Here is a 56,169-nt window from a genome sequence, read left to right as displayed (position 1 = left end):
ATTGAATTGAGCGGTGTTTATCTATTTGACAAAGAACTTGAAGCTGATGAAATTATTGAAAAGATGATTGAAAAATTGCCAGAGAACACAAATAGTTCCCCCATAAAGCAGCGCTTTTTCTTGCGGCAATCTGTCTTCGGAAATATTCAAAAAATCGATTTTGGCTTTGAAAAGTCCTCCATTGAAGAACTTGACAAAACTTTTGTTGATAGTATTGGAAAAGCCATTCCTAAAAATTCATACCATTATACTGAAAGTCTGGGAGACTTTTACACGGCAGGGTCTAAAAATAAAATAGCTATTTTAAAAGCTGCAGAATTATATGACAAAAAAGATGTTGGGTCTTTTGAAGATTTTAGCAAAAAAATGAAAACCATTTTTGAAAAAAACATCAAACCAGATTCTTATTTAAAAATTAAGTCAGGCATTTTTAGTGAAAAGGTACAGGTTGATTCTATTATGTTAGACTTAGAAACTGAAGAGGCAGCGGAGTTGAAAAAGGAAATGGAAAATGACACTATTTCAAGTTTAGTTGATAACCAAAAATCGATTTTTGATGAGCTACTTCAAGAAGTTTACTATGAAAAAGATACCAAACTGAATGTGGTAGATAAATATAGAAAGTACTCGTTTGAGCTCGCCGGATACTCAGACATAGAAAACCAAGGTGTTTATGTCATTGATTTCTTTCCAAAAGGCGGAGCGGATTTTAAAGGACGTCTTTTTATCAATATTGAAGATTTTGCGGTGATGCGTATTGATTTTGAAAACTTGAAAAATCTTAGGAATTTCAGATTGCTGGGTATTTTTTACAGAGAGACTATTTACAAAGGTTCCATGCAGTTTACCAAGCTTACAAATGGTCGCTACGATTTAAAATTTATAGACTTTAATTTTGGGCGTTGGTTTAGAATCGACCGTCCTTTGGATATCATCGAAAAAAACAAAAATGTAAAGGGTCGAAGAAAACAAAATGAATTAAAATTAAATATTGATTTTAGAATGACCAATACCAATAAATGGGAACTGGTCGTTTTTGAAAATACGCTTATAGAACAATCTTCATTTGAAGCATTAAAAGAAGATAAAAGTAAAAAAGCAACTTATATGGCTAAGTATGACCCGAATTTTTGGAAAGGGTATAACATTATGGAACCCAATCAAGCTATAAAAGAATTTACTGTTGCAGAAGAAGAGTAATTCTAAGCCCTTGGCAAGAAAACCTCAGCCATCATACATCTTGCACTGCCACCTCCACAGGTTTCAATAGTCTCTAGAGAACTATGTATAATCGCGCAGTGTTTTTCTATAGCCTCTATTTGGTCTTTCCTTAAAGAATGGTACGCTGCAGAACTCATTACCATATAACGCCGATTGTCAGCGCCTATCACTTGCAGCATATTACCAGCAAAATGATGCATCTGCTCTTCAGTTATAGGAATAATTTCCTTATCTGCCATTTTTAAGTGGATCGTCACACTTTTTCGTTCTTTTTTATCATCAATAGTATCTAAACAAATCACTGCAAAGGTCTCCGCCATGGCCATCATGACATTGGTATGGTAAATGGGCAAACGTTTCCCGTCCACAGTTTGATTTGCCGTAAATATGACCGGAAAACAATCAAAATCTTCACAAAATTCTATAAACAACTCTTCATTCGCTCGTTCAGAAAGCGCGCAATACGCTTTTTGTTGCACCCTATCTTTTAAAATACTACCTGTTCCTTCTAAAAAAATACCATCTTCTTCAGCGGCTGTATAATCAACGATGTTATCTATTTTAAAACCTTCTTTTTCTAGAATATCAAAAATATCTTCGCGACGTTCTCTTCTTCGGTTTTCTGCGAACATTGGATACACCACAACGGTGCCACTCTCATGAAAAGAAACCCAATTATTAGGGAAAATAGAATCAGGTGTATCAGTCTCCAGCCTATCGTCAACAACAATAATATTTACGCCGTGCTCCCTTAAAACCTTAACAAAACCATCAAACTCTTTTTGAGCTTTTTTATTGATAATCGAATTTTCTACTTTTATTTCTTCCTGAAAGTAATTGTTTACAGCAGTTTGCTCATTCATACGAAAAGCTACTGGACGTATCATCAAAATGGTATTCGTTATTTGCATTCCTAAAAAAAATTTCCGCTAAAGTAGTGATTACCCACATGATTTTGTAACAAAAAAATCAGGGTATTATCTTTAAAGAAGAATAAATGACAATGTTCAAAAAATACCTTGGAAAATTCAATGATTGGGCATTATGCTTGGTATTGATTCCTTTAATAAATACCATCAACTACCATCTTACATATTCCAAAATTACTTGGGACTGGTATACTTATACTACTTATTTTATTGACACTGCGACAGGCTTTATTTGCTGGTGGCTCATTAGAAAAACCATTGATTATTTGGATAAAAAAATACCTTATGAAGAAGCTTTAGGAAAAAGGTTGATGATACAGTTAATATCTACCACCCTAATTGTTCAAGGTTTTATTATATTATCAACAGAAAGCATTAATTTTTTATTTGGTGAAGGCCCGATTCCAATTGAATTCTACACCTACAACCTTTTTATTTTCTTTATTTGGATACTTGTTCTAAATGGTATTTATATTGGAATTTATTTTTATGTAGAATGGAAAAACACCAAACTCCTTAGAGAAAAAGATAAAGAGTTAAGACAAAAAGGATTTGAAGTTCTATTTGGAAAAACTATCAAAAACATTGATTTTGAGAATATCTCATTATTTTACGTAGCTGATGGAATCACATATTTAAAGACCAATCAGAATCGTGATTATTCATTAGATATATCTTTAAACCAAATTAAGTTAAAATTACCTGAAGAATTATTCTTTCGAATAAACCGCAAATTCATTATAAATAGACATTTCATTTTAGGTTACAAGAAAGAAATTAATGGCAAACTCTTAGTAAATCTAGATAAGGGACAAATAGAAATGCAAGATCAAATCATAAGTAGAATTACTGCTCCAGAATTTAAAAGATGGTTTAGCACCCCAGCATTGCATAATTAAGATACTACGCTATACACTTCAATGCGAAAAACACTACACTTCACCATTTTGATTGCTGCATATGGATTAATATAAGCCTAAACAGATACATATTTGTCAAAAATCATTATTTATGAAAAAACGAATTATTTCATCAATATTGCTTGCATGTTTAGCAACTGTATCTGCCCAAAAAAAAGAATTCCCAAAAGACAAGCAAGTCAAAGTAAAGGCTGTACTTAAAAAGTATGTTGATATAGGCATTCCTGGTTTGGCACTTACGGTCTACAATGACGAAACTGGTTTTTGGTCACATGCTGAAGGAATGGCCAATGTAGAACATAAAATGCCTATTACCCCTGAACATCTGTTTTACCTGCAAAGCGTAAGTAAGACCTATATGGCTGTAGTTATTTTACAACTCTATGAAAAAGGAAAGCTACAGTTGGATGACCCAATTACCAAATATGTGAATAATGAATGGCTAGTTTCCATTAAAGGCGCAGATCAAATTACCATCAAGATGCTTTTGAATCATACCTCAGGACTACCAGAATACAGCACAGATCCAATTCTAGTTTCAAAAATTATTCAGGAACCAAAAAGAGTTTTTGATGTTTCTGAAATGCTATCACACATCAAGGACAAACCTTTAGAATTCAAACCCGGAAGTAACTATAACTATCGCAATACAAATTACGGAATGCTGTCTTTAATTGCAGACAAGGTTACTGGAGATCATGTGGGTTATATGAAAAGGTCAATTTTCAAAAAACTTGACTTAGACGCTACGGTATACCTCTCAAAATACAATCGTGAAAACAATCTGAATATTGTTGACGCGTATTGGGATATTCTTCTTGAAGGGTTTCCTGTGAACATTACAAAACTACAACGATCTAACGTATCATCAATGAAAGGTGATGATGGCATAGTAGCTTCTACCAAAGACGCTGTACTATTTTTGAAAGGTTTGGTTTCAGGAAAACTACTGAAACCCAAAACTCTAGAACTGATGCAAGAATTTGTACTTAATGACGAAGGAAAGAAACAATACGGCTTGGGCATTCAATACTATGATTTGGATGTAACCTACGCGCTAGGACATTCGGGAGGGGGCGTGGGCGCAGGCTGTGTACTTCTTTACTTACCGGAACTAGATTCGATTGTTTTTATGGCGACAAACTTCAATACCATGATGGAATCACCAATAAGAAAAAAAGCAGAAGACCTTCAAACAGATATTCTGATGGCCTTGTTTATGTAACCTGTTACTCTCTTATCAAAGGTAAAGTACTACAACGAAGAAGTCCCTCCTGCTTAGCAATTTCAGCATAGGGGATTTCTTCTACTATAAAGCCATGACCTCTCAGCCAATTGTTCAATCTGGTAAAACCTTTTTCCGACACAATTACTTCAGGCGAAATTGAAAATACATTGCTGAACATTTGGTACATTTCATCAGCGGTTATCTCGAATATATTTTCTCTTCCAAAAAAATCAACTAGCCACTGGTACTCTTTCTCTACTAGGAATCCGTTTTTGTGTAGAATAGCTTTCCCCTTTCCCAAAGGTTGAAAACAGCAATCTAAATGCAATGCATTCTCCTTAGCATTTTTCGACTTCCTAAGCTCAAAAGACTTTACAGTTTTATCCGGAAATTGATTTCTTAAAAAATCGACGGCTTCTTTATTGGTTCTTGCCGTAATCCAATTGGGATAATCTAGAGCAGTATACGTTCCCACAAAAATATGGTCGTTCCATGGCATAACATCACCACCTTCGACATGCACCTCCTCCGGAGCATGAATTATGTGCTGGGGGTCAATGTATTCCAATACATGTAAAATAGCCTCAAACTCCTTTTCCCTATCGGGGAGTATATTCGCTTTAATCAATTTATTTTCAATGACAAAAGCAATATCCCTAGAAAAAATCTGATTACAATCTTCCAAAGTTTCAGGGCGGAATACCTCAACGCCATGTTTTTCGAAAACAGCGGCAAATGCTTCCATTTCTAGTATCATATCTTCTTCCTTGGGATACGTTCCAGCCAGAATATGCTCCAATGATTTTGGATCATAGGCATCTTCTGCTTTAGGGGTTGGTCCGCAGCTTTGGGCTGTCCCCAACACAACAGCTCTTAATTTAGCTGTTTCGTCTTTAATATTCAGTTGAAGCATTTATATCCTATTTTCTCTAAAAATTAAACCTAAAAAAGCCCTTTTAGTAAACTAAAAGGGCTTGTTGTTTTTATTAAGGTAGCAATCTACCTTTTATCCACATTAACAAAGGAACGATGATTTTCACCAATATATATTTGTCTCGGGCGGCCTATTGGCTCGCCTTTCAAACGCATTTCTCTCCACTGGGCTATCCAACCAGGTAACCTTCCTAGAGCAAACATTACTGTGAACATTTCTGTTGGTATGCCTAAAGCCCTATAAATAATTCCTGAATAAAAGTCCACATTAGGGTATAATTTTCTTTTCACAAAATATTCATCCTCTAATGCTTCTTTTTCAAGCCCCTTTGCTATATCCAAAATTGGATCATCAATACCTAAGCTGCCAAGTACCTCATCGGCAGATTTTTTAATAATCTTTGCTCTTGGATCGAAGTTTTTATAAACTCTATGTCCAAAACCCATTAATCTAAAAGGGTCATTCTTATCTTTTGCCTTTGCCATATATTTTTTGGTATCACCACCGTCAGCTTCAATAGCCTCTAGCATTTCTAATACCGCTTGGTTGGCGCCACCATGTAACGGGCCCCATAGTGCTGAAATACCAGCTGATAGGGACGCAAATAAACCAGCATGGGAAGAGCCCACAATTCTAACCGTAGATGTAGAACAGTTTTGCTCGTGATCTGCGTGTAAAATTAACAGCTTATCCAATGCCTCAATAACAATGGGGTCTTTCTTATATTCTTGATTTGGCTTTTTAAACATCATTTTATGGATGTTCTCTACATAGCCCAAAGTATCATCTCCGTAATCTAATGGCAACCCTTTTTTCTTTCGTTGTGCCCAAGCTACCAGAACGGGAAATTTTGCTAAAATTCGGACAATAGAATGATACATTGCTTTCTCAGAAGATACATCAACCGAGGTGGGGTTGAATGCAACCAACGCACTCGTAAGGGAAGATAAAACACCCATCGGGTGGGCAGATTTTGGAAAACCATCCAAAATCTTTTTCATCTCTTCATCTACATGAGATTCTTCTTTAATATCATTGTGAAAATTCTGGAGCTCTTCCTTATTTGGCAACTCTCCAAAAATCAAGAGATAAGCAACTTCAAGAAAATCTGCTTTTTCGGCCAACTCTTCAATAGAATAACCTCTATAGCGAAGAATGCCTTTTTCGCCGTCTAAAAATGTAATGGCACTTTCACAAGAACCTGTATTTTTATATCCTGGGTCAATGGTGACAATTCCACTTCCAGCTCGTAGTGTTTTTATATCTATTGCCAATTCATCTTCTGTTCCCTTAATTACGGGAAATTCATACTTTTTACCTTCAAATTCTAATGTAGCTGTATCGGACATTTAACTTATTGTAGTTTTAATAAAATCAGAACGTAAATTTACGAAAAACGAAAGCTATTAACAATTTTCCGATATAAAATCGGATTGTTCTTACTGAGAATAAACTGTCTTACACTTTATACAAAACCTCGTAATACTTATCAACTGATTTTTCCCAAGTAAACCTAACTCTTTTCGCACTAGTTTGAATCTTTTTCCATGTTGACTTATCATTAGCGAATATATCAAGGGCAACGTCAAAAGTAGAAAGCATATTTTCAATCTTTTTGTCATAGGTATCACCATCAAAACCAAAACCTGTCTTCATATGCTTTACAGTATCAATCAAACCACCTGTGTGATGCACTAAACATGGGTTTCCATTTCGCATAGAAAGCATTTGGCTAATACCGCAAGGCTCAAAAAGGCTTGGCATAAAATACAAATCAGATTCTAAGTACATCGAATCGATGAGGCTCTCAGATTGCCCATTTGTAAATATGAAATTCTTATGATTGTAGCTCATCTCGCGAAATAAGTCTTCATATTCAGGGGCTCCTGTTCCCAAAAGCATAAAGATTCCATCAACTTTTTCCAGCTTCTTTAAAATCTCAACAAAGGCTTCAGGTGAGCGTTTAAAAAAATAAAACTTTTGCTCTGTAAGCCTGGCAACACTGGATACAATAAATTTAGGTCTATTGCCTACATATTTCATGATTTTCTCACCTGTATGTGCTAAAAAATCAGCTTTATACTTTTTTGATTCTTCTTGCAACCAACGAAAAAGTGCCTTTACAGTATTTCGATATATATGACCTTTTTCTTCAGCATTGATGTTTTTATAATTGCATCCATTAAGAATTCCAAATAAACGATTTTCCTCATTTGCCAACTGCAAGTCTTTCTCCAATCCTTCACCTCCTATAAATTCAGGAGGGGAACTTGGTTTCATCACATCTTCTTTATAGGAAGGAGAAACAGTATGAACAGCGTCAGCAAAGCGGATACCAACTGCCATAAGATTAATACAATCTGGATATCTATAATCTAACAACCTTTCTTCATCATATCGAACGTTTGGGAACCAATTTTTCACAGAAGAATAATTATCGTTAAAAGGTCTTATTCCTTGAATGGCCAAATTGTGAATGCTATAAACAAACCTAATTTTTTTTAAAATTTCGTAGTCTAAATGATATTCTCTTAAAAAAAGTAATAGGCTCGAATGCCAATCATGTAAATGGATAATATCTAATTTACCAAAAGCATTTTGCTTTACGGCTTCGGCCACAGCAGTACAAAAAATAAAATACTTAATAGCATCTGTAAAGAATGGTTCTTCGGGGTCGTCATGATATATATGTGCTATACCACCTGCTTCAATTTCAGGATGATGAATTACATAATGATAAATGTTTTTAAGTATCTTTTTCGGTTCTACTTCATATAACTCAGCGGTATATTCAAATCCTCTAAGTTCAAAGCTTAAAGTTGTTATGAACTTCCCCTTTTGATGCAATCTTCCGTAAGAAGGAACTATTACATTTACCTTATCTCCTTTTTCTGCAATTTGGCGAGGTACATCTCTAACAACATCTCCCATACCGCCTGCCTTGCAATTGGCGATAGCATCATTTTCAGCTGCAGCAAATAAAAAGTTATTCATTAAGTATAAAATTTAAGACTAATAATATACGTTTAAAACTGCGCAAAAAAAAGCCTTTCTAAGTAAAGAAAGGCTCTATTAAACGCTAAAAAATAGTTATCTGTTATTTAACTTTAAAGGCTTTTTCTTGTGGATAGTACGCCACCCCACCTAATTCTTCTTCAATTCTTAGTAATTGGTTGTATTTTGCCATACGGTCACTTCGAGATGCTGATCCAGTTTTAATTTGACCTGTATTCAATGCAACAGCTAAGTCTGCTATCGTATTATCTTCTGTTTCGCCTGACCTGTGAGACATCACCGAGGTATAACCCGCATTCTTGGCCATATTTACTGCAGCTATAGTTTCGGTTAATGTTCCAATCTGGTTTACCTTAATCAAAATAGAATTTGCAATACCGTTCTCAATTCCACGAGAAAGTCTTTCTACATTAGTAACAAACAAGTCGTCACCTACAAGTTGAACCTTGTTACCAACTTTCTCAGTCAATAATTTCCAGCCATCCCAATCGTTTTCATCCATACCATCTTCCACAGAAATAATTGGATATTTTTCACATAAATCCGCAAGGTATTGTGCTTGTTCTTCTGAAGTACGCACTTGACCTTTATCTCCTTCAAATTTTGTATAATCGTATTTGCCATCGACATAGAATTCTGCCGCTGCGCAATCCAAAGCAATCATAACGTCATCTCCTAGTTTGTAACCTGCTTTATCAACTGCTTTTGCTATAGTATCCAAGGCATCTTCCGTTCCACCTTCCAATGTAGGAGCAAAGCCACCTTCATCACCAACCGCAGTGCTCAAATTTCTATCATGTAATACTTTCTTCAGGTTGTGAAAAATTTCAGTTCCCATTTGCATTGCATGACTAAAGTCTTTCGCCTTAACAGGCATTACCATAAACTCTTGAAAAGCTATAGGTGCATCAGAGTGGGAACCTCCGTTAATAATATTCATCATAGGTACTGGCAATGTGTTTGCACTTACCCCCCCAACATATCTATATAAAGGCATGGCCAATTCTTCGGCCGCAGTCTTTGCAACCGCCAATGAAACACCTAAAATAGCATTTGCACCCAAAGTTGATTTATTAGGAGTACCATCTAAATCAATCATGGTTTGATCGATATAATTTTGTTCAAAAACAGAAACGCCGACCAACTCTTCGGCAATTAACGTGTTCACATTGTTTACCGCTTTGCCAACGCCTTTACCCATAAAAGAATTACCACCGTCCCTAAGTTCAACAGCTTCATGCTCTCCTGTTGAAGCACCAGAAGGAACAGCTGCACGTCCAAGTATACCATTTTCAGTAACCACATCAACCTCTACAGTTGGATTACCTCTTGAATCTAAAATTTGTCTGGCATGAATATTAATAATGATGCTCATAATTACTTATTTATGGTTGAAATTTAATTGGACGAAGATACGAAAGCGGTACTTTTTAACTTCATGATTTTAGTCATAAAACGTCAAAAAATAACCAAAAGATAAACTACAACGTTTTAGTTAGCGCTAGCCTTTATAGCCTCAAAAAATTCATCAAATAGATAATCCGCGTCATGTGGCCCAGGGCTGGCCTCTGGATGGTATTGTACAGAGAAAACATTTTTGTATTTCATTTTAATTCCAGCAACGGTTTGGTCGTTCAAATGTGTATGTGTAATCTCTAAATCTGGATGTGCTTCAGTTTCTTCTCGATTAACAGCAAAACCGTGGTTTTGAGAAGTAATCTCTCCTTTACCCGTCATTAAATTTAAAATTGGATGGTTGATTCCACGGTGACCATTGTGCATTTTATAAGTCGAAACGCCGTTGGCCAATGCCAATACTTGGTGCCCTAAACAAATTCCGAAAAGTGGTTTATTCTCCTTCAATATTTCTTTTGTGGTCTCAATGGAGGCAGTTAATGGCTCAGGGTCACCTGGGCCATTTGATATAAAATAAGCATCAGGATTCCAATCTGACATTTGTTCCTTCGATGCATCAAACGGGTACACTTTTATATAGGCGTCACGTTTGGCCAAATTTCTTAGTATGTTTTTTTTAATTCCAATGTCTAAAGCTGAAATTTTATATTTGGCATTCTCGTCTCCGTAAAAATAGGGCTCTTTTGTAGAGACTTTTGAGGCAAGTTCCAGACCCTTCATACTTGGTACTTGCTTTAGCTCTTCTTTTAATGCTTCAATAGCGTCAACTCTTGTTGATATGACCGCATTCATCGCACCATTATCTCGAATATAGCTTACTAGGGCACGAGTGTCTACATCTGAAATTGCTAGCAAATTATTATTCTCTAAAAATTCAAGTAGACTTAAATTCGCACTTGGCCTTGAATAATTATAGCTAAAGTTCTTAACTATTAAACCCGCTATTTTAATAGAATCCGACTCTACTTCATCAGCATTAGTTCCATAATTACCAATATGGGCGTTAGTAGCAACCATTAGTTGACCATAATACGAAGGATCGGTAAAAATCTCTTGATAGCCCGTCATCCCAGTATTAAAACATACTTCTCCAAAGGCTGTCCCTTCTCGTTCACCAACGGCCTTTCCATAAAAAATAGTTCCGTCCTCTAATAATAAAAGTGCTTTCTTTCTTGTTTGATACTTCATACGCTAAGTAAACTACCTTTGGCAAAGCTGCAAGGCATAGGTTATAAACTAATTCTAGACTGAGGATATACCCCAACCAAATCTCGATTATCGAGTAAAATTTCACAAAAAAACATAAAAAAAGGATACGTTTTAGCGTATCCTTTTAACTATTATAAACTAGTAATTAACATACTATTCCTCAGAGTCATCAACTTTAGCTTCAGCTACTGGAGCCGTTTCTACTTTTTTAGACCCTCCTCTTCTACTTCTACGAGTAGATTTCTTTGCAGACTTGCCTGTATTATATACCTCATTGAAATCAACAAGCTCAATCATTGCCATATCCGCGTTATCACCTAGTCGATTACCTAACTTGATAATACGTGTATAACCGCCTGGTCTATCACCGACCTTATTAGCAACTTCGCCAAACAATTCGGTAACCGCATATTTATCTCTCAAATTACTAAAAACTATTCTGCGATTATGAGTGCCTTTTTCAGTAGTTTGATTGTTTTCAGATTTTGACTTTGTAATTAACGGCTCAATAAACTGCTTTAAAGCTTTTGCTTTTGCAACAGTTGTATTGATTCTTTTATGCTCAATTAGGGAGCAGGCCATATTAGCCAACATTGCCTTTCTATGAGCAGCCGTTCTACCTAAATGGTTAAATTTCTTTCCGTGTCTCATGTTTCTATTTTATCATCTTGCTTCCATACTCGTACAATTAACGAGGAGCAAAATATGATTGATTAATCCTTATCTAATTTGTATTTGGCCAAATCCATTCCAAACTGCAGTCCTTTGTTGATTACCAACTCCTCCAATTCAGTCAATGATTTCTTACCAAAGTTTCTAAACTTCATCAAGTCATTCTTGTTGAAAGATACCAAATCACCTAAAGTATCTACTTCAGCAGCTTTCAAACAGTTCAATGCACGTACAGATAAGTCCATATCAACTAATTTGGTTTTCAATAGTTGACGCATGTGCAATGATTCTTCATCATAAGTCTCAGTTTGAGCAATTTCATCAGCTTCAAGAGTGATACGCTCATCAGAAAATAACATGAAGTGGTGAATCAAAACTTTGGCGGCCTCTGTCAATGCATCTTTAGGATGAATAGAGCCATCAGTTACAATTTCAAAAACCAATTTTTCGTAATCGGTCTTTTGCTCTACCCTAAAGTTTTCAATACTGTATTTTACATTCTTTACAGGTGTGTAAACTGAGTCGACAGCAATACTACCAATAGGTGCATTAGATTTTTTATTTTCTTCTGCAGGAACATAACCACGACCTTTTTCAATAATCACTTCAAGATTTACCGAAACTTTTGGGTCCATGTTACATATTACCAAATCAGGATTCAATACTTGGTATCCTGAAATGAACTTTTGAAAATCTCCAGCAGTCAATTGTTCTTTTCCGCTCACGGAAACAGATACAGTTTCGCTTTCAACATCATCTATTTGTCTTTTGAAACGAACTTGCTTTAAGTTCAAAATCATTTCGGTAACATCTTCGACAACGCCCGGGATAACAGAAAACTCATGTTCAACCCCGTCCATTCTAACCGATGTTATTGCAAAGCCTTCTAATGAAGAAAGTAGTACTCTTCGTAATGCATTGCCAACAGTCAATCCATAGCCAGGTTCCAAGGGACGAAATTCAAATTTTCCCTCGAAATCTGTCGAGTCTATCATTATAACTTTATCGGGCTTCTGAAAATTAAGTAATGCCATGTGGATTAGTGTTGTTTTTTATTTAGAATATAACTCGACGATTAACTGCTCTTTGATGTTCTCAGGAATCTGAAGTCTTTCAGGAACCGCAACAAATGTGCCTTCCTTCTTTTCATTATTCCATGTAATCCATTCATAAACGCTGCTATTATTAGCAATGGAATCATTAATCGCTTGAACCGATTTTGATTTTTCTCGAACACCAACAACATCGCCGGCTTTTAGTGAATAAGATGGAATATTTACCAACTGACCATTCACTGTAATATGTCTGTGAGATACTAATTGTCTTGCCCCGCTTCTAGTTGGTGAAAGACCCATTCGGTATACCACATTATCTAATCGAGACTCGCATAACTGCAAAAGAACTTCACCGGCAACGCCTTCTTTTCTCTTTGCTGCAGCAAACAAATTTCTAAATTGTTTTTCTAAAATACCGTACGTGTATTTTGCTTTTTGCTTTTCCATTAACTGGACAGCATATTCTGATTTTTTTCCACGACGACGGTTGTTACCGTGTTGTCCTGGAGGATAATTTTTCTTTTCGAAGGCTTTATCGTCTCCGAAAATTGCCTCGCCGAACTTACGAGCGATTTTTGACTTTGGTCCTGTATATCTTGCCATTTTCTAAGTTTATGAAAGTGTGATTATGAATTAAGGCTTATCCTTCGATAATCTTCTGTACACCTTCTTGTGAAAATCCGCCAAAGGCGAACCATATTATTAATTATACTCTTCTTCTCTTGGGGGGTCTACAACCATTGTGTGGCATTGGAGTAACATCAATGATTTCAGTTACTTCAATTCCTGAATTATGAATAGAACGAATTGCAGATTCTCGTCCATTACCTGGTCCCTTAACATATACCTTAACTTTTCTTAGACCAGCTTCATGAGCAACTTTGGCACAATCTTCTGCTGCGACTTGAGCAGCATAAGGAGTATTCTTTTTAGAACCTCTAAAGCCTAATTTACCAGCTGAAGACCATGAAATTACATCTCCCTTTTTGTTGGTCAAAGAAATAATGATATTGTTGAAAGAAGCAGTGATATGAGCTTCTCCATTGGAATCAACTATAACTTTACGTTTTTTTGTCGTTTTAGTACTTGCCTTTGCCATAATACCTAACTATTATTTAGTTGCTTTTTTCTTGTTAGCAACTGTTTTACGCTTTCCTTTTCTTGTCCTAGAGTTATTCTTGGTACGTTGTCCTCTTAACGGCAAACCAGATCTATGACGAATACCTCTATAACATCCAATATCCATTAGACGCTTGATGTTCAATTGGGTTTCTGAACGAAGCTCACCTTCTATGGTATAAGAAGATACTGCCTCACGAATTTTACCAATTTCATCATCATTCCAATCTGAAACCTTAGTATCCTCGCTTACACCAGCTGCTGTTAAAATTTCTTTGGCACGGCTCTTACCAATTCCGAAGATATAGGTAAGTGCAATTACACCTCGCTTTTGTTTTGGTATATCTACTCCTGCAATTCTTGCCATAACTACCCTTGTCTTTGTTTAAATCTAGGATTCTTTTTGTTGATTACGTATAATCTGCCTTTTCTGCGAACAATCTTGCAGTCGGCACTTCTTTTCTTTACTGATGCTCTAACTTTCATCTTAGTATCTATATGTAATTCTTGCTTTGGTCAAATCGTATGGGCTCATTTCAAGTTTTACCTTGTCACCAGGAAGGAGCTTAATGTAATGCATACGCATCTTTCCTGAAATATGAGCAGTTACTACGTGACCATTTTCTAATTCAACTCGAAACATTGCATTTGACAGCGCTTCGATAATTGATCCATCTTGTTCTATTGCTGGCTGCTTTGCCATAAACTATGCTACTTTTCTATTTTTTCCGGTTTTCATCAAACCATCATAATGTCTATTCAACAAATAAGAATTTACTTGTTGTACGGTATCAATAGCAACACCTACCATAATTAGTAGTGATGTACCTCCATAAAACAGTGCCCATCCTGCCTGCACATCCATCAGCTTAACCACCACAGCTGGCAATACTGCCAACAAAGCCAAAAATACAGAGCCAGGAAATGTAATCAATGACATGATTTTATCTAAATAATCTCCTGTTTCCTTACCCGGTCTAATTCCAGGGATAAAGCCTCCGCTTCTTTTTAAATCATCCGCCATTTTGTTCGTTGGAACAGTAATGGCCGTATAGAAATAGGTGAAGATTATAATCAAGACTGCAAAAAGGATATTATATGCCAAACCAAAAATATCAGCAAATTGAACTTCCATCCATTGTCCAACAGCAGTTTCATTAAAAGTCCTTCCAATCAAACTTGGCGCGAACATAATCGCCTGAGCAAATATGATTGGCATTACTCCAGAAGCATTCAACTTTAATGGAATATACTGTCTTGATCCCATTACATTCTTTTCATATCCACCAGAAGCAGTTCTTCTTGCATATTGAACTGGAATTTGACGTGTAGCCATGACCAATAGCACACTTGCCAAAATCACCAAGAACCAAATAATAACTTCAATCAAAATGAACATTAATCCACCTGTGTTATTCGTCGTTCTTGAAATAAATTCTTGGACAAAAGACTGTGGCATGGTAGCGATGATACCAATCATAATCAATAAAGAAATACCGTTTCCGATTCCTTTATCTGTAATCTTTTCACCCAACCACATTGCAAATACACAACCTGTTACCAAAATAATAACCGCCGGAACTATAAAATCCAAACCTTTGCCAAGAATGAATGCACTATCAGGAACACCTAATGCTCCTAATCCATATAAATAGGCCGGTGCTTGAACAATACAAATAGCAATCGTCAACCATCTTGTTATTTGGTTTTTAGTTTTTCTACCACTTTCACCTTCTTTATCAAGTTTCTGAAGATATGGTATTGCTATACTCATTAATTGAACCACAATTGAAGCAGAAATGTATGGCATGATACCCAAAGCAAAAACCGATGCATTTGCAAAGGCTCCGCCAGTAAAAGCGTTTAGAATACCCAAAATACCATCACCTGCGTTAGCAGATAGGTTTGCCAATTGAGTCGTATCAATACCTGGAAGAACCACCTGCGCACCAAAACGATACACCAACAAAAGACCAAGCGTGATTAAAATTCGCTGTCTTAGTTCTTCAATTTTCCAAATATTGGATATGGTCTCAATAAATTTCTTCATAATGCTATTATTATAAACTTATTGCTTCGCCGCCTGCGGCCTCAATTGCCGCCTTAGCAGTAGCAGTAAATTTATGTGCTGAAACTTTAAGTTTTGCTTTCAATTCGCCTCCACCTAAAATCTTAACCAATTCGTTTTGTCTAACCAACCTGTTTTCAACCAAAGTATCAAAAGTGATTTCACCTTTCACAACTTTGTTATCTACCAAACCTTGAAGTTTATCTAGGTTTACCCCTTGATACTCTTTGCGGTTGATATTTTTGAAACCAAACTTAGGCACACGTCTTTGTAAAGGCATTTGACCACCTTCAAATCCGATTTTCTTTGAATAACCAGACCTTGACTTGGCCCCTTTATGTCCTCTTGCTGCAGTACCACCTTTACCAGAACCCTGACCTCTTCCAAGGCGTTTTCCGTCACGATTTACTGCTCCTTCTGCTGGTTTTAAATTACTTAAATCCATTTGTATAATTTCTTTAAGCTTCCTCAGTGGAAACCAAGTGTTCAACTTTTTTTATCATTCCAAGAATATTTGGCGTAGTTTCATGTTCAACTACTTGACCAATTTTCTTAAGTCCCAATGCTTCAAGAGTTCTCTTCTGATTTTGAGGTCTCTTAATGGCACTCTTTAATTGCTTTACTTTAATCTTCGCCATTATTCTTATCCTTTAAAAACTTTTTCTACACTAATCCCTCTTTGCTTAGCTACAGTATGAGCGTCTCTTAGTTGTAATAAAGCATCAAAAGTTGCTTTTACAACATTATGAGGATTTGAAGAACCCTGAGATTTTGAAAGTACGTCATGCACTCCAACGGCCTCTAATACCGCACGGACTGCTCCACCAGCAATAACTCCAGTACCTTGAGATGCAGGTTTAATAAATACTCTAGCACCGCCAAACTTGCCCTTTTGCTCGTGTGGAAGTGTAGCTTTGTTCAAAGGAATTCTCACCAAATTTTTCTTTGCATCTTCAATTGCTTTTGCGATAGCAGTAGCAACTTCTTTAGATTTACCTAAACCATGACCTACAACACCATTCTCATCTCCAACAACAACAATTGCTGAAAAACCAAATGCCCTACCACCTTTAGTAACTTTAGTTACCCTTTGTACGCCTACTAGACGGTCTTTCAATTCTAAACCACCTGGTTTAACGATTTCAACATTTTTATAATTCTGGTACATAATATGATTTAGAATTTAAGTCCTGCTTCTCTGGCACCTTCAGCCAATGATTTTACTCTACCATGATATAAGTTTCCACCTCTGTCAAAAGCTACAGTCTCTATACCTGCTTTCTTAGCTTTTTCAGCAATCGCTTTACCTACAGCATTTGCCACTTCAGTTTTAGTGCCTTTAGCATCTATACTTTTATCTCTTGAAGATGCTGAAGCAAGTGTGTTGCCACTATTATCATCTATCAATTGGACATATATTTCTTTGTTGCTACGAAAAACTGACAATCTTGGTCTAGTTGCAGTGCCAAAAGAAACTTTTCTGATTCTTCTTCTGATTCGTAGTTTTCTGTCTGATTTTGACAATATCATAATCCTATACTTATTAAGCTGATTTACCTGCTTTTCTTCTTATTTGTTCACCGACAAACCTGATACCTTTTCCTTTGTAAGGTTCTGGCTTGCGGAAAGCTCTGATTTTAGCGGCTACTTGACCAACTAATTGCTTGTCATGTGATGTCAATTTCACAATTGGGTTCTTTCCTTTTTCAGATACTGTTTCAATCTTTACTTCCGGAGCGATATCCATAACAATATTATGGGAGAATCCTAGTGCCAAATCCAATTTTTGTCCTTGATTGCTGGCTCTGTAACCTACACCAACCAATTCCAATTCTTTAGTCCATCCTTTAGACACACCTTCAACCATATTCAAAAACAACGATCTATAAAGACCATGCTTTGCTTTATGCTCTTTAGAATCAGAAGGTCTTTTAACCATCAAACTTCCATCTTCCATGGCTACCTCAACACCAGAAAACTCCTGTGTTAATTCACCTAGCTTGCCTTTAACAGTAACCAAGTTTTCGTTAACTTCTATGGTCACTCCCTCAGGAACTGCGACTGGATTATTACCTATTCTAGACATTTATCTAAACTTTTCTTAATTGTACATTAATAAACGTAGCACAAAACCTCACCACCTACATTCTCTTGTTTGGCTTGTTTGCTTGTCATAACTCCATGAGAAGTTGAAACAATAGCAACACCTAAACCATTCAATACTCTTGGCAAAGTTTCAGAACCTGTATACTTTCTAAGACCAGGCTTACTAACACGCTGTAATTTTTTAATTACTGGTTCCTTAGTAAACTTGTCGTATTTCAAAGCAATTTTAATATTACCTTGAACAGAATCGTCTTCGAACTTATAGCTCAAAATATAACCTTGGTCAAAGAGAATTTTTGTCATCTCTCTTTTCAAGTTGGAAGCAGGGATATTAACCACCCTGTGTCCAGCTCTACTGGCGTTACGAATTCTTGTTAAATAATCTGATATTGGATCTGTAAGCATTTCTACTACTCTTTAATTCTGTTTACCAACTAGCTTTTTTAACCCCAGGAATCAATCCTTGATTGGCCATTTCTCTAAAAGTTACCCTTGAAATACCGAATGTTCTCATGTAACCTCTTGGTCTACCTGTAAGTTTACAACGGTTACGCATACGTACTGGAGATGCATTCTTTGGTAATTTTTGTAAAGCATCATAATCACCTGCCTCTTTCAAAGCTTTACGCTTTTCAGCATATTTGGCTACGGTTTTTGCCCTTTTTCTTTCGCGGGCTTTCATTGATTCCTTGGCCATATTAGTTCTTTTTAAAGGGTACTCCCAATTCGGTTAATAATGATTTTGCCTCTTTATCTGTATCGGCAGATGTCACAAACGTGATATCCATACCGTTAATTCTATTGATTTTGTCAATATTGATTTCAGGGAAGATAATCTGCTCAGTTACACCAAGACTGTAATTACCCCTTCCGTCAAAGCCAGTTGCTTTTATTCCTTGAAAATCTCTAACACGAGGCAATGCAGTAGTTATCAAACGATCTAAAAACTCATACATTCTTTCCCCACGTAAAGTGACTTTTGCACCAATTGGCATTCCTTTACGCAACTTAAAAGCGGCAACATCCTTTTTAGACATTGTCGATACAGCTTTTTGACCTGTAATCATAGTCAACTCGTCAACCGCATGGTCAATCAACTTTTTATCCGCCACAGCTGCACCAACCCCTCGGCTCACTACAATTTTCTGTAGCTTAGGCACTTGCATTACGTTTTTATATCCAAATTCTTCAGAAAGTGCTTTCACAACACGTTCTTTATATTCTTGCTTTAATCTTGGAATGTAACTCATAACTAGATTATTTCTCCAGATTTTTTAGAAACTCGAACTTTTTTACCCTCTCTTACTTCGTAGCCTACTCTTGCTGCTTCACCTTTTGAATCAACCAAAGCCAAATTTGAAATATGAATAGGAGCCTCTTTTTTCACAATACCACCTTGAGGGTTTTTAGCACTTGGTTTCTCGTGCTTAGAAACCATATTGGCTCCCTCAACAATAGCTTTATTCTTTTCAGCATCAACACGCATCACCTTACCCTCAGTACCTTTATGGTCACCAGCGGTAATTACAACGGTATCTCCTGTTTTTATTTTCAACTTTATCATCTTCTCAATCAATTACAGAACCTCTGGGGCCAATGATACAATTTTCATAAACTGTCTGTCACGCAATTCCCTTGCCACAGGACCAAATACCCTTGTTCCTCTCATTTCGCCTGTTGGGTTCAACAATACACAGGCATTGTCATCAAAACGGATATAAGAACCATCAGGTCTTCTGACTTCTTTCTTCGTTCTAACAACCACTGCAGTAGAGACAGATCCTTTTTTAACTCCGCCGTTAGGTGTAGCTTCTTTTACGGTAACCACAATCTTATCTCCGACAGAAGCATATCTTCTTTTTGTTCCTCCAAGTACGCGAATGGTAAGCACCTCTTTAGCACCTGTATTATCCGCAACCTTTAATCTAGATTCTTGCTGTAACATAATTATTTAGCTCTTTCAAGGATTTCAACCAATCTCCAACATTTCGTCTTACTCAATGGTCGGGTTTCCATAATTTTTACGGTATCGCCTTCATTGCAATCATTTTTTTCATCATGTGCAACGTACTTTTTGGTCTTCAAAACGAATTTACCGTACATAGGATGCTTTACACGCTTAACCTCAGACACCACAATGGACTTCTCCATTTTGCTGCTAGTAACAACGCCAATCCTCTCTTTTCTTAAATTTCTTACTGTTTCTTCCATAAGGCCGAACCCGTTATTGTAATTCCCTTTTAGTTAACTCTGTTGCCAATCTCGCCACCGTTCTTCTGGTCTTTCTTATCTGCATCGGATTTTCAAGTGGTGTTACTGAATGCGCCACTTTTAAATCTGCATATTCCTTCTTAGTCTCAGCTAATTTTTGCTGAAGCTCTTCAACCGATAGTTCCTTTATTTCTGCTTGTTTCATCTCTAATCAGTTTATTAAGCTGCGTCGTAATCTCTTGCGACGATAAATTTTGTTTTTACAGGCAATTTCTGTGCAGCTAGCCGTAATGCTTCTTTAGCAACATCATGAGGCACACCAGCTACCTCAAACATGATTCTACCTGGTTTTACGACTGCCACAAAATATTCAGGAGCACCTTTACCTTTACCCATACGTACTTCCAAAGGCTTTTTTGTAATAGGCTTGTCTGGAAAAATTTTAATCCATAACTGACCCTGCCTTTTCATATATCTTGTTGCAGCAATACGAGCAGCTTCAATCTGACGAGAGGTAATAAAATGAGAATCCAAAGACTTGATACCAAACATTCCATTAGAAAGCTGGTGACCACGCTGTGAAAGTCCCTTCATACGTCCCTTCTGGGCTTTGCGAAATTTTGTTCTTTTAGGCTGTAACATCTTACCTTTTCTTTACCTTATTATTTTCTACGACGTTGTGGTCTCTTTCCACCATCTTTCTTACCACCTTTGTTGCCCGTAGACAAACCTACTAGTGGAGACAACTCTCGCTTACCATATACCTCACCCTTCATAATCCATACTTTAATACCTAATCTTCCATAGGTAGTATGTGCTTCAACCAATGCATAATCGATATCTGCTCTGAATGTTGATAATGGAATTCTACCATCTTTATACGACTCAGAACGTGCCATTTCAGCTCCGTTCAAACGTCCAGAGATTTGAATCTTGATTCCCTCGGCATTCATGCGCATTGCTGCTGCAATAGCCATTTTGATAGCTCTTCTGTAAGAGATTCTGCTCTCAATCTGTCTTGCAACACTAGCTGCTACCAAATGGGCATCAACTTCTGGTCTCTTGATTTCATGAATGTTGATCTGAACCTCCTTATTGGTAATCTTTTTTAACTCTTCTTTCAACTTATCGACCTCTTGACCACCTTTACCAATAATTATACCCGGTCTTGCCGTAGTAATAGTGATGGTAATCAATTTTAGGGTTCTCTCAATAATAACTCTAGAAACACTTGCTTTTGCTAAACGAGCATAAACATACTTTCTAATCTTATCGTCTTCTGCCAATTTATCTCCGTAATCGTTTCCACCATACCAGTTGGATTCCCATCCCCTGATAATTCCTAAGCGATTTCCTATCGGATTGGTTTTCTGTCCCATATTATGCTTTAGCTTCTGTGTTATTGTTAGCGCCCAAAACCATTGTTACATGATTTGAACGTTTTCTAATTCTATGCGCGCGGCCTTGCGGAGCCGGTCTTAATCGTTTCAACATTGTTCCACTATCAACACGAATTTCCTTGACAAATAAGTCCGCATCTTCGATACTTCCTTCTTCATTCTTAGCTTCCCAATTCGCAATTGCAGAAAGTAAAAGCTTTTCTAATTTTCTAGATGCTTCTTTAGGATTGAACCTTAAAATTGCCAATGCCATTTCAATATTCTTTCCTCTTACCAAATCAGCAACCAAACGCATTTTACGCGGCGAAGTTGGGCAGTTGTTCAACTTAGCAAAAGTCAAATCCTTTTTCTCTGCCTTAATTCTTTCAGCCATTTGTTTTTTACGAACTCCCATAGCTTACTTTTTACCTTTATTTTTAGCACCTGCATGTCCTCTAAAAGAACGCGTAGGTGAAAATTCTCCTAATTTGTGACCCACCATGTTTTCAGTTACATAAACAGGAACAAATTGTCTTCCGTTATGCACAGCTATAGTCTGACCAACGAAGTCAGGTGAAATCATAGAAGCTCTTGACCAAGTCTTGATGACAGTTTTCTTTCCTGACTCAATATTCCCTTGAACTTTTTTTTCTAAACTATGATGGATGTAAGGTCCTTTTTTTAATGAACGTGCCATTTACTTTTTCTTTTATTTCTTTCTACGTTCGACGATGTATCTATTGCTATCCTTTGTCTTAGAACGAGTTCTAAATCCTTTCGCAGGAATACCATTTTTAGATCTTGGGTGCCCTCCAGAAGATTTACCTTCACCACCACCCATTGGGTGATCAACAGGGTTCATTACTACTGGTCTAGTTCTAGGTCTTCTGCCTAACCATCTACTTCTACCAGCTTTACCAGAAACCAATAATTGGTGATCTGAGTTAGAAACAGCTCCAATAGTAGCTAAACAATTAGATAAAATCAATCTTGTTTCACCGGATGGTAATTTGATAGTAACAAATTTTCCATCTTTAGCCATCAACTGTGCAAATGTGCCAGCACTTCTTGCTATAACGGCGCCCTGACCAGGACGAAGTTCGATACAAGAAATTATTGTTCCCAAAGGGATGTCGCTTAAAAACAGTGCATTCCCTATTTCAGGAGCAGCTTTAGCGCCAGCAGTCACTTTTTGACCCACTTGTAAACCATTTTGGGCAACAACATATCTCTTCTCCCCGTCCTTGTACTCTATTAGAGCAATAAAAGCGGTTCTGTTTGGATCGTACTGGATTGATTTTACTTCAGCAGAAACTCCCTGCTTATCTCTTTTAAAATCAATAACACGATACCTTCTCTTATGACCACCACCTCTATGGCTTACGGTCATCTTCCCTTGACTGTTTCTACCACCCGACTTTTTTAACGGAGCGAGCAAGCTCTTCTCCGGCTTATCAGTAGTAATCGCGTCAAATCCGTTTACTACTCTAAAACGCTGTCCAGGTGTGATTGGTTTTAATTTTCTAACTGACATTACTCGTCTTTATAGATTACTGTAAAAATCAATGATATCTCCTTCGGCTACATCAACGATTGCCTTTTTACGGGAATTCGTTTTTCCGTGTTGAATACCGGTCTTGGTGTATCGCGTGCGACGCTCAGGACCATAATTCATTGTTCTAACCTTTTCAACTGAGACGCCATAAGCAGTCTCTACAGCTTCTTTAATCTGCAATTTGTTGGCCTTTGGGTCAACATAGAAACCATAACGATTGAAAAGCTCGCTATCAGCGGTCATTTTTTCCGTAATGATTGGCTTTATCAACACACTCATTTGCTACTTATTTACTTAGATTAGATTCAATTCCTTCTACCGCGCTTTCCAAAAGCACTAAGCTTTTGGCATTCAAAATTTTGTAAGTGCTTAATTCTGAGTTTTTTACAACCTCAGAGCCTCTCAAATTTCGCGACGACAAATATAGGTTATTATTCGAGTCTCCCAATACGATTAAGGACTTTTTGTTTTCAATGCCCAATGACTTCAAAACATTTGCAAAATCTTTAGTTTTAGGTGCTTCAAAATTAAAGTCTTCAACAACCAATAAAGCTTTATCTTTTGACTTTAAACTTAGGGCCGACTTGCGAGCCAAACGCTTGACATTCTTATTCAATTTCTGAGTGTAATCCTTAGGTCTTGGCCCAAAAATTCTACCTCCACCTCTAAAAACCGGAGATTTAATACTACCAGCTCTCGCGGTACCTGTTCCTTTTTGCTTTTTAATCTTTCTGGTACTACCAGCGATTTCAGCTCTCTCTTTTGACTTGTGAGTACCCTGTCTTTGGTGCGCCAAATACTGCTTAACATCTAAATAAATGGCATGTTCATTTGGTTCTATCCCGAATACATCTTTAGAAAGTTCAACCTTTCTACCTGTATCTTTTCCTTTAATATCTAAAACTGCTACTTTCATTACCTTACTTTTCTACGGTTACGTAAGCATTTTTATGACCTGGTACAGCCCCCTTAACAACAATAATGTTCTTTTCAGCAACCACCTTTAATACCCTCAAATTTTGCACGGTAACTCGATCGCCACCCATTCTGCCGGCCATTTTCATTCCTTTAAATACTCTTGCAGGATATGAAGCAGCACCAATTGAACCCGGAGCTCTTAATCTGTTGTGCTGACCATGTGTAGCTTGACCGACACCGGCAAAACCATGTCTTTTAACAACACCTTGAAAGCCTTTACCTTTTGATGTTCCAATAACATCAACAAACTCTCCTTCTTTAAAAAGGTCAACGCCTACCGTGTCACCTAATTTAAACTCACCTTCAAAATCACGGAACTCAACGACTTTCTTCTTTGGAGAAGCACCTGCTTTCTTAACATGACCTAACTCGGCCCTGTTTGCACGTTTTTCTGCCTTGTCATCGAAACCGAGTTGAAGAGCACTATACCCGTCTACCTCTTCGGTTCTGACTTGGGTAACCACACATGGCCCAGCTTGAATGACGGTACATGGAATATTCTTTCCATTCTCGTCAAAGATGCTGGTCATGCCGATTTTCTTTCCTATTAACCCAGACATAATCTATTTGTATTAACTATTTAATTTTATCTATTTACCAACTTAATGGCATTAAAAAAGGGTCAAGAAAAATGGTTGACCCAAATTTTTTCTTTCACCGTTTTTCCCTCGCACGCAGCTCAGGACATGTCACCCTTTTCTAAGGGCGTGCAAACTTACACTTTTATTTCGACTTCCACACCACTTGGCAGCTCTAATTTCATTAAAGCATCAATTGTCTTGGAAGAAGAACTATAAATATCCAATAAGCGCTTGTAAGAACTTAATTGAAATTGCTCTCTAGATTTTTTGTTCACGTGTGGTGAACGCAAAACTGTAAAGATTTTCTTGTGTGTAGGTAATGGAATTGGACCAGTAACCACAGCACCTGTTGTTTTTACTGTCTTAACAATCTTTTCAGCAGATTTATCCACTAAATTGTGATCGTAGGACTTCAACTTTATTCTAATTTTTTGACTCATTCTTCTAAATTTATGATGGCGTACCTACCGCTGCTTTAATTACCTCTTCAGAAATATTACTTGGAGTTTCCGCATAATGAGAAAATTCCATAGTTGATGTTGCTCTACCTGATGACAATGTTCTTAAAGAAGTAACATAGCCGAACATTTCAGATAATGGAACTGTTGCTTTGATAACCTTGGCACCAGCACGATCAGACATATCGCTAACCTGACCTCTTCTTCTATTAAGGTCACCAACAATATCACCCATGTTTTCTTCGGGTGTAAGCACTTCCAACTTCATAATGGGCTCCATGATAACTGCCTTCGCAGCTTTCGCGGCAGCTTTATAACCTAGCTTTGCAGCAAGTTCAAAAGACAACTGATCAGAATCCACATCGTGATATGAACCATCAGTAAGTGTTACTTTCATGGCATCCATTTCATATCCAGCTAATGGACCATTCTGCATCGCCATTTTGAAACCTTTCTCAACCGACGGAACGAATTCTTTAGGAACGTTACCACCTTTAATTGAAGAGATAAACTCCAGACCTGTTTTACCTTCTTCAGCAGGCTCTAATGTAAATACGATGTCAGCAAATTTACCACGACCACCAGATTGCTTTTTATAAACCTCTCTATGGTTCGCAGTTTGTGTAATGGCCTCTTTGTACTCCACTTGAGGTTGACCTTGATTGACATCAACTTTAAATTCTCGACGCAATCTATCAACAATAATATCTAAGTGAAGCTCACCCATACCAGATATAATAGTCTGCCCGGACGCCTCATCAGTTTTTACCTGAAATGTTGGATCTTCTTCAGCCAATTTCGCCAAAGACATCCCCAATTTATCAACATCAGCCTTAGTTTTTGGCTCAACCGCAATACCAATTACAGGATCAGGGAAGTCCATACTTTCCAATACAATTGGATGTTTTTCATCAGACATGGTATCACCAGTCTTAATATCTTTGAATCCTACTGCAGCTCCAATATCTCCTGCTTCAATGAAGTCGATAGCATTTTGCTTATTGGAATGCATTTGATAAATACGAGAGATCCGCTCTTTTTTACCTGAACGATTGTTCAAGATATATGAACCCGCATCTAAACGACCAGAATATGTTCTAAAGAAAGCCAAACGACCTACGAACGGATCCGTCGCAATCTTAAAAGCTAATGCAGAAAAAGGCTCTTTTACATCAGGTTTTCTAGAAATCTCATTACCGGTATTTGGGTCAGTCCCAATAATATCATCCTTGTCTACAGGAGAAGGCAAATATCTACATACCGCATCCAATAAAAACTGAACTCCTTTGTTTTTGAATGAAGAACCACATATCATAGGAATGATAGCTCTATCCATAACCGCAGCTCTCAATGCAGCATGAACTTCTTCTTCAGTGATAGAATCTTCATCTTCGAAGAATTTTTCCATCAAGTCTTCATCATATTCCGCAACTGCTTCAATCAAGGCACCTCTATACTCCTTAACCTCCTCTTTCATTTCCTCAGGAATGTCAATCACATCAAAAGTGGAACCAAATCCCTCTTCATGCCATACAATTGCTCTGTTTTTAGCAAGATCAACAATACCTTTAAAGTCAGCTTCCTCGCCAATAGGCAATACAATCGGCACAGCATTTGAGCCCAACATGTCTTTAACCTGTTTGCAAACCATCAAAAAGTTAGACCCTTGTCTATCCATTTTGTTCACAAAGCCAATACGAGGTACTTTATAGTTATCGGCTAATCTCCAGTTTGTTTCTGATTGAGGCTCAACACCATCAACAGCACTAAATAAGAAAACTAAACCATCTAAAACACGGAGTGAACGATTTACCTCAACCGTAAAATCAACGTGACCAGGGGTATCGATAATATTAAAATGATATCCTTTAGCATCAGCAGTCGGCTTACCATTTTCAGTAGGAAAGTCCCAGGTGCAGGTTGTAGCTGCAGAAGTAATTGTAATACCACGTTCCTGCTCTTGCTCCATCCAATCCATAGTGGCTGCACCATCATGCACCTCTCCTATTTTATGACTAACACCGGTATAGAACAAAATACGCTCTGTAGTTGTAGTTTTTCCAGCGTCAATATGCGCTGCAATACCAATATTCCGTGTAAATTTTAAATCTCTTGCCATTTCGGTTACTAAAATCTAAAGTGGGAAAATGCTTTATTTGCTTCGGCCATCTTGTGAGTATCAACTCTTTTCTTGACCGCAGCGCCTTCTTCTTTTGCAGCTGCTAAAACCTCTGCAGCTAATTTTTGCGCCATAGATTTTTCATTCCTCTTACGAGCATAAAGAATCAACCACTTCATTGCAGTCGAAATTTTACGATCTGGACGTATTTGCATAGGTATCTGAAATGTTGCCCCGCCCACTCTTCTACTTCTCACTTCTACGTGCGGCATTACATTTGACAATGCATCCTTCCAAAGCTCCAATGCAGTTTTTTCCTCGTCAGTATTTTTTTCATCCACAATATCAATTGCATCATAAAATACCTTAAAGGCAACGGATTTCTTTCCGTCCCACATCATCATATTTACAAAACGTGTCACCAATTGATTACCAAATCTTGGATCTGGTAATAATGGTCTTTTCTTTGCCTGTCTTTTTCTCATCGTTTCTTACTAAAAGTCTTTAAAAATTACTTTTTAGGGCGTTTAGCTCCATACTTAGACCTACGTTGGGTTCTACCCGCAACTCCAGCGGTATCTAATGCTCCACGAACGATGTGGTATCTAACTCCTGGCAAATCTTTTACCCTTCCACCTCTTACCAATACTATCGAATGCTCTTGGAGGTTATGCCCCTCTCCAGGAATATAAGCGTTAACTTCTTTACCGTTGGTCAACCTAACCCTAGCAACTTTTCGCATTGCTGAATTTGGTTTTTTAGGCGTAGTAGTATAAACACGCGTACAAACTCCCCTTCGTTGTGGGCAAGAATCCAAAGCGGCCGATTTACTCTTCTTGGTAATTGTGACCCTTCCTTTTCTTACTAATTGTGAAATTGTTGGCATTAATATCTTTCTTAAAAATCAAAAACCCCATTTTTTGGGGCTGCAAATGTAGTAATATTTAAGTATAATTCAAACCCATAAAAGGTTATTTTGAAAATTGTTTTTGGAATTCGTAAAAAAGCTATCTAAATGCGTCTTTAACTTTAGAAATAAATCATAGTCAGTCAACTCGTCTTGATATTCCAAGGTCTATAATCAAAATATGCCGCTATTATATATAAGGTATAAATATATTCTGCTAGGTCAATCTTTTCTTTTTAAGTTTCACATATAACAAAGGAACACATAACTCATTACAACAAAAAAATGTATAGCTCAGTATTATATTAAAATATATTAAGAGAAGAATTTTATAATAAAGCCTTCACACATTAATTTTATTCCTTTTAAAAAAATTGTGCCTTTTTTTCAAAGAGCATACTTACAACACCCCATTTCAAATTCTCCTCCGCTATCAACAAAAAAATGTTTATTCAGGTTTCTAGTTTTAAACCTTATATTATTTGTGGTTCCTTAATTTAAATATCACAAAAACCAGACTTTTACAACACATCAAATTTTATTGCTTTTTTATTTACATCATTAAAAAGCAAAATATCCTGATAAAGTAAACGCTACATTTTTTGAATGGACATTAAATCAAAATCAACAAACAACCGTATGTTTTTATCATTTCATATTAATCTTATAGGCATAAATTAAAACATGTGCAATTTTTCCTTCAATTAACACAATAATATGAAGATTTAACAATATACTGGAATCCCAATTGCAGCCTCATTAATTTATTGAGCATAATTTGATATATGGTTAATATTTGTCGGGAGTGTGAAATTTTAGTGAAATTAGTTTGGATTATTAACATGAAATTATGATTTTAGCGGCTAGCTAATTCAAATAATTTAAAAATGAGAACAAAACTAAATGGAATCTTAACGCTGTTATTGGCGTTTGTCGTGCACTTATCGTTTGCACAAGACAAGACGATTTCAGGTACAGTTACAGACACGGATGGTCTGCCTTTACCTGGGGTCAACATTGTCGTAGAAGGTACTTCCAATGGTACCCAAACAGATTTTGATGGAAATTATTCAATTACTGCGAGCTCAGGCCAAAGCCTTTTGTTCACGTATATTGGGCAAAGAGATGTCAGAAGAACTGTAGGTGCCGGAACTACCATAGATGTACAAATGGAAGAAGATGCGCAGGCACTTGAAGAGGTAGTTGTAACTGCTTTGGGTATTAAAAGAGAAAAGAAAGCTTTGGGTTATGCCGTAGCAGAGGTAGGCCAAGAAGCTTTGGAAAGTAGGTCAACTGGAGATGTTGCTAGAGTCCTTAACGGTAAGGTAGCTGGATTACAGATTACCAACCAAAGTGGTTTAGCAGGTTCTGGTACCAATATAGTTATTCGTGGTTTGAGTTCCTTCAGTGGTAGTAACCAAGCTCTTTTTATTGTAGATGGTGTGCCATTCAATTCTAACACTAGTGCAGTATCAGCATCAACGAACGTTGCTGGTGGGCAGGATGATAACAGAAATAGTTTTCTAGAAGGTAATTCTGGATCCAGTAGATTTTTAGACTTGGATCCTAACTCTATTGAAAGCGTTAACGTACTTAAAGGTCTGGCTGCTGCCAACTTATATGGTTCCTTGGGACGTAATGGGGTGATTTTGATTACTACAAAAGGTGGTAGTAGTGCTGGTCAAGGACCTAGTAAAAATGAAATTACGGTCAATAGTTCTTTCTTTTTTGATGAAATTTCTAATTTACCAGATTACCAAAACGAATTTGGTAACGGGGGTGATCAATTGTTTCAACCTTTCTTCAGTAATTATGGTTCAAGCTTTAGCAGGGGCAATGTGGCGAGTTTTGAAAACGACCCAGGTGTAGATAATGCTACCCAGACCATACCGCACCCTTTTTCTCAATTCAATAGTGCGGCTTTAAGAGACGCTTTTCCTGAATTTCAAGATGCACGCTTAGGGTATCAACCTTATCGAAGTGTAGAAGGGTTCTTTAAAAGAGGTACTACTGCATCGACGAACATCAACTTTAGAAAATCTTCGGACGATGGTAAAACTTCATTTAACCTAAACTATGGTAATTTGCAGCAAAAAGGTTTTACACCGGGCAATAGCTTAACCAGAAATACTTTTGGTGTAGGAGGTAGAGCGGAACTAAACAATAAATTTAGCGTTAATGGTACCATTAACTTTGCACGTACCGCATTTAAATCACCTCCAGTAGCTGCAGCTACAGGTGGTACTGCTGCGGGTCAACAGAGTTCCTCACTATTCTCGAATCTATTTTTTACACCACGTAGTGTGGATTTGTTAGGACAACCCTTCCAAAACCCAATTACTGGAGGAAGTGTATATTATAGAACTGGTAATGATATTCAAAATCCTTTATGGACAGTGAACAATGCCGGAGTGACCCAAGATACTAATCGTGTTTTTGGTCAAGCACAGCTTGCCTATGCGATTAATGACAACCTGAACCTGTCTTACAGAGCTGGTTTGGATTTCTCTTCAGAGTTGAACTCTAACTTTCAAAACAGAGGAGGCGTTGATGGTGGAGCTCGTTTACTATCGGGTGTGTATCAAACATTCACCAATGACAATACCATCTTTGATCACAACTTAGTTTTGACCGGCCAATATGATTTGACCAGCAAAGTAGGTTTAAATTTTACTACGGGGGCTACCTCCAGACGTGAATTATTTGAAAGAAATGGTGCCAACAGTGATGGTCAACAAGTTTTTGGGGTGTTAAGACATTTTAACTTCGCCAATACACAACCCATTCAGTTAACAACTGAACGAAATATTGTAGGAGTATATGCCCAAACTGAAGTTGATTATGATGACTGGGTATTTTTAACTCTAGCCGGCCGTAACGATTGGGTATCTAATTTTGACAAGTCGAATAGAAGTATCTTCTATCCAAGTGCAAGTATTTCTATACTACCTACGCAAGTTATCGATGGTCTAAAAGGTAAAGCTTTAAGCTACCTTAAACTTAGAGGTGGTATCGGAACTTCTGCGAACTTCGAAACACAATCTCCTTTCCCCGTCGCTACAGTGGTTAACCTTGATGTACAAGAATTTCAAGATGGTGGAGGAAACAACTTGATCAGTCAACGACTAGGGGCTACGCTTGGTAATCCCAATCTTGAGCCTGAAACCTTGCAGGAGATAGAAGTTGGGCTTGAATCTAGATGGTGGGACAACCGCATCAATTTGGATGTTTCACTATTTACTAGGGTAACTTCAGATTTGATCATACAACAGCCTTTAGATCCGGCTACGGGTTTCACACAGACGAACACCAATATTGGAGAGGTTACCAACGATGGTATCGAAGTAGCTTTAGGCGTGGATGTCTTTAGAGCCAAGAACCCAGGAGGTTTTAGTTGGAATTCTTCTGTGAATTTCACTGCACTTGATCCCGTGGTTACCGATTTAGGACAGGACACAGAACAAATTGTCTACTCAGGTTTTAGTAACCTTGGGAACGCTGCTATCACAGGAGAGCCTTTAGGTGTCTTATTTGGAACTCGTATAGAACGAGATGATGATGGCAATTTAATTGTTGATTCTAGGGGAGATTATCAATCTGCGACCGAAGATGGTATCATTGGAGATCCAAACCCTGACTTTACAGCTAACTTCATAAACAGTGTGTCTTATAAAAACTTTAGTTTGAACTGGCAATTGAGCTACCAGCAAGGGGGCGATATCTCTTCTGCAACAATTGGTACTTTATTGGCAAGGGGTGTTACAACGGATACTGAAGATCGATTGGGGTCGTTTATCTTACCTGGTGTTAATGTAGTTAGAGATGGCGATGGAAACATTACATCAAGTACACCAAATACAACGCAGATAAGCGGGTTTGATTTATATTTCCGAAATCTTTCTGGATTTTTTGGGAAACGAGAAGCTGCAGTTTATGATGCTACGCACATTCGTTTGCAGGAAGCTTCCTTTTCTTATGCGTTGCCAAGTAAATTCTTGGACAGAACACCTTTTGGGAGTTTAACATTTACTGTATCGGGACGTAACTTGTTCCTTCACACATTCAATATGCCTGAGGGTATTAACTTTGATCCTAACGTGAACGGTTTAGGTGTTGGTAACGGATCTGGTTTCGACTTTTTGGCAGGGCCTGCTTCCAGAAGCTACGGATTTGGAGTTAAGGCAACGTTTTAATGCACACATTATAAAAATTGAAAGAAATGAAAAAAATAATTTATTTAATAGTTGGTATCGCACTCGTGGTTCAAATAGAATCCTGTGAAACAACGGAATTGGATCTTACACTAAATCCGAATGCACTTACAGAGGCCGACTTAGATGCGGACAACTTGCTTGTTACGATACAAGAAAGTTTCGCCAGACATATTAACGGTGGAGGTAGTGGAGAAGAGGTCTTCAATGCCGGTAATGAAGGGCTCGATGAAATGGGAATGGACCTGACTAGAATCGGAAACTTTTTTGGACAACTGTACAACAATCAGTTTCAAGCCGCTACGCAAGATGATGAATGGAACAATGCCTACAGAGGGGTTTTAGAGACTTCTGAGGCTTTGATAACCGTGGCAGAAGAACAAGGGCTTACAAGACATATAGGTATGGCTAGATTTTTTCAAGCGTATACCTATTCTTCTATGGTTGATTTTTTTGGTGATATTCCGTTCAACGATGCCTTACAGGCAAGAGAAGGAGTCTTTGCTCCGACATTGACCCCTGGGGCTGATGTATATGCCGCATGTTTTGATTTGCTAGATCAAGCAGATGCGAACTTTACGAACGCTGCTGTCCGAGAACCTGCAAATGATTTATTTTATAATAATGATTTTGATAAATGGCAATTGGCCACCAATACCCTTCGCTTAAAGCTGTTGGCTCAGACCCGTTTGGTCGACTCATCTGCCGAGGCGCAGTTTAATGCCATTATTGCCTCTGGTAATTACATTCAGAGTACCGATGATGATTTTCAATTTCAATGGGGTACGAATCAATCTCAGCCAGAAACAAGACATCCAAGATATGTCGATGGCTTCTCTGTAACCGGAAGTGGTGATTACATTGCAAACTGGTATATGGAACGTATGTTTGAAGTGAATGATCCTAGGCTACGCTATATTGTATATAGACAGACCAATGGGGTGCCAGGTTCTGATACTCCACCTACTGCACCAGATGCTGGGCAATTGGGCTGCTCTGTTATTACGAACCCTCCTCCGCAGTATCTAGCTGGCGGATTTACATTTTGTTCTTTGGACAATGGCTATTGGGGTCGTGATCATGGAAGTGAAGAAGGAATTCCTGCTGATGGCTTCTTGCGATCCACTTGGGGCGTATACCCATTTGGTGGGCGCTTTGATGATTCACGTTTTGAGGAAGTTGGCCAGGACACTGGCGCTCAGGGGGCCGGTATCACACCGATACTAACAGCTCACTTGGTGCAGTTCTTGCAGGCTGAGATGGCCATGGCGGCCGGAAATGAGGTTGGTGCAGGAACACTATTGCAACAAGCGGTAGCTACCCATATAGACAAAGTACAAAACTCGGGCATTGTAGATCCGGACGCCGATGACTCTTTTGAACCAACAGAACAAAACGTTACTGATTTTCTAGCAACTGTAGATGCGAGCTTTCAAAACGCTAATACTGAAGGTAAATGGAATGTATTGGGAGAACAGTTTCTAAGAGCAAGTGTTGGTATGGGTATAGATGCCTATAATTTTTATAGAAGATCGAATTATCCGACTGTCTTACAGCCGAATATCAATCCTAATCCGGGTACCTTCATGAATTCAGTATTTTACCCTGCGAACTCTGTTAATACCAACAGTAATATCAGCCAAAAACCAAATAATGCTGTATTTGTTTTTTGGGATACTAATGGTACTCCACCTGCTAATTAAAAAAATAAGATAACATGAAATATTTAAATATAATTTTAAGCATAACGCTGGTATTTATCTTTACGACTTCGTGCGAACCAGATGATAATGTATTTTTAGATGCAACTGCTACCCTAGAAGCGGGAATAGTTGTAAGGACCTTGAACCTTACTGGAACTTCTTTTGACTTTTTCAACGTACAAGACGGGGAACTTGCCGTTGATTTTGAAATCCAGGCGCCAGAAGGCCAAGTGGTTTCCCAGGTCGAAATTTTTGCTGACTTTCAAGACAATACGTTCTTCGATACTGAATTCAACACGAATGGTACAACAGCGGTCGATGAGACATTGATACAGACCATACCAGCTTCTGAATTGACATCAGGTCGTTTTGGATTTCCAACGGGAAGTTTCTCTTTTACTTACCAGAATTTGTTGGATCTGTTAGGTCTAGCAAATAACTTGGACACCGTTTTCAACTCTGACCAATTTGTTGTGCGTGTTGCGGTGACCATGGAAGATGGAAGGGTCTTTTCTAATGATGGAACAAATTCACCATCTTTGGAAGATGGGTTTTTCTTATCTCCTTTCCGTTATTTCTCAACTATTGTTTGTCCTATTGTGGTAACAGGTGATATAACCATTGAGTTTGAAGACACCTTTGGTGATGGTTGGAACGGGGCAGAGATTATCGTGACCAATGATGGAGAAGCAACTTCATACACCTTGGATGATGGGTCTTCGGGCTCCGTAACCGTTTCGCTTCCTGCTAGTGGTGTCCAAAGCCAGAGTATCGCATATTCTGGAGGGTCTTTTGATGAAGAAGTGGGTTATGTGATAACCAGAGTTTCTGATGGTAGGGTATTGGCTTCTTTTAGCCCCTCTTCAGATGGTCCTCCGGATGGAGCTATCACTTTAGATACTGGTACAAATCCTTGTATTCGCGAGTAGCAAATAAACCAGAGTAAAAAAAATCGTCCAGAAACTAATTTCTGGACGATTTTTTTTTGCTTTATCTTTGGTTGCCTGCCCCTTTAAGTTTAAACGATTACATTTAAAATATTAAAATTGGTGATATAGTGGCAATCGGATCTTGAGAGCAAAAGACTTAATTGTGCTATTAACATATCTTCGAAACTTGTTTCTTGCTATAAATTAAAATTCGTAGAGTGTATAAAACTATTCCAGCCCTCTCATATAAAAATTAGATAATCGTCAAGGGACTATAGCACCTATTTACCGTATTGTATTTCAAGAATTAGAACCTACCTTTACAACCTATTATGAAAGACAAGCAATTAATTTACGGTATACGTGCTGTTATTGAGGCAATTGAAGCCCAAAAACCAATTAATAAGCTTTTTTTACAAAAAGGCCTTAAAGGTGACCTTTACAGAGAATTAGAAACTAAAATTCGAAAACATGGGCTTAGTGTATCATATGTTCCTATTGAAAAACTAAATCGACTAAGCACAAACAACCATCAAGGGGCAATCGCTCAAATTTCACCTATTGCTTTCCATGATTTTGAACCCTTGATAGAAAAACTTTTCGAAGAAAATAAGAAACCGCTATTACTGCTTTTAGATAACGTCACTGATGTTAGAAATTTTGGAGCTATTATTAGGACTGCGGAATGTACAGGAGTTGACGCTATAATTGTACCTAAAAGTGGTTCAGCGCCTATTACAGACGATACCGTTAAAACTTCGGCCGGGGCTGTTTTCAATGTTCCTATCGCAAAGGTTGATCATTTAAAAGATGCTATTTTTTATCTTCAAGCCTCTGATGTAAAAATAATTGGGGCCAGTGAAAAGACTGATGATTCTATTTATACCGTTGACTTTAATTTGCCAACGGCAATATTAATGGGTTCAGAAGAAAAGGGTATATCTCCATCAATCATAAAAATGTTAGATGGTAAGGCAAAACTCCCTTTATTAGGCAGTATCGGCTCTTTAAATGTTTCTGTTGCTTGTGGTGTATTTTTATATGAAGCCTTGCGGCAACGTATGGGTTAAAGGTTTTTTTTAGATTTCTTGAAATCGTAAATTACCTTTATAGCTTCTTCATCAGAAGATGTGGTTTTTTCAATAAAATTACCGTTTTCGTCAAAATGCCTTAAAAATTCATCTTCCTCTTCATTGAAATCATCTTGTTCCCATTTATATTTTTTTGGCTCAGGAATTTCACTTTTAATTATTCTAGCTAGTAAAAGACCTGTTACGAACCCAGATAAATGACCCTCCCATGAAATACCCTCTTCAATAGGAAAAATATACCACAACATGCTACCATATATAAAAACAATAGCAAGAGAAAGCGCAATTAAACGATAGTATTTAGTAAAAACCCCTTTAAAAAAGATAAAACTCGCTAATACATAAATAAGTCCACTGGCTCCAATATGATATGAAGGACGACCAATAAGCCAAGTAAGAAAGCCTGCGATTACTACTCCACTTAATAATACCTTTGTCGCATCTTTTTGGTAAAAGTAAAACAATGTCAATGTCAGAACTGCCAAAGGAATCGTGTTGTTGTAAAGGTGTTCTATTGAACCATGAATGAATGGCCCAAATAAAATGCCCTGTAAACCCAATAGCTTTCTAGGGCTAATACCGTAGTCATTAAAATCAACCCCCAACTGCAGTTCTATCCAAAATACGGTCCATATGGACAAAACAGAGAAAAGGGGTACTAAGAGCATCCCAATTGAAAATTTAAAATATCTCGCTTCTTGCATTATCAAATAAATAGCAAATAATTTACCACATTTATAAAAACGGCTAAATTGTCATCTTCATATTTATTCTATTTTTATAAAATGAATGAACCTTTAGCCGAGAGAATACGACCCAAAACCCTTGCAGATTATATTAGTCAAAGCCACTTGGTAGGTGAAAATGGTTCATTGACTCATCAAATACAAGCGGGTATCATTCCTTCTTTGATTTTTTGGGGACCGCCGGGCACAGGAAAAACTACGCTTGCCAATATTATTGCCGTTGAAAGCAAAAGGCCTTTTTATACGCTTAGTGCTATCAATAGCGGAGTAAAAGATATTAGAGAGGTCATTGAAAAAGCTAAACAAAGTGGTGGTCTTTTTACTGCCAAAAACCCAATTTTATTTATTGATGAAATTCACCGATTTAGTAAATCGCAACAAGATTCACTTTTAGGAGCGGTAGAAAAAGGATGGGTTACCTTAATAGGGGCAACTACTGAAAATCCAAGTTTTGAGGTGATTCCTGCTTTACTATCAAGATGTCAGGTATATGTATTGAATTCTTTTTCTAAAGAAGATTTAGAGGCTCTTTTAGATAGGGCTTTAAAGAATGACACATTTTTAAAATCAAAAAATATTCAATTAAAAGAAACTGAGGCTTTGCTTAGATTGTCTGGTGGCGATGGAAGAAAACTATTGAATATTTTTGAACTATTGATCAATGGAGAAGATAGCCAAGAAATCATTATTACCGATGAAATGGTTATGCAGAAGGTTCAAAAAAACACCGTATTGTATGATAAAACAGGCGAACAACACTATGACATCGTTTCGGCCTTTATCAAATCAATACGAGGTAGTGACCCTAATGCAGCAGTTTATTGGCTAGCTAGAATGATCGAGGGCGGGGAAGATGTAAAATTTATAGCGAGAAGAATGCTTATTCTTGCCTCGGAGGATATTGGAAACGCAAACCCCACTGCACTTGTCTTGGCAAATTCGACTTTTCAGGCTGTGACTACAATCGGGTATCCAGAAGCTCGAATCATCTTGAGTCAATGTGCAACCTATTTAGCAACTTCTGCAAAAAGTAATTCCAGTTACTTGGCCATTAAAAGCGCACAGCACAAGGTTAGAGAAACAGGAGACTTACCTGTACCACTTGCGATACGCAATGCACCTACAAAACTTATGAAAGACTTAGGTTATGGAGATGGCTATGCTTACGCACATGATTATGAAAATAATTTTACAGAAGCCGAGTTTTTACCAAAAGAAATTTCTGGAACCACTTTTTACAAACCAGGTAAAAACACTAGGGAAAATAATATCAAAGAATTTTTGAAAAAACGTTGGAAAGAGAAATATGATTTTTAAAATTTAATGAAAAGTTCTTTAACAACTTTTCCTGTATTACCATTATGTTCTAAATACCACTTTTCATCCTTTTTTAATACTACCCCATTGATATTATCTTGATTGACTAAAAAAACGTTTTCAATCGAAGTCTCTTCCAAGCTATATTTTAGATCACCACCTTGATCCAATAACTCAAACCCATTTTTAGTAGCCTTGGCATACAACCAATCTTTCAAATCTTTTTTCGCGGCCTCCGTTATATTGTTTTTATCAACTTCACCATCGGTAAGAGTCTTATTAATGACTTCAGAAACCGCTTTTTTTACTATGGTTGTATCAACAATGCTTTTATCCTCTATCTGTTTTACATCATCTTTAAAACTTACCGTTATAGTTTCCTTTTTTGATGCAGGCGGTGAAACCTGATAATTATGTTCTAAACCCTTAAACGAAACACAAGCTTCAGTAATAACTTCTTTATAAGCTTTATCTAACTCTTTGGTCTTGGTTTGCCCTTGGGAAGTTTTGAAAATAACCTCGCCCTTACAATCCTTCAATACCAAACTAGCTTTGGTTTTGAAGAAAGATGATTCATTCAATAAATCTGTAAATAGCCCTAAACAGCGATTTTCTTGTAGTTCTAATGGTAGTGCATCATCATAAATTACATTGAACCCTTCTTGAGCCATTTTGTACTTAATTAAAGTGCTGGTCTTAAATTGATTGGGGTTTTTAAATGTGTTAAATTTTACTGGAACAACTATATATTTATAGTCGTTGAGTTGAGCATTCAAAGTAAATTGCATGCTTATAAAAAACACCAATACGGTTAATATCTTATTCATGAAAATACAGTAATCAATTACCGTTCCAAGATATGATATTAAATCCAAATTGTAGGGATGCGTAGTTGCTAGCTGGGATATTTTGATACCCCAAGAGGTTATCGCCCAAAATGTAAAAATTTATTGGGCCTACTTGTAGGTTTAAACCAAGTCCAATATTGGTCAAGGTATATTTGTCGGCCGTATACGTGGTTTTTAAAGCTAAAACCTTCCCCAATCTTTTTTGGTAAAAGGCCGTAAGTGCCGCTTGCGGACCACGAGGTCTATTAATTACAAAAAGATGAGCTCCTAAAGCATTTTTATAATCAAAATTTTCAGTTCTATTTACTGGTTTAATACCACAATCACAGTTTTCAGGCTTATCTCTTTGCTGTCCAAAATTATAGCGATATGAGACATTCAATTTAATTGGTCGCAAAGAAATATAGCTTTCATCGTTTGTTTCAAATGGAATAAGTCGCTCAAAATCGTCCACTAAATCTTGCCAAATATCATTACTGAGATTAGTAAGGTCTTCTGGTAATCTGATTTCAATACCCTCATTGGAAGCAGCTCCATTTAGGGTATAATTTTTTATATCCTTAGTATGGTAAATAAAGCCTAGATCTAAAAGACTAGCCGTCAAAAAAGAATTCTCGTTTAGTTTATGGGTAAAACCCAAGTCAAAACCAAGACCCAAATTACCCCCAAAAAGAGACCTTGATAAAAGTAATTTAGCCAAATCAGCTTGTGTACTGCCAGTATCATCATCTATAATATCAAGAATTTCTTCCACCCCGGAAGTTCTCATAGTAACATCAGCAACAACTGTATTTCGAAGAATATTATCTTCACCCTGTGTGGTTACAAAGTAGCCTGAGTTGCTAGTTGATTTAAACTCATAAACACTTGAATAAATTTTAGCTCTTGCACCAATCGTCCATTTATCATTGACCTTTCTATTGATTCCAAAATGTAATACACTTACGGCTTCTCCCTGCGTACTTAAATCATTGAAATCAAATCGTCTATTCAAATTGTTTGCATTTCCTTCAAATGCTAAAATAGCAAGGTCTTTAGGCCAAAAAATTGAAGCAAAACCTTCACCATATGCTCCAAAAGAATAGTAATCTTTGGGATTTTTGACACTTCTAAACCCAGCATTAAATATTTCTAATTGACCGCTATACCCAAAATCATCATTTTGACTTAAGCTATTTATAACTTTGTCTCGAAACTTCGTCGTAAAATCAATACCATCTTCAGCGAAAAGGTCATTAACAGTAACCCCACTAGTACCAACTTGAAATGAAAAACCGGATAAAACCGGTATTCCAGTATGCCATTTATAGGGTGTTTTTACACCTGGGTTTAAAATTAGTGATTGTGGAATCTCATAAAAATCATATAGCAGCTGTTTGTTTTGCGCATGCGACACTGCCATTCCCATGAGAATGACAAATAAAACTAACTTCACATTTTTCATCGTAGTTTCAGCCTAAATTCTGCGCTTGATCTTAAGATTATTTTAGGCTCTGATAAGGAAGATGTACTAGTAGCATCACCAACATTGTCGCCCCTAACCCTGATATTTGTAGTGTTTCTTAATATATCTAAACTTCTGCCTGTGTCACCGTAAGCTATTTGACGTTCTAAAATTGCCGCCGGAGCAGGTTGAATCGCAAAAAATTCACTATCAAGCACATTTCCATCCGCATCTAGAAAATCAATTGTGATATTAAGTTCTTTTGTCGTTGTATTTTCTACTTCATAAGTGATGACTCCATCTAATACGTTTTCACTCACAAACGCCTCATTAAAGGCTTCAAAAGTGAAAACTTCTGAATAAAAAGCACCACTGCCGGCAAAATTTATTGTGGCTTCATCAGACTCAAAATAAAAAATACTTGATGCTACCGTAGGTTCAACACTCAAATCATCAAATTGTTCAAAATTTTGATCGTCAGCGCAAGAGGACAATACCCCCAATATAATAGCAATTAAAAAAACGCAGAAGACTAGGTTTTTCATTTTTGAGCGATTCATATATAACAGTAAACAATTTGCGTTTACGCTACCCTACTATAACTCTATAAAAAACTTTTTATTTCGTCAAGATGATGAATGATATCAGAGACTTCGTGCCTAGGCTCTTGGTGGGAATTAAAGTGAAGCACATGAATACCAAGATTTTTTGCTCCTATAATATCCGCTTCGAGGCTATCCCCTATCATAAGTGCGCTTTCAGGTTCTACTTGAGCTCGATTTAGTGCAAGTTGAAATATTTTCGGGTCAGGCTTTTTAACACCTGCCATTTCAGAGTTAACTATTACCTCAAAATAATCGCGAATATTTGAAGTTCTTAGTTTCTTCTCTTGTATCTCTTCAAAACCATTGGTAATAATATGCAATCTGTAATTAGGTTTTAAATAGTCTAAAATTTCGATAGTACCAGGAAAAATATGATTGAAGGTAGAAAGGTGTTCTATATAATCTTCAGAAAGAATATTTATGGAATCATCTGCCAAATAAACCCCCAAACTATCAAATGCTTTTTTTAAGCGTTGGTACCTAAGTTCTGCTTTGGTGACACGTTCTTCTCGATATAACTTCCAATACTGCAAATTAATCGGGATATACACCTTCAAAAAATCTGAAAGAACTACGTTAACCCCATTCTGTTCAAATATCTTTTTAAAAGTAAGGGCAGAATTCTTTTCAAAATCCCAAAGAGTATGGTCTAAATCAAAAAATACATCGGTGACCAAATTCTTAAACATAGTATCTTTTTAGTAGGTTACGGTATAGTTCTAACCAATCTATTTTGTGCCTTCCTCCAAGTAATTCGTTAGAAAAAATCATTGTAAACTCTCCGTTTACACTTTTAACCTGTCGATAGAGTACGTCTAATTTTTCAAATACTTGTTCTTGTTTTTTTAATCCTCTTAAGGCATAATCACTTACCATAAAAGGATGCACCTTAATCGGTTGTTGCACTTCAAGATTTATATCATAAAAATAAAATGGGGTACATGTACTAGCCCTAAACCCAATATAATGCGTGTAGCCCATGGTATAATCATCAGTAAACTCAGCTTCGACCAAATTGCGATAAGTTTGCGGTATAACGACCTTATTATATCGTAATCTAGAATATCGTATTGGGCGATTAATAAGATTGGATAATCGTTTTTTTTCTTCTTTTAGAATAGTATTGTCTCGAGATGAGGCCATTGAAGCACTTAATGAAACGATACTATAATCTGCTACTGATTTTATTAAGTATCTAAACTTATTTCGATAGATAGATACATTTTTGTCATGTGTGGAATAGTCCGCAAACTGAAAAAAGAACATAGTTCTTATTTTATAAGCTTTATGTATTTCCATAAGCTCATCAAAATTATCATAGGGATCTTTTTTTAGGCTTAACCAAACCGAAATCCTTTTCACTAAAGCTCTAATTCTAAACTTACTAAAGTCCAGAAAAAAACCTGCAACGTTTCTTGAAAAACCCTTTAGAGCATAACAATGGGAAGAGGTTACGTTAACAATTGAGGTAAACCTATATTTCTTGGGCTTAGAAACTAATTCAGGAAATCGTTCATTCAAAGCTTTCAATAGTTTTTGTGCCCAAAGATCAACTACAGGGCGCTCTAAGAAACCTTCTTGAAACGCTATACTGATTTTAGGTGGAAACCTTCCTAAATCATCCTTCACATGAGGTAGATATTCTTCGTATCTGCTCAACAAATAAAAACTTGCTGAAAAAATATCAAAAGGAATGCTACTCCGGTCCCCAGCTTCAAAAAAACAGGGAACACCTTCCCAATCCGCTATTTTTATAGTAATATCATTAATCCCTTGTTCAAACAACAAATCATTTGACCGCACAAAAAATTCATTCTGCAGTGGTTGCTTTGTATAGGTGATTTTTGGTCCGGAATGCTTTATAAAATCTTCGACCTTAGTAGTAAAGCTAACCTCAACACCCAAGATTCGAGTAAAGACATGCCTCATCACATAGGAAAATCGTTTTGAAATTTTATGGGTATAAACTAATAACATTTAAAGAATTTCTTGATCGGCAAAACTAAAATAGGCCTTTTGAGTAATGATTAAATGATCTAATACTTTTATATCCAAAGCTTTGGCAGCAGATTTCAATTTTTGAGTAATTTGCTTATCTGCCGTGCTTGGTTTTAAGGTACCAGAAGGGTGATTATGGGCCAAAAGCAAACCTATGGCATTATGCTCTATGGCATGCTTTAAAACCAAACGAACATCAACTAAAGTACCTGTTATACCTCCTTTACTTAATTGCTCTTTATGTAGTACTTTGTTTGAATTGTTTAGGTATACTATCCAAAATTCTTCATGCGGCAACTCCCCTATCACGGGTTGCAAAAGTTCAAAAGCAGTTTTACTACTCGTAATTTTTTTGATTTCTTCGACATCCTCACCCCTTCTTCGTCTCCCTATCTCCAGAGCTGAGGCAATCGTAATAGCCTTTGCTTCACCAATACCTTTGAACTTCATAAGCTGTTTGATAGATAGTTTTCCTAGGTCGTTCAAATTATTGTTCACTGATGCCAAAATACGTTTTGATAATTGAACTGCACTCTCTTCACGACTACCAGACCCAATAAGAATTGCTATTAATTCCGCATCAGAAAGTGTTAATCGCCCTTTTTGTGCTAACTTTTCACGAGGTTTGTCATCGTTAGCCCAGTTTTTGATGGAAAAAGAAGCTTGCTTTTCTTGCATTTGTTAAAGATAACTTGATTTTTGGATTTGGCTTTTAGGTATTTAAGTTTGTACCTTTTTATACATATTTATACTTTTATTACCATGAAATCACTTTTAACCGAAGAGGGCTATACAGAAATTAAAGCTAGGCTTGAAAACTTAACTGAGACCTCTGACCGCCACTGGGGCAAAATGACGGTTGGCCAAATGGCCTGGCACTGTCAATACCCACTAAAATTAGCTATTGAAAATAGAGCGAACGACTCAAAAGGTAATTGGTTCGTAAAAACATTCTTCAAAAAATCACTTTATAATGACAAGCTATGGCGGAAAAACTTACCAACAGCACCTCAGCTTAAGGCAAAAGAACCTAAGGAATTTCGTGCCGAATATGATAAATTAAAAGTATTGGTCGACGAATTTGCAAAATTGGATTCAAGAAAGACGTGGTATCCGCATCCCGCTTTTGGGGTCTTCACTAAAGAACAATGGGGGCAAATGGAATACAAACATTTAGACCATCATTTAAGGCAGTTTGGGGTATAAATACATTACAACAAAAGAACACCTATTGCTTTTTAATCAACGTCTTCACTATCATCTACTGTCTGTAACACTTCTGTTTTCACCCTAGTATCATTCACACTTCGATCTTCTTCAAGAATAATATTAGAAATGCCGAGCATAACGGCGACCATTACCAAAGAGCTGCATCGTCTTATAGCTATAAAAAAAGATTTTCTTTTATTTGAATCCTTGCCCATCACACTTTTATTGTCAAAAGCCATTCCCAAATCTAAAAATCTGACATAATTGCATTTCGTAATTCATAGCGGCTATCTGACTATCAAAGTAGAAATCTCATCAAAATCCAGTCCCCCATAATTGCCAGAGCTCATTAACAATAGTGCGGTATTACCAAAACTTTGACCAAACAAATATTCTTTAAAGGATTTAGGGTCCGTAAATATTTTCAAATCCTTTCGCTGAAAGGCATTCGCAATTTGTTCTTCTGATACGGAATCTAAACGCTTAATCTTTACAGCTGCGGGAGAATAAAAAACAACAGCCTCGTTTGCGGCATCTAGAGCACCATTGTATTCCTTTAAAAATTGTGCATTCAGGCTACTATAAGTATGTAGTTCTAAACAGGCTAATAATCTTCGATTAGGGTATTGCTCTCTGACCGCCTCTGAGGTTGCCTTTACCTTACTTGGCGAATGGGCAAAGTCTTTAAACGCTACACTTGTTTTATTTTCGGCAATCTTTTCCATGCGCTTTGAAGCCCCCCGAAATGTTGCAATGGCCTCATAAAAATCATCTTCATCAACACCCATATTTTGGCAAATCCACTTTGCACCGGCAAGGTTATTTAAATTATGCTTTCCAAAAACTTCAATTGGCATTGGACCTTCAGGAGTCTCTAATAACGTTACTCCCTTTTCTAAAGCATATTCGGGGGTTTGATAGGGCAACTTTCGGATGCTATTTTCCGAGTTTTCAACTACTCTTTTTACTTCTTTATCTTCTTCATTATAGGTGATACTCCCCCCTTTCACAATACTATCCACAAAAATTTGAAACTGTTCGACATAATTGTCATAAGTTGGAAAAACGTTAATATGATCCCAAGCAATTCCACTTAATAAAGCAATATTAGGTCGGTATAAATGAAATTTTGGTCTTCTATCTATGGGAGATGACAAATATTCATCCCCTTCAAGTACTATAAAATCATTTTCTTCGGTTAAGTGCACCATGCGGTCAAATCCATCCAATTGGGCACCTACCATATAATCTACTTTCCTTTGGTGATAATCCAATACATGAAGAATCATAGAGGTAATGGTTGTTTTACCATGACTTCCTCCAATAACTACCCTTGTTTTATATTTTGATTGTTCATACAAAAACTCCGGATAAGAATAAATTTTAAGCCCTAATTCTTGAGCTTTTAATAATTCAGGATTATCCGGTTTGGCATGCATCCCTAAAATGATGGCGTCTAAATCGGTATGTATTTTATCTGGAAACCATCCAAATGCTTCGGGTAACAGCCCTTTTTTATCCAACCTACTTTTAGATGGCTCATAAATAACATCGTCACTACCGGTTACTTGATATTTTTTATGTGCTAAGGCCAAGGCTAAATTATGCATGGCTGCACCACCAATGGCTATAAAATGTATGTTCATATTTTAAAACTTGCTTTCAAAGATAGACAATGGCTTAAAATCTATTTTGATTCTTGCTATCTTGGTAAAAAGAAAAAATATGAATCTATCTGAAATACAATCTAAAGAAATAATGCCTGGCTATCATGCCAAAATGGTACATGCTGAAAAGATGAGTTGGGCTTTTTGGGATGTTGAAATTGGGGCTGAAGTGCCTATTCACCAACATATTCATGAGCAGATTATGCATGTGGTTGAAGGCACTTTTGAATTTACCTTAGCCAATACGATCAAAACGTACCACCCCGGTGATGTTGTTGTAATTCCTTCAAATACACCACATGGTGGAAAAGCTTTGACAGCGTGCAAATTAATGGATATTTTTAGTCCAGTTCGCGAAGAGTATAAATAGGTTCTTACCCCAAAAGGAATAAAAACTAAGTATGAAAATATCTTTAGAAGGAAAGAAAGCCTTAATTGGTGGAAGTAGTGGAGGAATTGGGAAGGCAATAGCAGAACAATTAGCTCAAAGTGGTGCCAGTGTTACGCTTATGTCTCGAAGTGAATCTAAAATGATTTCTATTATTGAAAATTTGTCTAATGACTTAGGACAGAACCACCAATATCTTATGGTTGATTTCAATGATTATCAAGCCTACAAAGTCATCATTTTCGATTATTTCAAAAAAAATACTGTAGATATTTTAATCAATAACACCCAAGGACCAAAGGCCGGAGGTGCATTAGAAAAAACAGTCGATGATTACCAAACAGCTTTTGACCTACTTTTTAAATCAGTAGTTTTTACGACAGAGTTTTCCTTAAAACAAATGCAGAAGCAAAAGTGGGGGCGAATCATTAATGTTGCTTCTGTTTCAATAAAAGAACCTCTTAACTATCTTGCTCTATCTAATACTATTAGAGCTGCTGTGGTTACTTGGGGTAAAAGTTTATCGATTGATGTGGCCAAAGATGGCATAACAGTAAATAATATATTGACAGGTTATTTTGATACCGACCGTATTGCACAACTTAATGTCAAAAAGGCTGAAAAGTTAGGTGTTACAGAACAAGAAGTACGGAAAACTATGGAGAACAACGTACCAGCTAAACGTATTGGAAAACCGGAAGAATATGGTTTTTTAGTCGCTTTTTTAGCCTCAGACAAAGCATCTTATATCAACGGAACTAATATTCCCATTGATGGAGGATTATTGAAATCTTTATAATTAATATATCTTTTAATTATTGATTTCTCAAATTTTAACTATTTTTATTGATTAACCAATAAAACTATATTTTATGAATTCTAAGGTTTTTCTAGTCGTCAGAATACTATTGGGCTTAATGGTTTTAGTCTTCGGACTCAATAAGTTCCTTCAATTTTTACCCCCTTTTGAAGCTGGGGAAGATGCACAAAATTACTTTGGTGCTTTAATGAACACCCAAACAATGACAATGGTAGCCATTGTGGAAATTGCTGCTGGCATAGCTTTAATTTTAAATAAATATGGTGCGTTAATGTCGGTTATTCTGATGAGCGTATCGGTCAACGCAGTACTTTTCCACGCTACATTAGCACCTGAAGGTATTGCACCTTCTCTTGGGCTTTTAGTGCTCAACATTTTAGCATTGATAGGTTACAAAGACAAATTCTCTGGAATATTAAGTGCTTAACTCGAATGTTAGATTAAATTTTGATAGTGCCCAAAAGCACAAACTTTGGGCACTTTTTATAGACTCATTTTGTCTTTAAAGAGGTATGATTGCCTCCGAGATACTTCAATCTCATCATTGTTTTCCATAGTCAATTTTAATTTTCCATTGAACCAAGGTACCACACTTTTAATATAACTTGTATTCACTATTTGTTGCCGATTTACCCTAAAAAAAGACTCTTCAGGCAGTTTCTCCTCAACTTGGTTTAGAGACTTGTACAACAAAGGTTTTTCATCTTTAAAAAAGACCCGAGTGTAGTTTCCCACTATTTCAAAATGCGAAATTGAGCCTATCTTAACCAACCAGCATTTCTCCCCATCTTTTATAAAAATTTGACTATTTTCTGATAACTTTTTAGTAGCTACTTCATCTGTTTTACCTTCAATTTTAGCCTTTACCTTTTCAATTGCAATTTCAAATCGTTTCTCATTGATTGGTTTTAGCAAATAGTCAAGGGCATTATACTCAAAGGATTTTATGGCATATTCATCAAAAGCGGTAGTAAAAACGGTTATAGGTACTTCATCGAGCATCTCTAAAAGTTCAAAACCATCTTTTTCTGGCATGTTGATATCTAAAAAAAGTAAATCAGGATTCTCTTTTTGAATCAATTCAAAACCTATATCGACATTCTCTGCTTCTCCCACAATCTCAATATCCACATGTGCCTTTAAAAGCTCTTTCAGCTCATTACGTGCCAAACGTGAATCTTCGACTATAACAGCTTTGATCATAATAACGGAATCTTTATGTTAGCTACAACTTCATTTGCAATTTCTTCAAGTTTAAATTGTGCACTATCTCCGTATAACAACTTTAAACGCTGGCGTATATTCTTCAAACCCAGTTGAGTGGAATCTTTTGAGATATACAATTTACCTGTATTAGAAACCTGTATTTGAAGTTCCGTATCATCTTTGTCAACTTTCAAATTGATTTTACCGCCATCTTTTAAATTTGAAATACCGTGTTTAGCCGCATTCTCCACCAATAATTGAATTATCATCGGGGGAATTTGAACTTGAAGACAATCTTTTTGAACTTCTTTTGCGAATTCAAGGCGGTTTTCAAACTGAATCTTTGATAGATTAATATAATTATCTACCATCTCTAGTTCTTCTTCGAGCGCAATTGCATTGTTATTGTTCTTGGTTAATGAATAACGCAACATCTCAGAAAGTTTAGTCAGCATTTCTCTAGATTTGTCCACATCTTCGAGCATTAACCCACGAATATTATTCAAACTATTGAACATAAAATGAGGATTTATCTGACCTTTAAGTGTATTTAATTGCGCTTGTTTCAGGTTTGTGTTCAACTCTAAGCGTTCGATACGATTGCTATTCAACTTCAAAAGCAATTTGATAACAAAATAAGTAACTGTCCATGCACCGACCAAAAAAAGTGAATTTATTGCCTGTACCCAAAAACCATCATATATCTTGAACATTTTAATATGTTCTTCACTTAGACTTGGTCCATATTTTATGTAGATATAGCCAAAAAGATAATTTAAAGATCCAAAAATAAAACAGGTTAGAATAAATGAAACTCCAATCTTGATGAAATCTTTAGGTTTAAAAGACTCAAAATCAATGCTTCTTTTAAGATACCATCGGAATATTGAAGTTACCGAAATACTAATCAATAAGCCAAATAAGATGGAGTAGGTGACGAATTTAACGTCAACATTTTTTAACAGCAGTAGGGAAAGGAAATTGATAAAGCCCCACCCTGCAAATTGTAAAATCCAGAAAAATAGATTTCTCTTTTTATCAGTAATGTTCATTTTCTAGCCACTGGATTAACTGTATAATTCTAATGCGACCAAAGATATATAAGTTTGCCTATTGAAAATCCAAGGCCCAAAAATATAGCAATGATGCCTAAGGTTAAACCAAAAATCTTTTTTTTACTGTTTGTGCTTTTTTTACAATTTGACAGTTTTTTGTCTTCACGATAAGCCCATAACAATATTATTACAGAAGTAAGAACCATTAATGTAGCCCATATTAAATCAGCATCTTTGAATTGCGAAATTAACGCTGCTGCCAATAGTATGGCGCCTGCAATATAAAGGGCATTTCTAATACTCAATTTCATAATCGTCTTAGTAAGATTATCGTACCAATTCTTTTGAACTTTTTTCTTTGTGCATTAATGCTGTTCCTATCAGTATAAATCCTGTATAGATTGGAAAAAAATATGCCATTAGACTTTGACTCGCTATGGCTCCAAATACACCAATGAGTAATGCTATAAAGCCTATTATAAATACAACTTGTTTTGCGTTTTCTGAATTTTTCATGTTTTATAGTTTTAAGGTTGATAAATGAATTAGATTAAAATGCTCAACACAAGAGATACAATTAATTTTACAAGTGCTATCATTATGTTTGTTTTGTTATTGTATTAATTATGAAGCAAATGTATTGGAGTAGATAGCTTTAGAAAAGTAATTTATGACCAACGGTAAACTATTCTTACTGAACGGTAGAAAGAAATGACCGAACCTGATTTTTGGCTTATATTACTTATTTCTCGGGTGGAAATTTTTTAAAAACCTTTACAATTAGGGCCTGTAAACGTTCTTCTCGCACACTGGGTGAGGCATTGTCTCTAAATCCTGATTCAGTGACAGCTTGCCAATAAAGAGCGTCTTTTTGACTATCAACAAAATCAAATTGTATTTGACGCTGCCAACCAGAATTGCCTATTGGCAAACCCACCGAAACCCCACCACCGACATTTCCACCTCCACCACCAACGCCGATACCAACATTATTACTGGAGGCAGTTCTAAACTCTGAGCTTAAAATATTAATGAAAAAGTCTGGCTCTTCAGCCAATAGATATCCTTTAGCTTGCAAAGTTGAGTCAAGGGCCTTAACCAAACGTTTTTCATCTAACTCGCTAAGTCCAGATTCTATATCAGAAAAGTAATTATAAGTAGTATAGTTGGAGAAATTGGTTGCTCGATCATAATCATAGTCTACCCTTATTGTATTACAAGAAATTAGTAAAAAGCTGAACACTATGTAAATCAAGTTCTTCATAGACAATGAACTTAAAATTACAAATAAATGTTTTTGAGGTAGTCAAATTGAGTGATTATTCGTTCAATTGCTTCCAAAGTAAATCCTTTAATTCTTGAATACCTTTTTGAGCAACGGATGAAATAAACAGATACGGAACATTTAAGTCTTTATCAAGCTCAATCCGCATCATTTCTTGTAGCTCATCATCAAGCATATCACTTTTAGAAATGGCTACAATGCGTTGTTTATCAATTAATTCGGGATTATATCTTCGCAACTCGTCAAGCAATATTTCGTATTCTTTAGAAATGTCTTTGCTATCTGCAGGAATTAAAAATAACAAACTCGAGTTCCGTTCAATGTGCCTTAAAAAATAATACCCCAAACCTTTACCTTCAGCAGCGCCTTCAATGATCCCTGGAATATCAGCCATTACGAAACTTTGAAAATCGCGATACTCGACTATACCTAAATTGGGCTTTAAGGTGGTAAACTCGTAATCGGCAATTTTTGGCTTGGCTGAGGTCATTACAGAAAGTAACGTAGACTTACCGGCATTGGGGAAGCCTACTAAACCAACATCAGCTAAAACCTTAAGTTCTAAAACAATATTGTGCTCTTGCCCTGGTATCCCAGGTTGCGCATAACGCGGAGTCTGATTTGTTGAGGTTTTAAAGTGCCAGTTTCCACGACCGCCCATACCGCCTTCGGCGACTATTTTCTCTTCGCCGTTTTCGGTTATCTCAAACAAAATTTCATTTGTATCACCATCGCGAACGACAGTACCCAATGGAACATCCATATAAACATCTTCTCCATCAGCTCCTGTACTGCGGTTTTTACTGCCATGTTCCCCATGGCCTGCCTTAAAATGCTTTTTGAATTTATAGGTTACAAGTGTCCAGAGATTACTGTTCCCTCGAATGATAACATGACCACCTCTTCCACCATCACCGCCGTCCGGACCGCCTTTGGTGATATATTTTTCGCGATGTAAATGTACAGACCCTTTACCTCCATTTCCCGAGGATACAAATGCCTTTACATAATCAACAAAATTGCCTTCGGTCATTCTCTAGAGGTATTAATTGCTTCTTTAGGTTAAGGATATTGTTACAAACTAGAAATTATACGAATTAAATCGGAAATCAGATGTTGAAAATGGGCCTAAAAGAGAATCTGAGGATTTTTCCAAAACCCAATAGGCCCTCTTAAATTGCATCTGTTTAAACAAATGGGGGACATCATTTATTGTTGAGTCTACCTTTCTTGCGATTGACCCAATTTTTAATATAGAATCTAAATCTATTTCAGAAGGATAAAAATCGCTCAAAACATTATACCTAATTCTATCTTTTTGAATAGACTGTAAAAAAAGGATATAATCATCATTTTCCTTTACAGACTCAACATTTGATTCTAGGAAAAGCCCGTGGAAATTATCTTTTAAAATATATTTGTAACCCTCTCCCTCATGAACATATTCTATTCCATTTGAATATCTCTTAGATATATCAGAGCAAGAAATATCAAAAATCAATAGCGGAATGAATAGATAGACTTTTTTCAACTTTAAACTTATAAAGAATCAATCACCTTACTAAGTCTTTCCGTAATCTCATCAATCTCTCCAATACCATTCACAGTATAAAACTTGTTTTGTTCTAAATAAAAGTCTTTCAAGGGTGCAGTTTTTTGATTGTATTCATCAAATCGATTACGGATTTTAGATTCGTCTTGGTCATCGCTTCTACCGCTATCTTTGCCACGTTCTAATAATCGTGCCACCAAAATATTATCATCGGCTTCTAGGGCAATAGTGGCATTAATCTTCATGTCTTTTGAAGCCAAGAAATTATCCAAAGCCTGGGCTTGGGCTGTCGTTCTTGGGAAGCCATCAAAAATGAATCCTGCTGCATCTGGATTCTTTTCAACTTCATCTTTCAACATGTCGATCGTGACCTCATCGGGCACCAAATCACCTTTATCCATATACGATTTGGCCAATTTGCCCAGCTCCGTACCATTCTTGATATTATATCTGAACACATCTCCTGTAGAAATGTGCTTCAAATTATATTTTTCCTTTAAGAAACCAGCTTGAGTTCCCTTACCTGCACCAGGCTTTCCAAAAAGCACTAGGTTAATCATATTTGTATGGTTTAGTTGATAAACTTCTCTCAAATTACGACCCAACTCATTATAGTCAAGTCCGTATCCTACAATAAAATCATCCGAAATCTCAAGTCCTACATAATCAATTGTATACTCCCCATTATAAATTTCAGATTTGTAAAACAATGAAGCAATTTTGAATTCTTTGACATTTGTAGTAGAAAACAAATTCACCAATTGCTGCAAAGTTCTACCCGTATCAATAATGTCTTCTAAAATTATGACACTTCGTCCTTCAATATCTTCAGAAACATCTAAAAGGGTTTCAACGATGCCGGTAGATGTCAAGCCTTGATAGGAACTCAATTTCACAAATGAAACTTCGCAAGGATACTGATATTCCTTCAAAAAATCAGAAACAAACATAAAAGACCCATTTAAAACACCAACAAAAATCGGAGTCACATCTTTATAGTCAAGAGCGATTTCTTGTGCTATTTTTTTAACAGCCTTAAGAATTTGCGCTTCACTCAAATAGGGTTTAAAAAGCTTGTCATGTATCTTGATCAAAGTCTTTCCTTTTTATTGAGGATGGCAAAGATAACATTTTTTGAATGTGCTTTCCTTCGCCAGCCTTTACCCTTTTGGGAATTCAACGTATTTTTGTTCTCATCACAAGTCGATTCAGTATGAACTATTTTTCTTCAAATTTTAAACTTGGTATTCTTGGTGGTGGCCAACTGGGCAAAATGCTTCTTTATGAGACCCGAAAATGGGACATTTACACCAAAGTTTTAGACAATTCTGAAGAAGCGCCATGCAAAATTTCCTGTGATGAATTTGTTCTTGGAAGTTTATTAGATTTTGATACCGTTTATAACTTTGGCAGCAATGTTGACGTATTGACCATTGAAATCGAAAACATTAATGTTGATGCTCTTGAAAAACTAGAAGAAGAGGGTGTAAAAGTCTTTCCTCAACCAAGAGCATTAAGAATTATACAAAACAAAGCAACTCAAAAGTTATTTTATACAGATAGTGATATACCCACCTCACCTTTTACAAGGTTTGTATACACTAGTGAGATAAACGATAGTATTAATAATGGTGGTTTAAAATTACCTTTTGTATGGAAATGTGCCCAATTCGGATATGATGGTCAAGGGGTAAAAGTGGTTAGAAAATCTGATGATTTAAATGGATTGCCGAATGTGGAATGTATTGCTGAAGAAATGATTAATTTTAAAAATGAATTGGCCGTTATTGTTGCTAGAAGTTCTGCTGGTGAAATAAAAACCTATCCAGTGGTTGAGATGGAGTTTCACCCCGAGGCCAATCAAGTAGAATATGTAATTTGTCCAGCTCGCATTGAAGATAAGATTGCACAAAAAGCTCAAAAAATAGCTCTAAAGGTTGCTCAACAAATCAATCTTGTGGGTTTATTGGCAGTTGAACTATTTCAAACCCAAGATGATAAAATTTTGGTCAATGAAGTTGCACCAAGACCTCATAATAGTGGCCATTATAGTATTGAAGCCAGTTATACCAATCAATTTGAACAGCACATACGAGCCATTTTAGGCCTACCTTTAGGAAATACCAAAAGTAAAGTTGCCGGTATTATGGTCAACTTAGTTGGTGCGGAGGGGCACACTGGTGATGTTGTTTATGAAAATATGGAAGCTGTTTTGGAATTGGAAGGTGTTACACCACATATCTATGGAAAAAAACAAACAAGGCCCTTTCGAAAAATGGGGCACGTAACTATTGTTGATAAGGATATGGAAAGGGCACGGGGAGTTGCACAGAAAGTAAAAGAAACAATTAAAGTGATTAGCAAATAAAAACATGAGCAAAGTAGCCATAATAATGGGCAGTACCAGTGACTTACCGGTCATGCAAGATGCCATCGATATTTTAAAAGGGTTCGATATTGAAGTTGATGTGGATATAGTTTCAGCCCATCGTACGCCAGAAAAATTGTTTGATTTTAGCAAAAATGCTCGCATAAATGGGTATTCGGTCATTATAGCTGGTGCAGGTGGTGCCGCACATTTACCAGGCATGGTAGCCTCTTTATCACCTTTACCCGTTATTGGGGTTCCAGTAAAAAGCTCTAATTCTATTGATGGATGGGATTCTGTTCTTTCCATACTTCAAATGCCAGGTGGTGTTCCTGTAGCAACAGTTGCATTAAATGGTGCAAAAAATGCCGGTATTCTTGCCGCTCAGATTATCGCCACTGCTGATACATGTGTGCTTGACAAAGTGATTTTATATAAAGAAGGCCTAAAACAAAAAGTACTAAAAGGAGCTGAAGAAGTTAAAAAGAAATAGTAGAAAGATACATGCAGAATCCATTATTATCCCGATTTGACAAAGCACCATTTTCAAAAATAAAAAACGCCCATTTTAAGCCTGCATTTTTAGCTGCGATTGAAGAGGCTCGAAAAGAAATTGATGCTATCGCCAACAATACAGAATCCCCAACATTTGAGAACACCATTTCGGCATTGGATTATTCTGGGCATCAACTAGACAGAGTTTCAAGTGTGTTTTTTAATTTAAACTCAGCTGAAACCAATGAAGAAATTCAAAAAATAGCTCAAGAAGTTTCTCCATTGTTGTCTGCATTCAGCAATGATATAACACTTAATGAAGGTTTGTTCATTAGAATTAAAGCTGTTTACGAACAAAAAGATTCCATCAAGTTATCTGCTGAAGAACTAACATTACTTGAGAAGCGGTATAAAAGTTTTAGTCGAAATGGAGCCAATTTACCAAAAGAAAAAAAGAAGCGTCTAAGAGAAATTGATGCCGAACTAGCAAAATTGAAGTTAACTTTTGGAGAAAATCTATTGGCAGAGACCAATAAATTCGAAATGCACATTACCGCGAAATCAGACTTGGATGGCATGCCGGAGGGGGCTAAAGAAGCAGCTGCCCAATTGGCGAAGTCTAAAGAAAAGGAAGGTTGGTTGATAACTTTGGATTACCCAAGCTATATTCCTTTCATGAAATACGCCAAAAATCGCGAACTCAGAAAACAGCTTTCATTGGCTTTTGGCAGCAAAGGATTCAAAGGTGATGAACTTGACAATCAAAAGAATGTATTGACCATTTCTAGATTAAGGCACGAACGAGCAAATCTTTTAGGTTATCAGACCCATGCTCATTTTGTTTTAGAAGAGCGAATGGCCGAAACTCCTGAAAAAGTAGTTTCTTTTTTGAACGAATTGCTTGAAAAGGCAAAACCTGCCGCTGAAAAAGAATTTCAACAGTTGCAGGATTTCGCTGCCGCATTAGATGGAATTGAAAGGCTAGAAAAATGGGATGGTTCTTATTATTCTGAAAAACTCAAACAAAAACTTTTTGAACTTGATGATGAACAGCTCAAGCCTTATTTTAAATTAGAAAATGTCATTGATGGAGTATTCAAAGTGGCTGAAAAACTATTTGGCCTGCAATTCAAAGAAGTTTTTGATGTGGAT

70 protein-coding genes (2 of these 70 running past the window's edge) are annotated in these 56,169 nt (G+C 36.7%); 15 read left to right on the top strand and 55 right to left on the bottom strand.

Annotated elements, in window-relative coordinates; translation table 11 throughout:
• Positions 1-1,200, top strand: partial view of a peptidase associated/transthyretin-like domain-containing protein gene (locus RM706_RS13055; RefSeq protein WP_311352258.1) — the 3' portion only. Its footprint begins 303 nt before the window's first position; 1,200 of the gene's 1,503 nt are visible here — the last part of the coding sequence; its start codon lies off the left edge, out of view; its stop codon occupies positions 1,198-1,200.
• 2 nt (positions 1,201-1,202) lie between these two features.
• Here RM706_RS13055 and ctlX read toward each other — a convergent pair whose 3' ends face one another.
• Positions 1,203-2,132 (bottom strand): citrulline utilization hydrolase CtlX, encoded by a 930-nt coding sequence (ctlX, locus tag RM706_RS13050; protein ID WP_311352256.1) that lies wholly within the window; start codon positions 2,130-2,132, stop codon positions 1,203-1,205.
• An 86-nt stretch (positions 2,133-2,218) separates the two neighbouring features.
• Here ctlX and RM706_RS13045 point away from each other — a divergent pair, with 86 nt between their 5' ends.
• Both RM706_RS13045 and RM706_RS13040 read left to right on the top strand, forming a co-directional pair.
• Entirely contained in the window at positions 2,219-3,049 is an 831-nt protein-coding gene (locus tag RM706_RS13045) for a LytTR family DNA-binding domain-containing protein (RefSeq protein WP_311352254.1), read from the top strand.
• Between the two features lie 112 nt (positions 3,050-3,161).
• Complete coding sequence (locus tag RM706_RS13040; protein ID WP_311352252.1) at positions 3,162-4,295, top strand: serine hydrolase domain-containing protein; 1,134 nt, start codon at positions 3,162-3,164, stop codon at positions 4,293-4,295.
• 4 nt (positions 4,296-4,299) lie between these two features.
• Here RM706_RS13040 and RM706_RS13035 read toward each other — a convergent pair whose 3' ends face one another.
• The 37 genes from RM706_RS13035 to rpsL all read right to left on the bottom strand — a co-directional run bounded on the left by RM706_RS13035 (position 4,300) and on the right by rpsL (position 28,059).
• A complete protein-coding gene (locus RM706_RS13035) occupies positions 4,300-5,211 on the bottom strand; it encodes a dimethylarginine dimethylaminohydrolase family protein (protein WP_311352250.1) in 912 nt (303 codons plus the stop codon).
• Between the two features lie 86 nt (positions 5,212-5,297).
• Positions 5,298-6,581: a citrate synthase gene (locus RM706_RS13030; protein WP_311352248.1), complete on the bottom strand. Its 1,284-nt coding sequence runs from the start codon at positions 6,579-6,581 to the stop codon at positions 5,298-5,300.
• Positions 6,582-6,690: 109 nt separating this feature from the next.
• The gene (locus tag RM706_RS13025; protein ID WP_311352245.1) at positions 6,691-8,226 is read right to left on the bottom strand and encodes a glycogen synthase; all 1,536 of its coding nucleotides are present in this window, start codon (positions 8,224-8,226) and stop codon (positions 6,691-6,693) included.
• Between the two features lie 103 nt (positions 8,227-8,329).
• Positions 8,330-9,622 (bottom strand): phosphopyruvate hydratase, encoded by a 1,293-nt coding sequence (gene eno, locus RM706_RS13020; RefSeq protein WP_311352243.1) that lies wholly within the window; start codon positions 9,620-9,622, stop codon positions 8,330-8,332.
• 116 nt (positions 9,623-9,738) lie between these two features.
• Complete coding sequence (gene carA, locus RM706_RS13015; protein ID WP_311352242.1) at positions 9,739-10,851, bottom strand: glutamine-hydrolyzing carbamoyl-phosphate synthase small subunit; 1,113 nt, start codon at positions 10,849-10,851, stop codon at positions 9,739-9,741.
• Between the two features lie 174 nt (positions 10,852-11,025).
• Positions 11,026-11,523 carry a 50S ribosomal protein L17 gene (gene rplQ, locus RM706_RS13010; protein ID WP_311352240.1) on the bottom strand — a complete coding sequence of 166 codons (498 nt, stop codon included), beginning with the start codon at positions 11,521-11,523 and terminating at the stop codon, positions 11,026-11,028.
• A 62-nt stretch (positions 11,524-11,585) separates the two neighbouring features.
• Entirely contained in the window at positions 11,586-12,578 is a 993-nt protein-coding gene (locus RM706_RS13005; RefSeq protein ID WP_311352238.1) for a DNA-directed RNA polymerase subunit alpha, read from the bottom strand.
• Positions 12,579-12,596: 18 nt separating this feature from the next.
• Positions 12,597-13,202, bottom strand: a complete 606-nt coding sequence (rpsD, locus tag RM706_RS13000; RefSeq protein WP_311352236.1) for a 30S ribosomal protein S4 — start codon at positions 13,200-13,202, stop codon at positions 12,597-12,599.
• A gap of 103 nt (positions 13,203-13,305) precedes the next feature.
• Entirely contained in the window at positions 13,306-13,698 is a 393-nt protein-coding gene (gene rpsK / locus RM706_RS12995; protein ID WP_311352234.1) for a 30S ribosomal protein S11, read from the bottom strand.
• 12 nt (positions 13,699-13,710) lie between these two features.
• The gene (rpsM, locus tag RM706_RS12990) at positions 13,711-14,085 is read right to left on the bottom strand and encodes a 30S ribosomal protein S13 (protein WP_311352232.1); all 375 of its coding nucleotides are present in this window, start codon (positions 14,083-14,085) and stop codon (positions 13,711-13,713) included.
• Positions 14,086-14,087: 2 nt separating this feature from the next.
• On the bottom strand, positions 14,088-14,204 hold the full coding sequence (gene ykgO, locus RM706_RS12985; RefSeq protein WP_013305171.1) for a type B 50S ribosomal protein L36: 117 nt from the start codon (positions 14,202-14,204) through the stop codon (positions 14,088-14,090).
• A 1-nt stretch (position 14,205) separates the two neighbouring features.
• Complete coding sequence (infA, locus tag RM706_RS12980) at positions 14,206-14,421, bottom strand: translation initiation factor IF-1 (RefSeq protein ID WP_008613577.1); 216 nt, start codon at positions 14,419-14,421, stop codon at positions 14,206-14,208.
• Between the two features lie 3 nt (positions 14,422-14,424).
• The gene (gene secY / locus RM706_RS12975) at positions 14,425-15,768 is read right to left on the bottom strand and encodes a preprotein translocase subunit SecY (protein WP_311352225.1); all 1,344 of its coding nucleotides are present in this window, start codon (positions 15,766-15,768) and stop codon (positions 14,425-14,427) included.
• A gap of 10 nt (positions 15,769-15,778) precedes the next feature.
• Entirely contained in the window at positions 15,779-16,231 is a 453-nt protein-coding gene (gene rplO / locus RM706_RS12970) for a 50S ribosomal protein L15 (protein ID WP_311352224.1), read from the bottom strand.
• A gap of 13 nt (positions 16,232-16,244) precedes the next feature.
• Complete coding sequence (gene rpmD, locus RM706_RS12965; RefSeq protein ID WP_311352222.1) at positions 16,245-16,424, bottom strand: 50S ribosomal protein L30; 180 nt, start codon at positions 16,422-16,424, stop codon at positions 16,245-16,247.
• A 5-nt stretch (positions 16,425-16,429) separates the two neighbouring features.
• Positions 16,430-16,954 carry a 30S ribosomal protein S5 gene (gene rpsE / locus RM706_RS12960; protein ID WP_311352220.1) on the bottom strand — a complete coding sequence of 175 codons (525 nt, stop codon included), beginning with the start codon at positions 16,952-16,954 and terminating at the stop codon, positions 16,430-16,432.
• A gap of 8 nt (positions 16,955-16,962) precedes the next feature.
• The gene (gene rplR, locus RM706_RS12955) at positions 16,963-17,316 is read right to left on the bottom strand and encodes a 50S ribosomal protein L18 (RefSeq protein WP_311352218.1); all 354 of its coding nucleotides are present in this window, start codon (positions 17,314-17,316) and stop codon (positions 16,963-16,965) included.
• A gap of 13 nt (positions 17,317-17,329) precedes the next feature.
• A complete protein-coding gene (gene rplF / locus RM706_RS12950) occupies positions 17,330-17,872 on the bottom strand; it encodes a 50S ribosomal protein L6 (protein WP_311352216.1) in 543 nt (180 codons plus the stop codon).
• A gap of 26 nt (positions 17,873-17,898) precedes the next feature.
• On the bottom strand, positions 17,899-18,297 hold the full coding sequence (rpsH, locus tag RM706_RS12945) for a 30S ribosomal protein S8 (RefSeq protein WP_311352214.1): 399 nt from the start codon (positions 18,295-18,297) through the stop codon (positions 17,899-17,901).
• 22 nt (positions 18,298-18,319) lie between these two features.
• Positions 18,320-18,589, bottom strand: coding sequence for a 30S ribosomal protein S14 (rpsN, locus tag RM706_RS12940; protein ID WP_311352212.1), 270 nt, complete (start codon positions 18,587-18,589; stop codon positions 18,320-18,322).
• Between the two features lies 1 nt (position 18,590).
• Complete coding sequence (rplE, locus tag RM706_RS12935) at positions 18,591-19,142, bottom strand: 50S ribosomal protein L5 (RefSeq protein ID WP_311352210.1); 552 nt, start codon at positions 19,140-19,142, stop codon at positions 18,591-18,593.
• Positions 19,143-19,144: 2 nt separating this feature from the next.
• Positions 19,145-19,456, bottom strand: a complete 312-nt coding sequence (gene rplX / locus RM706_RS12930; RefSeq protein ID WP_311352207.1) for a 50S ribosomal protein L24 — start codon at positions 19,454-19,456, stop codon at positions 19,145-19,147.
• 12 nt (positions 19,457-19,468) lie between these two features.
• Positions 19,469-19,837 (bottom strand): 50S ribosomal protein L14, encoded by a 369-nt coding sequence (gene rplN, locus RM706_RS12925; protein ID WP_311352205.1) that lies wholly within the window; start codon positions 19,835-19,837, stop codon positions 19,469-19,471.
• A 2-nt stretch (positions 19,838-19,839) separates the two neighbouring features.
• Complete coding sequence (rpsQ, locus tag RM706_RS12920; protein ID WP_311352203.1) at positions 19,840-20,103, bottom strand: 30S ribosomal protein S17; 264 nt, start codon at positions 20,101-20,103, stop codon at positions 19,840-19,842.
• 13 nt (positions 20,104-20,116) lie between these two features.
• On the bottom strand, positions 20,117-20,308 hold the full coding sequence (gene rpmC, locus RM706_RS12915) for a 50S ribosomal protein L29 (protein WP_311352202.1): 192 nt from the start codon (positions 20,306-20,308) through the stop codon (positions 20,117-20,119).
• A 14-nt stretch (positions 20,309-20,322) separates the two neighbouring features.
• The gene (gene rplP, locus RM706_RS12910; RefSeq protein ID WP_311352199.1) at positions 20,323-20,745 is read right to left on the bottom strand and encodes a 50S ribosomal protein L16; all 423 of its coding nucleotides are present in this window, start codon (positions 20,743-20,745) and stop codon (positions 20,323-20,325) included.
• A 20-nt stretch (positions 20,746-20,765) separates the two neighbouring features.
• The gene (gene rpsC, locus RM706_RS12905; RefSeq protein ID WP_311352197.1) at positions 20,766-21,482 is read right to left on the bottom strand and encodes a 30S ribosomal protein S3; all 717 of its coding nucleotides are present in this window, start codon (positions 21,480-21,482) and stop codon (positions 20,766-20,768) included.
• 1 nt (position 21,483) lies between these two features.
• Positions 21,484-21,897: a 50S ribosomal protein L22 gene (gene rplV, locus RM706_RS12900; RefSeq protein ID WP_311352195.1), complete on the bottom strand. Its 414-nt coding sequence runs from the start codon at positions 21,895-21,897 to the stop codon at positions 21,484-21,486.
• 3 nt (positions 21,898-21,900) lie between these two features.
• Positions 21,901-22,179, bottom strand: a complete 279-nt coding sequence (rpsS, locus tag RM706_RS12895; RefSeq protein ID WP_311352193.1) for a 30S ribosomal protein S19 — start codon at positions 22,177-22,179, stop codon at positions 21,901-21,903.
• A 12-nt stretch (positions 22,180-22,191) separates the two neighbouring features.
• Positions 22,192-23,016 (bottom strand): 50S ribosomal protein L2, encoded by an 825-nt coding sequence (rplB, locus tag RM706_RS12890; protein WP_311352191.1) that lies wholly within the window; start codon positions 23,014-23,016, stop codon positions 22,192-22,194.
• 9 nt (positions 23,017-23,025) lie between these two features.
• Positions 23,026-23,316 (bottom strand): 50S ribosomal protein L23, encoded by a 291-nt coding sequence (gene rplW, locus RM706_RS12885; protein ID WP_311352189.1) that lies wholly within the window; start codon positions 23,314-23,316, stop codon positions 23,026-23,028.
• Positions 23,317-23,323: 7 nt separating this feature from the next.
• Positions 23,324-23,953 (bottom strand): 50S ribosomal protein L4, encoded by a 630-nt coding sequence (gene rplD, locus RM706_RS12880; protein WP_311352187.1) that lies wholly within the window; start codon positions 23,951-23,953, stop codon positions 23,324-23,326.
• A 4-nt stretch (positions 23,954-23,957) separates the two neighbouring features.
• Complete coding sequence (rplC, locus tag RM706_RS12875; protein ID WP_311352185.1) at positions 23,958-24,575, bottom strand: 50S ribosomal protein L3; 618 nt, start codon at positions 24,573-24,575, stop codon at positions 23,958-23,960.
• A 155-nt stretch (positions 24,576-24,730) separates the two neighbouring features.
• On the bottom strand, positions 24,731-25,036 hold the full coding sequence (gene rpsJ / locus RM706_RS12870) for a 30S ribosomal protein S10 (protein WP_007094989.1): 306 nt from the start codon (positions 25,034-25,036) through the stop codon (positions 24,731-24,733).
• Positions 25,037-25,046: 10 nt separating this feature from the next.
• Positions 25,047-27,173, bottom strand: a complete 2,127-nt coding sequence (gene fusA, locus RM706_RS12865; protein ID WP_311352171.1) for an elongation factor G — start codon at positions 27,171-27,173, stop codon at positions 25,047-25,049.
• Between the two features lie 8 nt (positions 27,174-27,181).
• Positions 27,182-27,658: a 30S ribosomal protein S7 gene (gene rpsG / locus RM706_RS12860; RefSeq protein ID WP_311352169.1), complete on the bottom strand. Its 477-nt coding sequence runs from the start codon at positions 27,656-27,658 to the stop codon at positions 27,182-27,184.
• A 26-nt stretch (positions 27,659-27,684) separates the two neighbouring features.
• Positions 27,685-28,059, bottom strand: a complete 375-nt coding sequence (gene rpsL, locus RM706_RS12855; RefSeq protein WP_031445118.1) for a 30S ribosomal protein S12 — start codon at positions 28,057-28,059, stop codon at positions 27,685-27,687.
• A 908-nt stretch (positions 28,060-28,967) separates the two neighbouring features.
• On the opposite strand from rpsL, the gene RM706_RS12850 reads away from it, so the two are divergent.
• From RM706_RS12850 to rlmB, 4 genes are all read left to right on the top strand, one after another.
• Positions 28,968-32,273 (top strand): SusC/RagA family TonB-linked outer membrane protein, encoded by a 3,306-nt coding sequence (locus RM706_RS12850; protein WP_311352161.1) that lies wholly within the window; start codon positions 28,968-28,970, stop codon positions 32,271-32,273.
• Positions 32,274-32,299: 26 nt separating this feature from the next.
• Positions 32,300-33,994 carry a SusD/RagB family nutrient-binding outer membrane lipoprotein gene (locus RM706_RS12845; protein ID WP_311352159.1) on the top strand — a complete coding sequence of 565 codons (1,695 nt, stop codon included), beginning with the start codon at positions 32,300-32,302 and terminating at the stop codon, positions 33,992-33,994.
• 14 nt (positions 33,995-34,008) lie between these two features.
• A complete protein-coding gene (locus RM706_RS12840; RefSeq protein WP_311352157.1) occupies positions 34,009-34,923 on the top strand; it encodes a hypothetical protein in 915 nt (304 codons plus the stop codon).
• Positions 34,924-35,255: 332 nt separating this feature from the next.
• Entirely contained in the window at positions 35,256-35,993 is a 738-nt protein-coding gene (gene rlmB / locus RM706_RS12835) for a 23S rRNA (guanosine(2251)-2'-O)-methyltransferase RlmB (protein ID WP_311352155.1), read from the top strand.
• Here the strand turns inward: rlmB and RM706_RS12830 are convergent.
• On the bottom strand, positions 35,990-36,718 hold the full coding sequence (locus tag RM706_RS12830; protein ID WP_311352153.1) for a rhomboid family intramembrane serine protease: 729 nt from the start codon (positions 36,716-36,718) through the stop codon (positions 35,990-35,992). The genes rlmB and RM706_RS12830 overlap by 4 nt on opposite strands.
• Positions 36,719-36,799: 81 nt before the next feature.
• Between RM706_RS12830 and RM706_RS12825 the strand changes: the two genes are divergently transcribed.
• The gene (locus tag RM706_RS12825; protein WP_311352151.1) at positions 36,800-38,077 is read left to right on the top strand and encodes a replication-associated recombination protein A; all 1,278 of its coding nucleotides are present in this window, start codon (positions 36,800-36,802) and stop codon (positions 38,075-38,077) included.
• On the opposite strand, the gene RM706_RS12820 is transcribed toward RM706_RS12825, so the two are convergent.
• From RM706_RS12820 to radC, 6 genes are read right to left on the bottom strand one after another with little or no spacing between them, the layout of a single operon-like run.
• Positions 38,074-38,904, bottom strand: a complete 831-nt coding sequence (locus tag RM706_RS12820) for a hypothetical protein (protein ID WP_311352149.1) — start codon at positions 38,902-38,904, stop codon at positions 38,074-38,076. The two genes, RM706_RS12825 and RM706_RS12820, sit on opposite strands and share 4 nt — an antisense overlap.
• Positions 38,905-38,917: 13 nt before the next feature.
• Positions 38,918-40,369, bottom strand: a complete 1,452-nt coding sequence (locus tag RM706_RS12815) for a DUF5723 family protein (protein WP_311352147.1) — start codon at positions 40,367-40,369, stop codon at positions 38,918-38,920.
• Positions 40,366-40,914 carry a hypothetical protein gene (locus RM706_RS12810; RefSeq protein ID WP_311352145.1) on the bottom strand — a complete coding sequence of 183 codons (549 nt, stop codon included), beginning with the start codon at positions 40,912-40,914 and terminating at the stop codon, positions 40,366-40,368. The genes RM706_RS12815 and RM706_RS12810 overlap by 4 nt, the downstream gene beginning before the upstream one ends.
• A 59-nt stretch (positions 40,915-40,973) precedes the next feature.
• Positions 40,974-41,663, bottom strand: a complete 690-nt coding sequence (locus RM706_RS12805; protein ID WP_311352143.1) for a YjjG family noncanonical pyrimidine nucleotidase — start codon at positions 41,661-41,663, stop codon at positions 40,974-40,976.
• Complete coding sequence (locus RM706_RS12800; RefSeq protein WP_311352141.1) at positions 41,656-42,951, bottom strand: polysaccharide deacetylase family protein; 1,296 nt, start codon at positions 42,949-42,951, stop codon at positions 41,656-41,658. The genes RM706_RS12805 and RM706_RS12800 overlap by 8 nt, the downstream gene beginning before the upstream one ends.
• Positions 42,952-43,650 (bottom strand): RadC family protein, encoded by a 699-nt coding sequence (gene radC / locus RM706_RS12795; RefSeq protein WP_311352140.1) that lies wholly within the window; start codon positions 43,648-43,650, stop codon positions 42,952-42,954.
• Positions 43,651-43,734: 84 nt separating this feature from the next.
• Here radC and RM706_RS12790 point away from each other — a divergent pair, with 84 nt between their 5' ends.
• Positions 43,735-44,178 (top strand): DUF1569 domain-containing protein, encoded by a 444-nt coding sequence (locus RM706_RS12790; protein ID WP_311352138.1) that lies wholly within the window; start codon positions 43,735-43,737, stop codon positions 44,176-44,178.
• A gap of 32 nt (positions 44,179-44,210) precedes the next feature.
• Here the strand turns inward: RM706_RS12790 and RM706_RS12785 are convergent, their stop codons facing one another.
• Together RM706_RS12785 and RM706_RS12780 are read right to left on the bottom strand one after the other, a co-directional pair.
• Complete coding sequence (locus RM706_RS12785) at positions 44,211-44,396, bottom strand: hypothetical protein (protein WP_311352136.1); 186 nt, start codon at positions 44,394-44,396, stop codon at positions 44,211-44,213.
• 72 nt (positions 44,397-44,468) lie between these two features.
• On the bottom strand, positions 44,469-45,827 hold the full coding sequence (locus RM706_RS12780; RefSeq protein WP_311352134.1) for a UDP-N-acetylmuramate--L-alanine ligase: 1,359 nt from the start codon (positions 45,825-45,827) through the stop codon (positions 44,469-44,471).
• Positions 45,828-45,906: 79 nt separating this feature from the next.
• Here RM706_RS12780 and RM706_RS12775 point away from each other — a divergent pair, with 79 nt between their 5' ends.
• From RM706_RS12775 to RM706_RS12765, 3 genes are all read left to right on the top strand, one after another.
• Complete coding sequence (locus RM706_RS12775) at positions 45,907-46,218, top strand: cupin domain-containing protein (RefSeq protein ID WP_311352132.1); 312 nt, start codon at positions 45,907-45,909, stop codon at positions 46,216-46,218.
• Between the two features lie 31 nt (positions 46,219-46,249).
• Positions 46,250-47,035 (top strand): SDR family oxidoreductase, encoded by a 786-nt coding sequence (locus tag RM706_RS12770; RefSeq protein WP_311352130.1) that lies wholly within the window; start codon positions 46,250-46,252, stop codon positions 47,033-47,035.
• Positions 47,036-47,108: 73 nt separating this feature from the next.
• Entirely contained in the window at positions 47,109-47,483 is a 375-nt protein-coding gene (locus tag RM706_RS12765) for a DoxX family membrane protein (RefSeq protein WP_311352128.1), read from the top strand.
• A gap of 56 nt (positions 47,484-47,539) precedes the next feature.
• Here the strand turns inward: RM706_RS12765 and RM706_RS12760 are convergent, their stop codons facing one another.
• From RM706_RS12760 to RM706_RS12725, 8 genes are all read right to left on the bottom strand, one after another.
• A complete protein-coding gene (locus tag RM706_RS12760) occupies positions 47,540-48,259 on the bottom strand; it encodes a LytR/AlgR family response regulator transcription factor (RefSeq protein WP_311352126.1) in 720 nt (239 codons plus the stop codon).
• Complete coding sequence (locus RM706_RS12755) at positions 48,256-49,314, bottom strand: sensor histidine kinase (RefSeq protein WP_311352124.1); 1,059 nt, start codon at positions 49,312-49,314, stop codon at positions 48,256-48,258. The genes RM706_RS12760 and RM706_RS12755 overlap by 4 nt, the downstream gene beginning before the upstream one ends.
• A 29-nt stretch (positions 49,315-49,343) precedes the next feature.
• Positions 49,344-49,628, bottom strand: a complete 285-nt coding sequence (locus tag RM706_RS12750; protein WP_311352122.1) for a hypothetical protein — start codon at positions 49,626-49,628, stop codon at positions 49,344-49,346.
• Positions 49,629-49,644: 16 nt separating this feature from the next.
• Positions 49,645-49,833, bottom strand: a complete 189-nt coding sequence (locus RM706_RS12745; RefSeq protein WP_311352120.1) for a hypothetical protein — start codon at positions 49,831-49,833, stop codon at positions 49,645-49,647.
• A 226-nt stretch (positions 49,834-50,059) separates the two neighbouring features.
• A complete protein-coding gene (locus RM706_RS12740; RefSeq protein WP_311352118.1) occupies positions 50,060-50,581 on the bottom strand; it encodes a DUF4136 domain-containing protein in 522 nt (173 codons plus the stop codon).
• A 55-nt stretch (positions 50,582-50,636) separates the two neighbouring features.
• A complete protein-coding gene (gene obgE, locus RM706_RS12735) occupies positions 50,637-51,635 on the bottom strand; it encodes a GTPase ObgE (RefSeq protein WP_311352116.1) in 999 nt (332 codons plus the stop codon).
• Between the two features lie 48 nt (positions 51,636-51,683).
• Positions 51,684-52,133: a hypothetical protein gene (locus RM706_RS12730; RefSeq protein ID WP_311352114.1), complete on the bottom strand. Its 450-nt coding sequence runs from the start codon at positions 52,131-52,133 to the stop codon at positions 51,684-51,686.
• A gap of 8 nt (positions 52,134-52,141) precedes the next feature.
• Positions 52,142-53,248, bottom strand: coding sequence for an adenylate kinase (locus RM706_RS12725; RefSeq protein WP_311352112.1), 1,107 nt, complete (start codon positions 53,246-53,248; stop codon positions 52,142-52,144).
• Positions 53,249-53,367: 119 nt separating this feature from the next.
• Between RM706_RS12725 and RM706_RS12720 the strand changes: the two genes are divergently transcribed.
• The 3 genes in view from RM706_RS12720 to RM706_RS12710 are tightly spaced (at most 11 nt apart) and all read left to right on the top strand, a layout consistent with a single transcriptional unit that may run on beyond the window.
• The gene (locus RM706_RS12720; protein ID WP_311353003.1) at positions 53,368-54,522 is read left to right on the top strand and encodes a 5-(carboxyamino)imidazole ribonucleotide synthase; all 1,155 of its coding nucleotides are present in this window, start codon (positions 53,368-53,370) and stop codon (positions 54,520-54,522) included.
• A 4-nt stretch (positions 54,523-54,526) separates the two neighbouring features.
• Positions 54,527-55,015, top strand: a complete 489-nt coding sequence (gene purE, locus RM706_RS12715) for a 5-(carboxyamino)imidazole ribonucleotide mutase (RefSeq protein ID WP_311352110.1) — start codon at positions 54,527-54,529, stop codon at positions 55,013-55,015.
• An 11-nt stretch (positions 55,016-55,026) separates the two neighbouring features.
• Positions 55,027-56,169: the 5' portion of a M3 family metallopeptidase gene (locus RM706_RS12710; protein ID WP_311352108.1), read on the top strand. It continues 888 nt past the right edge of the window; the window shows 1,143 of its 2,031 coding nt (coding positions 1-1,143); the start codon lies at positions 55,027-55,029; the stop codon falls past the right edge of the window.

Source organism: Croceitalea rosinachiae (genome assembly GCF_031846445.1).
In the GTDB taxonomy this organism is placed as follows: domain Bacteria; phylum Bacteroidota; class Bacteroidia; order Flavobacteriales; family Flavobacteriaceae; genus Croceitalea; species Croceitalea rosinachiae.
The sequence above is the reverse complement of the archived record's forward strand: the minus strand, read 5'-3'. Positions and strand labels throughout refer to the sequence as shown.

Bases quoted from the DNA above. Each gene is read 5' to 3' on its own strand.
- ctlX (WP_311352256.1), bottom strand. From the start codon at position 2,132: ATGCAAATAACGAATACCATTTTGATGATACGTCCAGTAGCTTTTCGT.
- RM706_RS13045 (WP_311352254.1), top strand. From the start codon at position 2,219: ATGACAATGTTCAAAAAATACCTTGGAAAATTCAATGATTGGGCATTA.
- RM706_RS13040 (WP_311352252.1), top strand. From the start codon at position 3,162: ATGAAAAAACGAATTATTTCATCAATATTGCTTGCATGTTTAGCAACT.
- RM706_RS13035 (WP_311352250.1), bottom strand. From the start codon at position 5,211: ATGCTTCAACTGAATATTAAAGACGAAACAGCTAAATTAAGAGCTGTT.
- RM706_RS13030 (WP_311352248.1), bottom strand. From the start codon at position 6,581: ATGTCCGATACAGCTACATTAGAATTTGAAGGTAAAAAGTATGAATTT.
- RM706_RS13025 (WP_311352245.1), bottom strand. From the start codon at position 8,226: ATGAATAACTTTTTATTTGCTGCAGCTGAAAATGATGCTATCGCCAAT.
- eno (WP_311352243.1), bottom strand. From the start codon at position 9,622: ATGAGCATCATTATTAATATTCATGCCAGACAAATTTTAGATTCAAGA.
- carA (WP_311352242.1), bottom strand. From the start codon at position 10,851: ATGAAGTATCAAACAAGAAAGAAAGCACTTTTATTATTAGAGGACGGA.
- rplQ (WP_311352240.1), bottom strand. From the start codon at position 11,523: ATGAGACACGGAAAGAAATTTAACCATTTAGGTAGAACGGCTGCTCAT.
- RM706_RS13005 (WP_311352238.1), bottom strand. From the start codon at position 12,578: ATGGCATTACTTAATTTTCAGAAGCCCGATAAAGTTATAATGATAGAC.
- rpsD (WP_311352236.1), bottom strand. From the start codon at position 13,202: ATGGCAAGATATACAGGACCAAAGTCAAAAATCGCTCGTAAGTTCGGC.
- rpsK (WP_311352234.1), bottom strand. From the start codon at position 13,698: ATGGCAAAGGCAAGTACTAAAACGACAAAAAAACGTAAAGTTATAGTT.
- rpsM (WP_311352232.1), bottom strand. From the start codon at position 14,085: ATGGCAAGAATTGCAGGAGTAGATATACCAAAACAAAAGCGAGGTGTA.
- ykgO (WP_013305171.1), bottom strand. From the start codon at position 14,204: ATGAAAGTTAGAGCATCAGTAAAGAAAAGAAGTGCCGACTGCAAGATT.
- infA (WP_008613577.1), bottom strand. From the start codon at position 14,421: ATGGCAAAGCAGCCAGCAATAGAACAAGATGGATCAATTATCGAAGCG.
- secY (WP_311352225.1), bottom strand. From the start codon at position 15,768: ATGAAGAAATTTATTGAGACCATATCCAATATTTGGAAAATTGAAGAA.
- rplO (WP_311352224.1), bottom strand. From the start codon at position 16,231: ATGGATTTAAGTAATTTAAAACCAGCAGAAGGAGCAGTAAATCGTGAC.
- rpmD (WP_311352222.1), bottom strand. From the start codon at position 16,424: ATGGCGAAGATTAAAGTAAAGCAATTAAAGAGTGCCATTAAGAGACCT.
- rpsE (WP_311352220.1), bottom strand. From the start codon at position 16,954: ATGTACCAGAATTATAAAAATGTTGAAATCGTTAAACCAGGTGGTTTA.
- rplR (WP_311352218.1), bottom strand. From the start codon at position 17,316: ATGATATTGTCAAAATCAGACAGAAAACTACGAATCAGAAGAAGAATC.
- rplF (WP_311352216.1), bottom strand. From the start codon at position 17,872: ATGTCTAGAATAGGTAATAATCCAGTCGCAGTTCCTGAGGGAGTGACC.
- rpsH (WP_311352214.1), bottom strand. From the start codon at position 18,297: ATGCTTACAGATCCAATATCAGATTATTTAACAAGAATTCGTAACGCC.
- rpsN (WP_311352212.1), bottom strand. From the start codon at position 18,589: ATGGCCAAGGAATCAATGAAAGCCCGCGAAAGAAAAAGGGCAAAAACC.
- rplE (WP_311352210.1), bottom strand. From the start codon at position 19,142: ATGAGTTACATTCCAAGATTAAAGCAAGAATATAAAGAACGTGTTGTG.
- rplX (WP_311352207.1), bottom strand. From the start codon at position 19,456: ATGATAAAGTTGAAAATAAAAACAGGAGATACCGTTGTAATTACCGCT.
- rplN (WP_311352205.1), bottom strand. From the start codon at position 19,837: ATGTTACAGCAAGAATCTAGATTAAAGGTTGCGGATAATACAGGTGCT.
- rpsQ (WP_311352203.1), bottom strand. From the start codon at position 20,103: ATGGAAGAAACAGTAAGAAATTTAAGAAAAGAGAGGATTGGCGTTGTT.
- rpmC (WP_311352202.1), bottom strand. From the start codon at position 20,308: ATGAAACAAGCAGAAATAAAGGAACTATCGGTTGAAGAGCTTCAGCAA.
- rplP (WP_311352199.1), bottom strand. From the start codon at position 20,745: ATGTTACAGCCTAAAAGAACAAAATTTCGCAAAGCCCAGAAGGGACGT.
- rpsC (WP_311352197.1), bottom strand. From the start codon at position 21,482: ATGGGACAGAAAACCAATCCGATAGGAAATCGCTTAGGAATTATCAGG.
- rplV (WP_311352195.1), bottom strand. From the start codon at position 21,897: ATGGGAGTTCGTAAAAAACAAATGGCTGAAAGAATTAAGGCAGAGAAA.
- rpsS (WP_311352193.1), bottom strand. From the start codon at position 22,179: ATGGCACGTTCATTAAAAAAAGGACCTTACATCCATCATAGTTTAGAA.
- rplB (WP_311352191.1), bottom strand. From the start codon at position 23,016: ATGTCAGTTAGAAAATTAAAACCAATCACACCTGGACAGCGTTTTAGA.
- rplW (WP_311352189.1), bottom strand. From the start codon at position 23,316: ATGAGTGTGTTGATAAAGCCAATCATTACGGAAAAAATGACCGCTGAT.
- rplD (WP_311352187.1), bottom strand. From the start codon at position 23,953: ATGAAAGTAGCAGTTTTAGATATTAAAGGAAAAGATACAGGTAGAAAG.
- rplC (WP_311352185.1), bottom strand. From the start codon at position 24,575: ATGTCTGGGTTAATAGGAAAGAAAATCGGCATGACCAGCATCTTTGAC.
- rpsJ (WP_007094989.1), bottom strand. From the start codon at position 25,036: ATGAGTCAAAAAATTAGAATAAAGTTGAAGTCCTACGATCACAATTTA.
- fusA (WP_311352171.1), bottom strand. From the start codon at position 27,173: ATGGCAAGAGATTTAAAATTTACACGGAATATTGGTATTGCAGCGCAT.
- rpsG (WP_311352169.1), bottom strand. From the start codon at position 27,658: ATGAGAAAAAGACAGGCAAAGAAAAGACCATTATTACCAGATCCAAGA.
- rpsL (WP_031445118.1), bottom strand. From the start codon at position 28,059: ATGCCAACAATTTCACAATTAGTAAGAAAAGGAAGGGTCACAATTACC.
- RM706_RS12850 (WP_311352161.1), top strand. From the start codon at position 28,968: ATGAGAACAAAACTAAATGGAATCTTAACGCTGTTATTGGCGTTTGTC.
- RM706_RS12845 (WP_311352159.1), top strand. From the start codon at position 32,300: ATGAAAAAAATAATTTATTTAATAGTTGGTATCGCACTCGTGGTTCAA.
- RM706_RS12840 (WP_311352157.1), top strand. From the start codon at position 34,009: ATGAAATATTTAAATATAATTTTAAGCATAACGCTGGTATTTATCTTT.
- rlmB (WP_311352155.1), top strand. From the start codon at position 35,256: ATGAAAGACAAGCAATTAATTTACGGTATACGTGCTGTTATTGAGGCA.
- RM706_RS12830 (WP_311352153.1), bottom strand. From the start codon at position 36,718: ATGCAAGAAGCGAGATATTTTAAATTTTCAATTGGGATGCTCTTAGTA.
- RM706_RS12825 (WP_311352151.1), top strand. From the start codon at position 36,800: ATGAATGAACCTTTAGCCGAGAGAATACGACCCAAAACCCTTGCAGAT.
- RM706_RS12820 (WP_311352149.1), bottom strand. From the start codon at position 38,904: ATGAATAAGATATTAACCGTATTGGTGTTTTTTATAAGCATGCAATTT.
- RM706_RS12815 (WP_311352147.1), bottom strand. From the start codon at position 40,369: ATGAAAAATGTGAAGTTAGTTTTATTTGTCATTCTCATGGGAATGGCA.
- RM706_RS12810 (WP_311352145.1), bottom strand. From the start codon at position 40,914: ATGAAAAACCTAGTCTTCTGCGTTTTTTTAATTGCTATTATATTGGGG.
- RM706_RS12805 (WP_311352143.1), bottom strand. From the start codon at position 41,663: ATGTTTAAGAATTTGGTCACCGATGTATTTTTTGATTTAGACCATACT.
- RM706_RS12800 (WP_311352141.1), bottom strand. From the start codon at position 42,951: ATGTTATTAGTTTATACCCATAAAATTTCAAAACGATTTTCCTATGTG.
- radC (WP_311352140.1), bottom strand. From the start codon at position 43,650: ATGCAAGAAAAGCAAGCTTCTTTTTCCATCAAAAACTGGGCTAACGAT.
- RM706_RS12790 (WP_311352138.1), top strand. From the start codon at position 43,735: ATGAAATCACTTTTAACCGAAGAGGGCTATACAGAAATTAAAGCTAGG.
- RM706_RS12785 (WP_311352136.1), bottom strand. From the start codon at position 44,396: ATGGGCAAGGATTCAAATAAAAGAAAATCTTTTTTTATAGCTATAAGA.
- RM706_RS12780 (WP_311352134.1), bottom strand. From the start codon at position 45,827: ATGAACATACATTTTATAGCCATTGGTGGTGCAGCCATGCATAATTTA.
- RM706_RS12775 (WP_311352132.1), top strand. From the start codon at position 45,907: ATGAATCTATCTGAAATACAATCTAAAGAAATAATGCCTGGCTATCAT.
- RM706_RS12770 (WP_311352130.1), top strand. From the start codon at position 46,250: ATGAAAATATCTTTAGAAGGAAAGAAAGCCTTAATTGGTGGAAGTAGT.
- RM706_RS12765 (WP_311352128.1), top strand. From the start codon at position 47,109: ATGAATTCTAAGGTTTTTCTAGTCGTCAGAATACTATTGGGCTTAATG.
- RM706_RS12760 (WP_311352126.1), bottom strand. From the start codon at position 48,259: ATGATCAAAGCTGTTATAGTCGAAGATTCACGTTTGGCACGTAATGAG.
- RM706_RS12755 (WP_311352124.1), bottom strand. From the start codon at position 49,314: ATGAACATTACTGATAAAAAGAGAAATCTATTTTTCTGGATTTTACAA.
- RM706_RS12750 (WP_311352122.1), bottom strand. From the start codon at position 49,628: ATGAAATTGAGTATTAGAAATGCCCTTTATATTGCAGGCGCCATACTA.
- RM706_RS12745 (WP_311352120.1), bottom strand. From the start codon at position 49,833: ATGAAAAATTCAGAAAACGCAAAACAAGTTGTATTTATAATAGGCTTT.
- RM706_RS12740 (WP_311352118.1), bottom strand. From the start codon at position 50,581: ATGAAGAACTTGATTTACATAGTGTTCAGCTTTTTACTAATTTCTTGT.
- obgE (WP_311352116.1), bottom strand. From the start codon at position 51,635: ATGACCGAAGGCAATTTTGTTGATTATGTAAAGGCATTTGTATCCTCG.
- RM706_RS12720 (WP_311353003.1), top strand. From the start codon at position 53,368: ATGAACTATTTTTCTTCAAATTTTAAACTTGGTATTCTTGGTGGTGGC.
- purE (WP_311352110.1), top strand. From the start codon at position 54,527: ATGAGCAAAGTAGCCATAATAATGGGCAGTACCAGTGACTTACCGGTC.